We start from the raw sequence: 57215 nt of genomic DNA, 5'->3' as shown, positions 1-57215 counted from the left end.
CTGTGATCGCCTACTTCGGTATCGCCAACGAATTGAAGTTCAGCATAGTCCAGACCGAATTCATCCATGACATCGACCGCATGTTTCAGGTCGCGGGAAATCCCGTCGCAAATAACTCCTAATTTCATGACGGGCCTCCTTTACCGATGCAGTTCGGCGCCGATGATCTCTTCGATCACCTTTGTGCAGATCCAGTTGTCGCCATCGGGGTATTTTGTTTTCCCGGCGTGAAAGATCTGCATCGCGGACGCGGCAGTTTGCATCGGAACCCCAAGCTCTCCGGCCACGGCCAGCGATATGGTCAGGTCCTTGTGCATGGTGGCGATATGGCTGCCGGTGGCGACGAACTTGCGATCAATGATGTTTTCAAGCGCCGTGTTCACCACGCCGCAGCCCGCGCTGGAGGACGCGAACACGTCCAGCAGGGCCTGACCGCTTACACCGGCCTTGGCAGCAAGGGCCGCAGCCTCGAACGTGGCTGAAAAGATCGAGCCGATCAGCGATTGCAGACAGGCTTTGACGGTCTGTCCGTCGCCGGCATGTTCCCCCACCCGGTGAATGGTGCCGGAAACGGCCTGCATCACCTCGGCGTTCTGGTCCAGAACCTCGGGTGCGGCGGCGGCCATCATCGTCAACGTGCCATTCTGCGCGCCGGGAAACCCGCCCGAAACGGGTGTGTCGATCAGGTGAATGCCTGACCCTTCCATGTCCTGCGCAATGCCACGCGCCTCGGCGGGTGTGATCGTGGCCGACAGGATCACGGTTCCGCCCCTGGTCATGTTGGCCACCAGCCCATCCTCGCCCAGAATGACCGCGCGAGCCTGATCGCCGTTCATGACCATGACAAACACACTGGCGGCGTGACGACCCACCTGACCTGCGCTGTCCTTTGCCAACCCGCCCATATCGGAAAACGCGGCCATGCGTGTGTCGCTCAGGTCAAAGCCCGAGGTTTCAAAGCCATTCTTGATCAGGTTCTTGGCCAGCCCGCTGCCCATATCCCCAAGACCGATTACGCCTGCGGTTTTCATTCGGAAACCTCCCGTTTTTCAGCCCTATCGGAGCGGGCTGATGCTGTGAAAAAGATGCGTTACTGCATCGGTTTTCGCGGGGGTTTCACGCGTCTTGCAAAAGACGTCGGGCGCGTCCCAAAGACACCCCGCTGCCCGGTTAGGTGCGATCAGTAAAAGGGGATTACTGCCGTCAGGCAAGCACTTAAATGCAGTGTCAATCAGGTAAAGGCTGCCATCAGACCGCGCAGTTCGGCCAAGCCGCGCATCCGGCCGATCAAAGGGTAACCCGGCGTGCTGTGGCCACCCTGGTCAGACAGCAATTCCTGCCCATGATCAGGGCGCATCGGAATTTGCCAATCGCTTCGGCCTGCTTGTTTTCGACGTTTCTGCTCGGCCATCAATTCCCTCACGGTGCCCGCCATGTCGGTGTCGCCTTCCAGATGCGCGACCTCGTAGAAATCGGGTTTTTCCGCGTCCGATCCTGCAATTCGTTTCGTGTTGCGCAGATGCGCGAAGTGGATTTTGCCGCCATGTCTGCGGACAAATTCCGGCCCGTCGAAACTGGCCGCCACGCCCAGCGATCCGGTGCACAGCGTCGCGCCGTTTGAAGGCAGGTCAACCGCGTCCAGAACGGCGCCGTAATCATCCACGCTGGACATCACGCGCGGTAGCCCGAGCAGAGAAAATGGCGGATCGTCCGGGTGACAGCACAGGCGCAGACCAAGGTCCTGCGCGACCGGGGCGACCTCGGCCAGAAAGTCGACCAGGTTCGCGCGCAACCGGGTGCGGTCGATGTCACGGTAGGTGTCCAGCAGGGCGCGGACATCCTCGACGCTCCACTGGTCATTGGCACCCGGTAGCCCGGCGGTGACATTGTGTTGCAGCCGGGCTTTTGCGGTGTCGGACATTTCGGCGAACCGTTTGGAAGCCGTATGTTGGACGGGTTCGGAATAATCCTCGGACGCGCCGGGGCGTTTCAGGATGTGGATGTCGAAGGTGGCGAAATCGATCAGATCGAACAGCATGGCAGAGCCGCCATGGGGTTGCGGCGCGCGCAGGGCGGTGCGCGTCCAATCGAGGATCGGCATGAAGTTGTAGCACACCACCTCAATCCCGCGAGACGCCAGCGCGCGCAGGCTGGATTTATACGCCTCAAGATGCGCCGCTATGTCCCCAGACTGAGTTTTGATCGCCTCGGAGACGGGCAGGCTTTCGACGACGTCCCATTCAAAGCCAGCCTCGGCCAGCATGGCTTGCCGGTCGGTAATGGCTGGGACGTCCCAAGGCTGACCGGGCGGGATGTGGTGCAAGGCGGTGACGATACCCTGAACGCCCACCTGATGCAGATCGGACAGGGCAATCGGGTCTTCTGGGCCAAACCAGCGCCAGCATTGTTTCATGGCAGCCATCCTTCATAAAGCGGGTGATCGGGTGTGATAGGCAGTGCCACACGCTGCCCACTGCGCGCTGCATGGTAGATCGCGGTGACAAGACTGACCGAGGCCGCACCTTCGGCAAGCGTGACCGCCGTGTTCAGCTGCCCGCGCAGGGCTTTTCCGATCTCTGTGAAAAAACCCTCAAACCCAGCAGGTTCGGTGGGTGCGCGGCCAAGCGCGGTGTCGATGTCTTTCTGCCGGGCGGGGTCGCGGGCCGTGAAGGTCCATTTCGCCTGACCCGGCGCGTAAGGTTCGGTGCCCGAGGTTGCGGTCAGGTGTTCAAACACGATCCGTAGGCGTGTTTCGTCCGTTGCCGCGCCCAGAGTGATGTTGCTGGTGCACAATGAGCCCGATGTCATGGCAAAGCAGATGGCCGCGCAGTCTTCGGTTTCGATCGGGTTGACCCGCGTTGTCACCATCGCCGAAACCGACGCAATGTCGCCCGCGATATGCGTCAGCAGGTCGTGGTTGTGGATCGCATGGCCCAGCACAGCCCCACCGCGCTCACCCTCCCATGTTCCGCGCCAGGGAACGGCATAGTAATCGGCCCCGCGCGACCAGTGCGTCTCGAGCGCGGCGGTCTGGACGGCGCCGGCCAGACCTTCGTTCTGCAAGTGCCGCAGCTGCGACAGGGCCGGACCCCAGCGGTATTGAAAGACCGGGAACACCTGCTTGCCGGTGCTGCGCGCCGTTTCGATGATCTCGTCCACATCCCGCATCGAGGTGGCCAGAGGTTTCTCGCACACCACGTGCTTGCCGGCCTTCAGCGCGGCCAGCGTAATCGGCACATGCAGATGTGGCGGCAGGCAGATATCAATGAGGTCGATGGAGGGGTCATCCAGCGCATCCTCAATCTCGGTCAGCGCCGCGAAATCAGCATCGCCCCTGATCTGTTCAATCCGGGCTGCATCCTTATCGACAACGGCCGCCACGCGGAACCTATCGCCAAGCTGAGACAGCGCTGCCAGATGTTGCGCTCCGATACCCGCGCCGAGGATTGCGACATTGATCATGACGTCTCTGCCATTTCCTGCGCCCGCAGCGCCAGTTCCATGACCGTGAAGCAATGCGCCTGCGTCATCGCGGTTTCGGTGCGGTGTTGGATATCATGGGCCAGACGCGCGAAATACGGCAGGTCAGCGCCTGAGGCGTCGATCTTTTCACACCGCTCACCATTGACCAGAATCAGGTGATCTGTACCGGGTGCGCCGCCTACGTCCACATATTTTCGCAGTTCGATATACCCCTCGGTTCCCAAGATCGTCAGCCGCCCATCACCCCAATTGGGCAGCGCATCGGGCGTGTACCAATCCACCCGGATATAGCCAGTGGCATGGGCGCTGCGCAGGCTCAGCTCTCCGAAATCCTGCAACTCGGGGTCGTCGGGATTGGCATAGTTGGCGACAAATGCGTTGGTGATCTGGGCCGTATCCGACCCAGTATAGTGCAGAAACTGATCAATCTGGTGCGAGGCGATATCAGCCAAAATCCCCCCGTACCGGTCGCGTTTGAAGAACCAGTCCGGTCGGGTGGGTTTGTTCAGGCGGTGCGGGCCCAACCCGATGGTCTGCACGACCCGCCCGATGGCCCCTGCCGAAACCAACTCGCTGGCGCGGGTGCTAACGGCGGTTTCGAACCGTTCCGAGAAATTAACCGACCATATGCGTCCGGTTTCGGCCACGGCCCGTTTGATCTGATCCAACTGTTCGAAGGATGTGCAGCCGGGCTTGTCGCTCATGACGTCCATGCCGTTTTGCATGGCCTTGACCGTCAGCGCCGCGCGGTCTGCCGGAATGGCCGAGACCAGAGCCAGATCGGCACCGCAGCCCAGCGCGTCCTCCAGACGGTCAAACCGGGGGATGTCGGGGAACCGTTTGACATAACCGGGCAGAGTGACGGGGTCTCCCTCCGTCCAATAGCCGACACAGACAACCCCCGCTTTGCGCATGTTTTCAGTCATGCCATAGATATGGCGGTGATCCAGCCCAAGGGCGACGCAGGTCAGGCTCATGCGGATACTCTCGTTTTCAGGCCGGTTTCGCTGGCGATTTGCATCGCATCAATGACCGCATGGGTCAAAAGCGCGCTGCGGCCCGTGGCCATGGGCGGGCGTCCCGTGCGGATCGCCTCGGCAAAATCTTCGATCACCGATTGGTGCCATTCATGGGTAAAGGCCATCGGATCGGCGCCACCCCCGGTCGTTGCCGTTTCGCCAAAGGTTGTCTGAGTTCCATCCATCGTGGTGATCGTCAATACGCCTGCGCCCAGATGCGCCTTGGCGCGGGTGCCTTGGATCGTGATGGTCTCGGCCATGCCCGGAAATGCGGCGGTGGTGGCCATCAAATTGCCGATGGCGCCGCTTTCAGTTTCGAATAAAGCACCGGCCCAATCCTCGGCCTCCAGATCATGCAGAGGCGTCTGCCGCATCATGGCCTGAACCGAGGTGATCGGCCCCAGCAGCCACATTGCCAGATCCAGCGTATGGATCGCCTGCGAGATCATCACACCACCGCCATCGCGCGCATAGGTGCCGCGCCCCGGCGCGTCATAGTAGCTTTGGTCACGCCACCACGGCACACAGATATCGACCGTCGCGATTGAGCCCAGCTCGCCTGCCTCCAAGGCCGCCTTCAGCGCAGCCGAGGCCGCTCGTGCGCGGTGTTGAAACACGATGCCCAGCGGCACCCCGGCAGTTTCGCACAGTTCGACGATCCGGGTGGCGGCTTGTAAATCCCGCTCAACCGGCTTTTCCATGAGAATAGGTTTACCTGCCGCTACAAGGGTTTGCACAAGTGACAAGCGCTGGTCCGGTGGGGTGGCGATGATTGCGAAATCGACGGATGGATCATTGGCGATCTCCTGAACCGATGCATAGGCCCGCGTGCCATGCCGGTTCGCAAATTGCGCGGTTTTTCCAGGGTCGCGCCCCAGAACACCAGCCAGCGTCAAGCCGGGGTCCGATGCGGAGATCGCAGCAACATGGGTGCCCGCAACCATCCCCAAACCAATCAGCGCAATGTTCATTCTTCCCCCCGGTTCCTGGGATCAGTCTGAGGCTTTGTACCCGAAAGATGCAAGCCGTAAAAAATGTGTTAACTGTTCCTTGGGCAAAGCACGGAGGGGAAATTGACAGGCAATTTAAAGGGCATGGCAGAAGACCTGTATCTGGGCATCAAAGACCTGCCCATAGTGTCCCCGCACGGTCATTGCGACCCAAGCTGGTTCGCGCAGGATGCAGCCTTTCCCAACCCGGCCGAGCTGTTGGTGGTGCCCGATCACTATGTGTTCCGCATGCTCTATTCCCAAGGCGTTCCGCTAGAGCAACTGGGGGTGGGCCCTGCGGGACGCGATGCGGATCCGCGTCAGGTGTTTCGCACCTTCGCCGCCCATTGGGACCTGTTTCTGGGCACGCCGTCGCGGATCTGGATCAGGTATGTTCTGCGCGAAACTCTGGGGATTTCTCAAGATCTGTCGCCGGACACCGCCGATGCGATCTATGATCAGATTGCCGACCGTCTGGCGCAGCCCGCGTTCCGGCCAAGGGCGCTGTTCCAGCGGTTCGGGATCGAGGTTCTGGCCACCACGGACTCGGTTCTGGATGATCTGGCCCATCACAAAGCGATCCGCGACAGCGGTTGGAGCGGGCGCGTTGTTCCAACTTTCCGCCCCGACGGGGTTCTGGATGGTGCGGACCCGGATTTCGTCCTGAACCTGACTGCACTGGGCGCGATGACCGGTTGTGATGTCGGCAGCTTCAGCGGCTATCTTGAAGCCCTGCGCCAGCGGCGTGCCGCGTTCATCGAACTGGGTTGCACAGCCACCGACCACGGGATCGAGAAAGTGCAGACCGAATGGCTGGACGATCCCGACCCGATCTATCAAAGGTTGCGGCAGGGCGCAGGCAGTGCCGAGGATGCTCGGCGTTTCTATGGTCATATGCTGATCGAAATGGCGCAGATGTCGGTCGAGGACGGGCTGACCATGCAAATCCACGCGGGCAGCAGACGCAACACCAACCGCGCCGTGATGCACTCTTTTGGGCGCGATAAAGGGGCCGACATTCCCATTGCGATGGATTGGGTGCATGGGCTGGACGCGCTGCTGAACCGTGTTGGCAATTCGCCAAAGCTCCGTATCATCCTGTTCACACTGGACGAGGGCACCTATGCCCGAGAGCTGGCCCCGATGGCGGGTCACTGGCCCTGTCTACGCATTGGCCCGCCGTGGTGGTTCCATGACAGCCCGGCGGGGATCGCACGTTATTTCGATCAGGTGGTGGAAACGGCAGGTTACTTTAATCTGGCCGGGTTCAACGACGACACCCGCGCCTTTCTGTCGATCCCGGCGCGCCACGACATGTGGCGGCGCGGCGTGGCGCTGCATCTGTCCCAGCAAATCGATCGTGGGTATTTCGGGATGGTCGACGCCAAACGGCTGGCGCAACTTTTGACCACTGATCTGGCGCGGCAGGTCTACGGGCTGGAGCTATAGTATGGGGCTGATACTGCATTTCGGCCTCGGCAACTTCGCGCGTGCGCATTTACTGGACTACACCGATCAGGCGCAGGGCTGGGATGTGGCCGGGGTCAGCTTGCGGTCTACAGCGATCCGGGACGGGTTGGCGCGGCAGGGGTTTGACTATGACCTGTGCGTGCAAGGTCAGGGTGTCCGGCGCATCCGGGTTCTGCGCGACGTTCTGGCCCTGCCCGACGACCGAGACGCGATTTTCCAAGCCTTGGCTGAGGCAGATATCATCTCGGCCACGGTGACCGAGAAGGGCTATCATCTGGACAGCGCAGGTCGGTTGCAGTTGGACGATCCGGCCATCGCCTCTGATCTTGCAGGGCAAGGCCCGTCGACCCTGATCGGATTTCTGGCCTTCGGGCTTGCGGGGCGCGATAGCCCGGCAACGGTACTGAGTTGTGACAACCGGGTGGGCAACGGCGACGCCCTGAAAACGGCAGTTGCCGATTTCGCCGCGGCCGCGGGGTTGGATCTGAACTGGGACACGCTGAGCTTTCCAAACGCGATGGTTGACCGGATCACTCCGGCGACCACGGATGAGGTGCGCGCCATCAGCGGCGATCCCATGGCCGTCCCGACCGAAGCGTTCTCGGAATGGGTGATCGAAGACGATTTCGCTGGTCCGCGCCCCGACTGGCCCGGCGTGCAATTCGTCCAGGATGTTGCTCCGCACGAATTGCGCAAATTGCGAATGCTGAACGGTGCGCATTCGCTGCTGGCCTACGCGGGGTTGGGACGTGGGCTAACCTATGTGCATGAGGCGATCCGCGACCCTGTTCTGCGTCCGCTTGTACAGGATTTGATGGCCGATGCCGGAAGAACGCTGCCAGACGAGGTACAGGATCAGGTCCCAAACTATGCCGCCGCCTTGATTGCCCGGTTCGAGAACCCCGAACTCGCCCACCGACTGGATCAGATCGCGATGGATGGCAGCCAGAAACTGCCTTACAGGTTCATCCCCACCCTGCGCGAGACCGGATCAAAAGCGGTTGCCGAAGGGGTGCGGGCGTGGATTGCCTATTGTGTGTCAGAAACCGTCCAAGGACGCGCGCTGAACGATCCCTTGGCGGCAGACATCGCGCGGGCGACCCAGCAGGATGAGCCGGGCAAAGCGCTGTTGCAGATCATAGGGGCGCAAGATGTGTTGCCTGCGGTGAGGGGATAAGGGCCGCTATCGCTTCTCCCGTTTCCAGATGATCAGCCCGGCGCCCATGATCAGCGCAGCCCCCGTCAGCGTGCTGGCGTCCGGCACGGTATCGAAGAACAGATAACCCCAGATCGCCATGTAGATCAGGAAGGAATAGGTAAAGGGCATTAACTGGTTGGCGGTGCCAAAGCGATGCGCGTTTGTCAGCAATTGGTGGCCGCCCCATCCGAAGACGCCCAGTCCGATCAGCACGATCATGCTCCACAGGTTTTCGGGCCGCATCCAGAACCACACCGCAAAGGGCAACAGGACAACTGTTCCAGTGAGGCCCAGATAGAACTGCATCGTATCAACCGACACGACCCCGGACAGCCGCCGGGTCATGATCGAATACAGCGCCAGGGCCGTCGCGTTGTAGACGATCAGTAACATGGTGGGGTGGAACACCGCGCCAAAGGGGCGGACGATCACCAATACGCCAACAAAGCCCAGAAGGATGGCAAACCACCGCCACGGCCCTACGGTTTCCTTCAGGACAAAGACCGACAGGAAACACACAATCACCGGGCTTGAGAACATGATCGCAGACACCGCTGTCAGCGGCAGAAACCGAAGGGCGTAGAAGTTGAACACCGTGGCCGAAATCAGCAGCAGAGCCCGGCTGATCAGTTGCCACGGATGATCGGTATGAAACCGGCTGGGCTGGAAGCCCCCCTTTGCGATGACACCCAGCGAGATCACAAAATGGCCCGCATAGCGCATGAACGCCAGTTGAAAGGCCGGAAATCCGGCGACGGCCAGCCATTTCGCCCCCAAATCGACAAAGGAAAACAGCAGCCACGCCAGAAGCATCAACACGATGCCCAGACGCGGCAAATCTGCGGTCGATCGGGCGGCGACGGCCATCGCCTAGGGTTTGAACCGGTTGACGTAATAGTCGACCATCTGGCTGACCATATCGTCCGCCTGACCAGTGTCGCTCGCATCGTTCAACGCGGCCAAGGTGCCCTGAGACATCACGCTACTGACACCCGCATCGCGCGCCATTTGGTCGTAATACCCGATATCCTTGGCTGCGTTCTTAATCGCAAAGGCCAGTTGGTTCGGGTCCTGATTAACGCCGTAGGCGGTGACGAAATCCATCATCCCCGAATGCAGTGGCCCCGCAGCCATCACATCGTACAACTGCTTGCGATCCACCCCAGCCACATCGGCCATGGCGAAAGCCTCGGCCATGGCATTGGCCACGGTCATGCCGAAGAAGTTGTTGATCAGCTTGATCGTGTGCCCCGAGCCGACGGCTCCAAGGTGGAACACGTTCTCACCCAGATCTTCGAGCACAGGTTTTGCGGTGTCGAAAGCGGCCTGATCCCCCGAGGCCATGATGTTCAGCTTGCCCTCCAGCGCGTGTGAGGGCGTGCGCCCCAGCGGTGCGTCCAGATAGCTGCCCCCGGCGGCAGAAACCTCATCCGCGAGGGTCCGCGTGCTGCCGGGCAGCGAGGTGCCAAAGTCCACCACAATGCCGCCGGGCTTCAAACCCGCAATCACGCCGTTTTCCCCGCGCATCCGCGCCTCGACCTGATCCGAAGTGCCCATGCACAGCATCACGATGTCACTGGCAGCAGCCAGATCTTTTGCGTTTTGTGCCTCAACCGCGCCGCGGGCGATCGCAGCATCCAGATGGGTGCGATCGCGGTTGCCCAGAACCGTGACCGCATAGCCCATGTCCAGCAACCGGTTGACCATGGCCCCGCCCATCAGCCCGAGGCCAATAAATCCAACAGAAGGTTTGCTCATGCGAATTCCTTTCCATCAATTCGTCTTAAGTGTCTCTGCGCCCATCCTTTGTGGGTGCATGTTCAGGCCCGCACCGGCAAGCCCGCACTCTGTTTCGCCAACGCCTCTTCAATCCGGGTGGCGACCGCAAGGGTACGCGCGGCGTCGGCCACATCAATCAGCGGAGCGACCCCGTCCATCACGTCGAGAAAATGATCCAACTGCGCGTCCAGCGGCACGCAGCTTTGGGCCGGTTTGTCGAACTCCACGCGCTCTGACGGGGTGCCCCAATCCTTGCCCTGCCACAGAGTCAGCGACGGGAAACTGATGGCCCCTCTTGTGCCGGTGATCCACATCATGTCCTGATGGGTGGTGCCGATATTGGGATTCTCGCCGATCCCGGCCTCAAACCCCCAGGGGCTGGGCGCGGTATCGGCGAAGCTGATGGTTCCCGTCGCCCCGTTTTCAAATGCAAGCGCCACCGCGCCGCTTTCAATCCTGTCCGTCTCGCGCAGTGAAGCGCCTCGCAAGGCGGCAATCTCGCTAATCTCGCCGATGACAAAGCGTAAAACGTCGATGTCGTGGACAAGATTGATCATCACCGGGCTGCCGCCCGAGGTGCGCCAGTTCTGTTCGAAATAAGCGTCCGGCTTTCGCATCGCCCATAAAAGCGAGACATTGATGACGCGCCCGATGACGCCCTCGGCGATCTTGGCCTTAAGATGTTGAAGGACTTGGTGATAGCGGCGATGGTGGCCGACCAGACTGCGGACCTGAGCCTGTTCAAGGGCACGGGCCAACGCTTGCGCCTCGGCCACGGTGCCAGCAACCGGTTTCTCGATCAGCATGTGCCACCCGCGTGCTGCTGCCGCCATGCCATGCGCGGCGTGCAGATGGGTCGGGGTGGCGATGATGACGCCGTCCACATCGTCCTGAACGTCATCCATACTGGCGAACCGGGTTGCGTCCACACGGATCGACATGTCCGGGTCAGCAAGCCCCACAAGATGACAGCCCGGATGTTGCTTAACGGCTTGGATATGGCGAATGCCGATCAGCCCGCCGCCAACGACGAGGATACGTTTCACTGCGCTGCTCCTGTTGCGCACGGCGTGGAGCCGTTATCTGCCAGAACAGATGTCATGTCCGGTTTCCCTCATGCGCAGAACGGAGAGGTCGAGTCCCACCGATGAATGTCAATATGCGGCTGCGTCGCCAGACGCGCGCGGGCGGCCTCCCAGTTCGAGCGACAGACACGCCAGTCGTGCAATTCGCGGTCAGGGTTGACGCGGGACCGGGCCACGAAATCCGGGAAATGCCCGCGCCCTGTGGGTTGCCCCGTCGCGCTGTAGCGTATGTCGAAGGACCAGCGGAATTGATCCGTGGTGTTGACCAGCGAGGCATGCGGGGTCAGAGGGTGAAACAGGACGATGCCTCCGGCTGTGACCGGCAGGGGGACAGCCGCCGTCTCATCCACAAACCCGTCCGCGATCCCGGTCTGGGTGCGCGCGCAATGGGGCAGGATGTCCTGATCCGGGGTTTTGGCCTGCACTTGCAAACAGCCGTTTTCAACCGTCGCATCGTTCACCGCGATCCAAACAGTGACCATGTCGGTCTGGTCCGCATCCTCCAGCGCAACAGCCCGGTCCTGATGCCAGTCCGTTGCAGTAATATGCGCGCGGATTTCATCATTTGCCAGCTTCCGCGCCGGAGGTTTCAGGCGCACGTGCTGAATGGGGTTGCTGGTCAGTTCCGAGCCGATCAGTTGCTCGACAACGTCCAAAAGCGGTTTGGCGGTCATCATCTCGAACACGGCGGGTCCGATGTGAAAAGGCGTATCGGCCATGATCCGATCGCCGGGCAGAGAAATATCCATGGGCTGGAAATAGTCGCACCCGGCCTCGTAAGCGGCCAGCAGCTTGCCCCAGAAATCCAAACCCTCGGGGCTGGGCACCAGACCTTGCGCGAACCAGTCCGCATAAAGCCCATCCAGCAGGGTCGAGTATTCGTCGATTACCCGGTTCAGAATGTCAGGCGGAATAACGTCTGGCACGACCAGATAGCCATCGGTTTCAAAGCGTGAGATTTGCTCTTGCGTCAGCATGGGTCGATCCTCACAACAGGATTGCGATGATATTGGGCCAGATCAGCAGCACCGAAAGCGCCAGAATCTGGATGCCGATAAAGGGCAGGAAGCCGCGGAAGATATCAGTCAGACTGATATGCGGCGGGGCCACCGATTTCAGATAGAACGCGGCCGGTCCAAAGGGCGGCGACAGGAAGCTGACCTGCATGTTCATACAGAAAACGACGCCGAACCAGATCGCTACGTGATTTGGCTGCAGCTGGCCGATTAGGCCGATCTCTTCGATGGGCAGGCGTAGGACGATGGGCAGGAAGACCGGGATGATCAGCAAGACGATCCCGACCCAGTCCATGAACGCACCCATGAACAGCAGGATCAGCATCATCACCAGAATCACCAGCATCGGTGGCAATTCCTGACCCACGATCAGATCAGCCACATATTGCGGTCCGCCCGCGATGGTATAGGCCCCCGCTAGCGATGCGGCACCAATTGTGACCCAGATGATCGTACCGGTGGATTTCAGAGTGCGCATAAGACTGTCCCAGACCAGCTCGAACGAGCCTTCTCCGCGCAGGATGGCGATGATCAGAACAGCGAACGCGCCCATTCCGGCAGCCTCGGTGATGCCGGTGATGCCGCCGTAGATCGAACCCAGAACCACGCCGATCACAACCATCGGTGCGACCAGCCCTTTGCCCATATGCCAGCCAACGCGCGCGCGCTCTTTGCCGAAGACGAAGAAGATCAGCAGCAGCGCAACAATGGTTATGCCTGCGAACCAGGGCAGGTAATCCGCCGTTCCGAACCGCGCGGGCTCGCCCTGACTGGCGGCATTCGATCCCGACAGTTCGAAGAACGCAGCCCGGATGAACAGAACGGTGGAAAATCCGGCAACGACGATACACATGAACGCGGCGAACAGCTTGCGCTTTTCGGTCGGCTCGGGGTCGTTCGGGTCGGGTTCAGGCAAGGGGGCATCATCGGGTTTCAGCCGGGTGCGGATGATGATGTAGAGGATGATCATCGACGCCAGCATGAAGCCGGGGATGAAGGACGCGGTGAACAGCGACTTGATCGAGGTTTCGGTGATCAGACCATAGATGATCAGCACGATTGACGGGGGGATCATCGTCCCCAACGAGCCCGACGCACAGATCACCCCGATGGCGAGGTTCTGGTTATACCCCAGCCGCAACATCTGCGGCAGGGCGATCAGGCCCAGCAGAACGACCTCACCCCCGATAATCCCCGACATCGCCGCCATGATCACCGCCATGATCGAGGTGACGATGGCAATCCCGCCCCGCGTCCGCGACAACCAGATATTGAGCGAGGAATACATGTCCTTGGCGATCCCCGAGCGTTCCAGCAGAGAGGCCATGAAGATGAACAAGGGCACGGATATGAGCACGTAATCCGTTAAGAGCCCGTATATTTTCTGTGCCAGAATATAGAGCGGCCCCGTCCCCGGCCTGCCGGTCAGCAGCCCGTCGCCAAAGGAAAATGGGTTGAGCAGCAGGTTGGGCTCGAATTTCAGCACCAATACAAGAACCGCCAGCGAGGCCGAGGCCAGACCCAGCGGCATCCCGATGGCCAGCAAGACGATAAGTGCGACCATCAGGATCAGTGAGATTGTTCCAATATCCATCAGTCTTGCCCCACTGCTTTTTTCAGCATTTCAATCTCTTCTTCATCAGGTTCGTCAGTGTGAATCTCGGGTTCCTTGTTCCAATCCGAGATCAGGTTCACGACCGCCTGAAACGCCACCAGCGTAATGACGATCAGCACCATCGGTTGCAGGGTCGCCGGGATCGGCGGGTTGAAAGCCGAGCCGAACAGCTCCCATTTATACAACTTGTTGACGAAGACCTGTTTGTAGCTGCCATAGACAAGGAAGAAGGCGAACAGGACGATCAGAACGGTCGAAATCGTGTCGAACACCCGTTGCAGCCATCGTGGCACGGCGTCGTATAGCAGGAAAATGCGGATGTGGCTGCGTTGCTGCATCCCGTAGTAGCCAGACATCAGGAAGACGAAGCTGGCGAACCACAGGGTCATCTCGTTGGCCCATTCGGTGGGTTTTTCCAGAATGTAACGCAGGAAGACCTCGTAAAGCATCACAATGGTCATGATGGCGATCATCATCATGGTGACGCGCCCAATGAACAGGGCAAATCGGTCGATGGCGCTGAGCCCGCCATACTCCATTGCAGCCGGGCGCACGGTTCGGGCACCGATCACCGCAAGTATCGGTGTCAGGATCAGCGCGAGCATGTCAAAAATGTCGATATGTCCGCCGAAGATGCCAGCGGCATTTGGCGTGATGTCGGCGCGCAGGTAAATCTCCTGCACCTGAGATTTCAGGGATTCCGAAGTGTAGGGCAGCCAATCCAGCAGAAAGGCAGGCAGGTGCCAGACCAGCCAACTGGCCGTTCCGACAAATGCCAAGGGTATCAGCCATTCAATAATTCCACCCGTGGATTTCTGCATTTCCTGCCCCCTGTCGTTATGTCTTGGCCCGGAAGTGATCTATGAAGTCGTGGTCGGGCTCGACGCCGATGCCCGGCCCGGTCGGAACCGCGACACGGCCTGCGTTAGCTTTGACCTGACCCTGAATGTCCAAAGGAACGGTCAGCAGATCGTCCCGGAATTTGTTGTCCGTGGTGTCAAACTCCAGCATCGGCTCCCACGGGTGCAGGCCGCCCGGCATCGGCGGCATTGCTGCCAGCAGATGCAGGTTCGTGGATACGGCAATTGCGCTGCCCCAGACGTGATTGACGACCGGAGTGAAATGGGCGTGGCACAAGGCCAGAATCCGCAGATACTCGGATACGCCACCCAAGGCGCAAACCTCGGGCTGGGCGATATCCAAGCCACGGCTTTCCAGCAGAGTGCGCCACGACCACCGATTGAACACCGCTTCGCCCCCAGCGATGTTGGTTTTCAGCCCTTTGCGCAACTCGCGGTATCCATCGGTATCCTCGGGCGCGACAGGCTCTTCGAACCAATAGGCTCCAAGCTCGTCCAGAGCGCGTCCCACATAGAACGCATCCGACGTGGTATAGGCATGGTTGGCATCGACCATGAACCGGAAATCGTCGCCGACACCGCGCCGCACGGCCTGACATAGCTTGACGTCTGGTTCGGGGCCAAAGCCGGTTTTCATCTTGGTGGCGACAAAGCCCATCTCTTTGATCGCGGCGGCCTCGTCCGTAAAGCGGCGCGCCAGATCATCGACGGGTTCATCGCGCAGCATCATACCGTAGCCATAACAGGGGACCGAGTTGCGATGCGCCCCACCAATCAGCTTGTGCAGCGGCAGGCCCGCCACTTTGCCAGCGATATCCCAAAGAGCGATATCCACACCCGAAAGGGCCTGAAGGGGCATGCCACCCTGCCCATGATCTCGCAGAAGGTTGTAGACCTTGTGCCAGATCACGTCGCGGTCCATCGGATCCGATCCCAGCACCATGGGCTGGATCACCTGTTCGACAATGGTTTTGTTGGCAAGAGCGACCGTACCGGGGCCGAAACACTCGCCCCATCCGGTAACGCCTTCGTCGGTCTGAACTTCGACCAGATGCGCGCTGCGCTTGTCGTAATATTGCTGCGAATAGCCCAAAACCTCGGGCATGTCGTAGCGCAGGACGTGACTAATGATCTTGGTGATTTTCATTCGACATACGTCCCTGAGAAAGGTCCGGAAAGGCCACGGATCGCAGCCTTTCCGAAGGATCGTCTCAGCATGACGCCGATTATTTCATCGCACCCATGTCTTTCAGGAACGCAATGTGGCTTTCCAGCAGCGCCTTGGCTTCGGGCGTGGTGGCGAACTCGGTCCAGCCAACCTGAACGGCATCGCGGTAAGCGGCCAGATCTTCCGGGGTCCATTCATACAGCTGGATACCCTGGGCGCGCAGGTCTTTGGCGGTTTGCGCGTTCTGCACCTCGTTGATCGTGGCGTTGTGCAGGGCCAGGCTGTCCATCGCGACCTCGATGATCTTGCGATGATGCGCGGGCATGGATTCCCAGACATCCTTGCGGCAGGCCAGGTGATCCGCTGGCATCGAGTGGAAGCCCGGGAAGTTGGTGTGACCCGCGATCTCATACAGACCCAGACCCACGTTGTTGGTCAGGTTCGCCGCGTCGGCACCGTCGATGATGCCGGTTTCCAGCGCCGTGAAGATCTCGTTAAAGTCCATCACGATGGGCGAGGCACCCAGCTCGGCGAACACTTTCGTGGCCAGACCCGGAGGCGAACGGAATTTCCAATCCTTGAAGTCTTCGACCGTTGCGATCGGTTTGGTCGAGGACAGCGATTCCGGTCCCGGAATCCACCAGCCGACGAATTCCATGTCATAGCCGTTATACAGCTCGTTCAGCGCATCGCGGCCACCGCCATGCAGCAGCCATGCCATCTGCTGATAGGGGTTCTGATAGCCACCCAGCAGATCGCCTGCGAATTGGAATGCGGGGTTCTTACCGGTCTGATAGCCGCCACCCGTCATATCGCAATCCAGAATGCCCGTTGCGGCGGCGTCGAATGTTTCGACCGATTTGACGACGGACGAGGAATAGAACATCTCGACCTCGATCTCACCGTTGGACATTTCGGTGATGTCCTCGATGAACTTGGCCGCCATTTTGCCCGACAGCTGTTCCGGCGAGAAATGGGTTTGAATGCGCAGTTTTGTGGTTTCGGCAGCGGCGAATGTCGCGGCCATGGTCGTGGCTACGGCCACAGCGGCCGCGGTCGTCAATAATTTCATATTGTCCTCCCAGACGTTGAGCGTGGCGTGCTGAAGGTTTCTAAGCCCTCTCTTGAACGACGCTGCCTGACGTTAGGACGCCGAATCGCATGCGACAAGTAAAATGTGAAATTGAGCGTAATTTCGAGATTATTGCCCAAAAACGAAATTAGGGATAGGAAGAGCGAAGGGTAACGTTCAGGATAACTCTTTCGATGACCGCTGAAGTCGATATTTATCAAGATCTTAAGGTGCGGCTGATCTCGAACGGATTCGAACACGGGGCCAAGCTTCGGGCGGAAGACTTGCGGAAAGAATACAAATGTTCGGCCAGTTCGGTTCGTGAAGCCCTGTTCCGGCTTGCTGCTGTGGGCCTTGCAGATTTTCAGGAACAACGCGGGTTCCGCGTGCCGCAACGCGCGCCCCAGAAGTTGATCGAACTGACCCACGTCCGCATTCTGCTGGAAGCAGAGGGAACCGCATTGTCGATCCAAAACGGCGGCGTCGATTGGGAGGCACGCCTAACCGCAGCTCATCACAAACTAAGTCACATCGAAAGGCGCATCCGCGACAAAGACGATCCGAGTGACCTGATCGACATCTGGTTCGCCGCTGAGAAAGAGTTTCATGAAACTCTGATTTCAGCCTGCGGATCAGAGACGCTGAAACAAATGCATGGACGCGTCTATGCGCAATTCCGGCAACAATTGATGGTCGCGGATCGCCGGTTCGAGTTCATTTCGATGAATATCGAACATCACGCCAATATTCTTGAGGCTGCGCTTTCAGGCGACCCGAAGCTGACCCAACAGAAAATACACGACCACCTGAAACGGCACCTGACCGGCGAAACGCTGGACGCTTAGAAATTCAGGTCATCTTCCAGATAAATTCGGATGATCTCTTCAAAACTGGATTCGGCCCTGAAACCAAGATTTAGCGCGCGGTCGGTTTGAAAATCGCGTGGCCAGTTCTTGACAATGGCTTCGATGGCCGGGTCCGGCACGTGTTTGATCCTGTCCACGGCCTCCTGCCCTGCCACATTGCGCAGCGCCTCGATCTGTTCGGCGACCGTGCAACTGATGCCGGGCATATTCAGCGCATGGCGGCCCTGCAAAAGTCGGATTTCCAGATCGGCAGCATGGGTCAGGAACTGGGCCGCTGACCGAGGGCTGGCGTGCCAGTGGCGAACGGTATCAGCGACCGGCAGGATCGCCTCGGCACCGTTCAGCGGCTCACGGATAATGCCCGAGAAGAACGATGAGGCCGCAGCATTGGCCTTGCCGGGGCGCACGCACAGGGTCGGCAGGCGCAGCGACAGGCCGTCGATATACCCTTTGCGGCTGAAATCCGTAATCAACAACTCGGACGCCGCTTTCTGCGCGCCATAGCTGGTCAAAGGTGCCGACAGGAATTCGTCGTCGATCTTGTCCGGGAAGGGCGCCCCAAATACGGCGATGGAAGAGGCAAATACAAACCTGGGCCGGTATTCCCCTTCAGATGCGTCATGTTCAACTTTCAGAGCGTTCAGTAGCGCCCATGTGGCCATCAGATTGACATCCCAACCCAAGGCGAAATCCGTTTCCGCCTGACCTGACACAATAGCTGCGAGGTGAAACACCAAATCAGGCCGACGGGCCGCCAAATCCTGTGCTGTGCCCATCGCAGCAATATCGCCTGCTATCTGCGTGCCAACGACCCCGTTGGGCGGAAAGGATTGATCGAACAGCGTAAGTTCGACGTCAGTGCCAAAAACCTGCTCGGTCCGGATGCGCTGTGCCAGTTTCTGGCCCAACATTCCGCCGCCACCTATGATCAGTATCTTTTTCACGTGATACCCCCGTTCCGTTGCTTTAGTTTCTTAGACAAAGCCACGTGATCCAATGCGGCCTCATCCTTTTCTTCAATCAAGTTGTCAAAACAGCCGCAAGGTGATCAGAGCACGTGGCGATTTTTGCGCTTTTTTCCCAGTGACGGTCCGGGCCGCGGAATCTACCAGAAACAATTGGTTTTCCTCCAAGGGCCGTACCATTCCGGTCAGCTGTTCCAGATTGTCTGACGAATAGAGCCCAGCACCCTGACCCCAAGCTGGGACGCGATTGATCCTTGCTTCATTCGCCAGTTCCTTTTGGAGCGCCTGCCCGGCGCTCTATTGTCACATTTCCCGGCGCGGCAAATGATAGCGCTAATAATTCTTACTTTGAGGTCTTTTTGGCACTATTAAGATTGAAAATCCACTTTCGATTCGTCTTCATAATCTCGAAATCATGGAAAGTTTCGAAAAGGGTTCAAATCAAACCAACCCGATAGTGCTAGCTGCGAAAGCGCTGGCACCGGGCACGCAATTCGGTTTGCGGTATTTTGCGCGCAGAAGTCGCAATGACCACAAACCAAACCGATCTAAAGGACGGGGAATTCGGCCGATGACAAAAAAGATAAACAAAGAAGACCTGCGATCGCGCAAATGGTTCATGAACTCCGAAAACCTCGAGATGACAGCGCTGTATCTTGAGCGGTACCTGAATTACGGCCTAACGCGGGAAGAGCTTCAATCCGGCAAGCCCATCATCGGGATCGCCCAGACCGGCAGTGACCTGAGCCCCTGTAACCGCCATCACATTGAGCTGTCCAAACGTGTCCGCGACGGCATCATTGCGGCCGGCGGCACCTGTATCGAAATCCCTGTTCACCCGATTCAAGAAACGGGCAAGCGGCCCACGGCCTCGCTGGATCGCAATCTCGCCTATCTGTCGCTGGTCGAGAGCCTCTATGGCTACCCGCTGGATGGAGTGGTTCTGAATATCGGCTGTGACAAGACCACCCCGGCGCTGTTAATGGCGGCCGCAACGGTGAACATTCCCGCCATCGCCCTGTCCGTCGGCCCGATGCTGAACGGTTGGTGGAAGGGCAAGCGCGCCGGATCCGGCACCGTGATCTGGTCCGCGCGCGAAGACTTGGCGGCGGGCAATATCGACACCGATGAGTTCATGGATATCGCCGCCGCCGCCGCCCCGTCCGTTGGCTATTGCAACACCATGGGCACCGCGACGACGATGAACTCTTTGGCCGAGGCGCTGGGGATGCAATTGCCCGGATCAGCAGCCATCCCGGCCCCTTATCGTGAACGTGGCCAGATCAGCTATGAAACCGGGCGTCGGATCGTCGAAATGGTATGGGAGGATCTACGCCCCAGCGATGTCATGACCCGCGAAGCCTTTGAAAACGCCATCGTCGTGAACTCGGCCATCGGCGGCTCGACCAACGCTCCGATCCACCTGAACGCGGTTGCCCGCCATCTGGGTGTGCCGCTGGACAATGACGACTGGCAGAATTTGGGCCATGACGTGCCTCTGCTGGTCAACCTTCAGCCAGCTGGTGAGTATCTGGGCGAAGACTACCAACATGCGGGCGGTGTTCCCGCCGTCATTGGCGAACTGATCGCCGCCGACATGCTGCCGCATCCCAATGCGGTGACGGCCAATGGCAAGACGATGGGCGAAAACTGCGCGGCACGCCGGTCGTTGAACGATGACGTCATCAAGCCGGTCAGCGCTCCGATCAAGGAACAGGCCGGGTTCATCAACCTGTCGGGCAACCTGTTCGAAAGTGCGATCATGAAGACCTCGGTCATTTCGCCCGCCTTTCACAAGGCCTATCTGTCGAACCCCGAGGACCCCAACGCGTTCGAAGGGCGCGCGGTCGTCTTTGATGGCCCCGAGGATTTCCACCACCGCATTGACGATCCATCCGAGAATATCGACGCCAATTGTATCCTGATCATGCGCGGGGCTGGCCCCAAGGGATATCCGGGCGCGGCCGAGGTGGTGAACATGCGACCGCCGTCCTACCTGTTGAAGCAGGGTATCGAAGCTTTGCCCTGCATCGGCGACGGGCGGCAATCGGGCACTTCGGGTAGCCCCTCGATCCTGAACGCGGCGCCCGAAGCGGCGGCAGGTGGGGGCTTGGCTCTGGTCCAGAACGGCGACCGCCTGCGCATTGACTTGGGCAAAGGCACGGCCGACATGCTGGTGCCGCTGGACGAGCTGCACGAACGCGCCCGCGCGCTAGAGGCCAATGGCGGCTATGAAATGCCACCCCATCAGTCACCGTGGCAGGAAATCTTCCGCGAAAAGGTGGATCAACTGGATCGCGGGATGATCCTGAAAGGGGCGGAAAACTACCGCGACATCGCCCGCAAATTCACCCCGCGCGACAATCACTGACACCTCTCGGCGGGGCGCAAACCCCGCCCATTTACAGATAAAAAGGTGCGCCACGATGCCCGACCTCCTGCAAATCGGAAATATCACCGAGCGGATGCAATCCCGCCTGTCTCCGGCCTTCAACATTCATCAGTTGGATCAATACGAAGCCGCAGACATCACACATGTCATCACAAACGGGCATGCCGGCATCCCGACCGATCTGATGACGTCTTTGCCAAACCTCAAGGCGATCAGCGTCTATGGCGTCGGCTACGACGCGGTTAATGCCAAGGCTGCCGCGCAGCTGGGTATTGTCGTAACCCACACCCCCAATGTGCTGAATGACGAGGTCGCCACAACCGCCGTTCTGCTGATGCTGTCCTGCTACCGCGAGCTAGTGCGCGACGATGCCTATGTCCGGTCTGGTCGGTGGGAGGCTGAAGGCAACGCGCCCCTGACCCGTTCGGCTGATCGTCAAAAGATCGGCATTCTGGGTCTGGGCCGCATCGGTCAGGCGATTGCGGACAAGCTGGCCCCTTGGTCGCCCGAGATCTCGTACCATTCACGCAGCCAAAAGGATGTACCTTATCAGTATTTCGGCTCCTTGGTGGATATGGCCGCGCATGTGGACGTTTTGATCTGCATCACGCCGGGTGGGCCCGCGACGAACAAGCTGGTCAATGCCGAGGTGCTGAAAGCCTTGGGCCCGGCAGGCACGCTGATTAACGTCAGCCGAGGCTCGGTTGTGGACGAAACGGCCCTGATCGAGGCGCTGCAACAGGGCGATCTGGGCTGGGCCGGGTTGGACGTGTTCGAAAAAGAGCCACACGTGCCGCAAGCGCTACGCGATCTGCCGAATGTCGTATTGCTGCCACACGCCGGAAGCGCGACGGTTGAAACCCGCGCCGCCATGGGCGACCTGACGGTCGACAATTTGCTGCAACACTTGCAGGATGGATCGGTATTGACGCCCGTTCCGGAATGCAAGGACCTATAGCGGGCCACTCTGGCGCATGATCGAATTCGTCATTGCGGTGTTATTTCTGTTGATCACGCCCGGTCCGGGCGTGCTGACAACGGCGGGGATCGGGTCGGCTTTTGGGTTTCGCGCTGGCTTTGCGTTTGTCGCCGGGTTGATGCTGGGCGGGTTCATCAACATGCTGCTGGTGATCTCGGGCGTTGCCGCTGTGGCCTTGGCTGTGCCCTTCCTGAGGACAGTGTTGCTGATCGCGTCGGTGAGCTATCTGGTGTTTCTGGCATGGCGCATCGCAAGTGCCGGGTCGCGTGTGGGATTTGCACCTGCTGCGACGCCGCTTGGGTTTCTGAACGGGCTGACGCTGCAATTCATCAACCCTAAAGCCTATGTCGTCAGCACTGCGCTGTTTTCCGGGTTCGCCTTTTTGCCCGACGCCCCGATCTGGGAGGCAGTGATCAAGATCATCCTATTCAACCTGATCTGGGTGCCCGTGCACCTGATCTGGCTCAGCGCCGGGGCGAAACTTGGCAGTTTGGATATCAGCGAGACGTGGCACCGTCGGATAAACCTGGCAATGGCGGCCTCGTTGCTGGCGGTGGTTGGGATCGCCCTGGTTTCGGCCGTCTGAATGCGACCGGTGTCTTGGGATACGCCATGCAAATGCGGCCTGCGGGCACCCGCTTTGGACAAATTTACTTGGTTGAAGGAATGATATTTGGTCAAGTGATCCGAGACAGAACAGGATGACAATGCGAAACGAAACTCTCGACATACGCGGTGACTATGAAAAGAACGGATATGTTTCGCCGCTGGATATTCTGACTCCAAGCGAAGCGCAAAGGTTGCGCGACGACTTCGAAAGGGCCGAAGACGCAGTTTCGGACGACAGCCAGCGACTGAAACTGCTGTATTCCTATCCCGATCGGCTGATACCCTCTTTTGATGCGTTATTGCGCCATCCTAATGTGATTGCTGCAGTCTCGCCTGTTCTGGGCCCCGATCTCATGGTCTGGAGCGGCGCCCTATTCATCAAAGAAGCGCGGTCGCCCAAAATTGTCTCGTGGCATCAGGACCTGACATATTGGGGTTTGGACGATGCACAGGAAGTCACCTGTTGGGTAGCCCTCTCAGAGGCGTCCGAGCAAAGCGGCTGTATGCGGTTTGTTCCCGGCAGCCACCAGAACCGTATCGTCCCACATGTGGACACTTTCGATGAGAACAACCTGCTGTCGCGCGGACAGGAGATAGCGGTGAATGTCGACGATGCCGACACGGTTGCCGCCGCGTTGCACGCTGGTCAGGCTTCGATCCACCACGGCCATCTGTTTCACGCTTCGGGCCCCAACCAAACAGATGATCGCCGGATCGGCGCCGCCCTTCGTTTCATCAAACCGTCGATGAAACAAAAGAATGACGCGCGTACTTTGGTCGCGCTGGTTTCAGGCCAGGATGAATTCGGACATTTCGAAATTGCGGCCGCACCACGGGGGTTTCTGCATGAAGACGATTTTGCCTTATGCCAGCAGGATGCCGACAGAAAGAAGGAAATCCTGTTTGAAGGCGTCTAAAACCGGGCAGGAAGGCCACCGTTTTCGCTGGGGTGAATCTTACAAGGCGTACAATGTGAGGGGGAAAATAAAATGACAAAACCAAATGTTGGCAAACAGGTTACTCCGACCAGTTTTGCGCATGTGGATGGCGGTACACGGGCGATTGGCACAGCAACCGATCGTTGGACAATGTTGTTTGTCTATCGCGGTCGGCATTGTCCTCGCTGCAAACGCTATTTGAACAAGTTAAATGCACGGTTGGTCGATTGGACCGATCGGATGAATGTCATTGTGGTCTCGGCCGATCCTCTGGAAAAGGCTTTGGCAGACCGCGATGAGTTCGGATGGAATTTCGATCTGTGTTATGGGCTTACAGTCCCGCAAATGCGCGATCTGGGCCTGTATGTCTCTGAACCCCTGTCCGAGGCGGAAACCTCGGTTATGTTTGCCGAGCCTGGGACATTCGCAATCCGACCAGATGGCAGTTTAATGCTTGTAGATATCTCAAACGGTCCGGCAGCACGCCCCGATCTGGAGGAGCTATTGGACGGAATGATCTTCAACATCGACAATGACCGTCCCGTCAGAGGCACCGCGTAACCGCGATCTCAAGTGACCCATCAGGGTGGTCAAATTCTCTTTCTTTGGTCCTCGCGTCCAAGGGCCCAGTCCGTCAAGTCTGTCCATGACTCTTCCCGCGGGGGTGGTGAGAACGCGCCGCTGTCCGAGCCTGCGTTTTCACCGGTGCGACTACACGCGAACCTGTCCGAGCTCTATCGCTCCAATGTTGCTAGTCTTGCAAAGGCGTTATCGGACCCGTCGATCCTCACAGGAGCTTTGGAGATCATCCGGGTCCTTATCGAACGGGTCACGGTCTTGCATGAGAGGGACGGCGTTCAGATCGAACTCCAGGGTGCCGTGGCAGCGATGATTGGGTTGGCCCAGAATGAACTAAAGTCGCCGTGAGGCGGCGTGTTCGGCATTTTGTTAACCGTGTTGGTTTCTGGAGTATGCTTTGGCCCACTTGCTTTGAGGTTTTGAGCCTGACGCGGTGGCGACGTTAAGCACTTGATCCGGGGGATCAATTTTAGTCTGACCGGGCTGTGTAGGGGATTTCTGACACTGGTTGCGGGAGCAGGATACCAACGATGTTTGCAGTCTCTGCTCTTTAGTACCGCATAGGCGCAATTCACATACTTGTTCAGGTTCTTCTGAGTCGCGTGACATGTGTCGAGGCTGTTGCACTTATCCTCTATCGTCCGCTTCGCGCTGGCAAACGGACATCCGACAGAAACAGTCAGATGACCGCATCGAGCTCGAAGGAGACGTTTATGGTGTCGGCTCAGACGTACGCATCGGCGGGGCATTTAACATTGTCACCAAAGACGAGCGCCTTTCAGACGTCCCGAGCGAAGAAGCGTGTGATCGTCGGCCTTTCCAAACCGTCAACGGAGTAAGGGCTATCAAATTATTTGAAAAATTAACTAGTACCTTTGAATTCTCTTGCTTTCAATTTGAGTTTCATCGCACGGTGTCGGGCTTCTTCCTGAGGCAGTCCCGGCCAACTTGGTCAGAGAAGACTTATCCCTAATTGGATTGGTCGGGACTACAACCTTGGAATGACCAGTTGCAGGCACCATGCCCATTTGAACAGCCGAAGAGAAGATGAAGACGAAGCTTGTAATTCGTATCTCTTGCCGTCATACACCAATAGCGACCGTTATCGCACCTCGACCAGCTGTCTCCATTGAAGGCTTCAGTCTCGATTGCTCTGACTGACGCCGAGGCCACCGCATTACGCGGGTGGCACAATTCAAAAGGAGACCACGGAATGGCCAATGGCACCGTGAAATGGTTCAACACCACCAAAGGGTTCGGATTTATTGCGCCGGAGGACGGCGGCAAGGATGTGTTCGTTCACATCTCGGCCGTCGAACGCTCCGGGCTTACCGGTCTCGCGGACGACCAGAAAGTGACTTTCGATGTCGAGGCTGGCCGCGACGGTCGCAGCAACGCGACGAATATCGCTCTTGCCTGAGTAAGACCAGGCGGGACGGCTGCGCTAGCTGTCCTGCCAAATAATTTGTATCCCGAGGGTGAAAGTTGTCGTTTATGACAGAAAAGAAGCAACCCTTTTTTCCGAACAAACGGATTTCCAAAGACGAGCAAACTGACCGAGTAGCGCGTGAGATAATCAGCGATGAAAAAGCGGCTCGCGAGGAAAAAACCAAACGGTTGAAGGAAGCCCGTCTTAAACGCGATGCGGAACACTGCGTAGAAGAATGAGCTTAGAAAGCCGATGCCAATTTCCGCGCGTGGTGGACGTTGATCGTATTTATTGTTGGCCAAACGTCAGTTGCGCCGGATCACGTCCTAAGGGACTCTACCGGCATGAAGGAAGCAAAACCAACAGCGAACCGGAAAGAATGAGCCAATTTGGTAGGGGCAAATAAGCTGCAATATTTTTGCGAAAGGATGCCGAGGCTCTCCTTACGTCCCGATCACACGACTTCGCTCGAGGTCATGCGACCGGAACCACCCCATAAAAATGGTTTAGAGAATTATGAGGCTTGCGACACTGCGCAGGTATGAGGTCCACAAGCAAGCACAATTGTTTTTTTGAAAGACAGTTTTCCCGTGCAGACTTCACAATTTCAGGAGTGCCGGATGGACGTAGGCAGAGGTTCGACGGAGAATAGCGATATCCTTTTGCAAATGAACTCTTTCGCCTCACAGCACAAAAAACGTGTCAAAATTACTTGGTGCGATGCTTACTTTGTCATTCAGCGACCTTTTGATTGACTTTGCGCTCGTCAGGCACCAACTGAAGTTCATGTCATTGCTCTGCCGCGTGAGCAGGCGGATTACTATCCGCCCCCGGCCGTGACGTACAGTTTTCCCACATCACGTAGGGGGGACGCCGCCCGACGCGGCTCTCAGCACAATCCGGTGCAGCGAGCGAATGCAAGGGTGCACCCCGACCGGGCGTTCAGATGCGTGCCGGTGAAACCGGACACTTTTTCGGTGAAGGATTAATATGAATTTTGCAGATCTCGGGCTGAACGCCCGCTTTGTCTCACGACTAGACGCCATTGGGCTGAAACACCCAACACCGATCCAAACTAAAGCCGTTCCGCATGCCCTTCAGGGGCGCGACGTTCTCGGCATTGCCCAGACCGGTACAGGAAAGACCGCCGCATTCGGCATTCCGCTGGTTGCGACGCTTTCCCAAAAAAAGGAAAAAGCAGCGGCTAAGTCGGCGCGTGGACTGATCCTGGCTCCTACTCGCGAATTGGCCAAGCAAATCGTCGATACGCTGCGGAACTTGACAGTTGACCTGCGCATCACTCTTGTCGTAGGCGGCAAATCAATCAACGCTCAAGCCCAGCGGTTGTCTCGAGGGACGGACATTCTCGTGGCGACGCCGGGACGTTTGATCGACCTTATGGACCGTTCTGCCGTCGACCTGAACCGCACGCGGTTCCTCGTTCTCGATGAGGCCGACCAAATGCTCGACATTGGCTTCGTCCACGCGCTTCGCCGCATCGCTCCAGCCCTGAACAAAGATCGTCAGACGATGATGTTCTCAGCCACCATGTCCAAATCCATGGCGGCGCTTTCGCGAGATTATCTAAGCGATGCCTTGCGCGTTGAAGCCTCGCCCCCCGGAAAGGTTGCCGACAAGGTATCTCACGCCGTTCACTTCGTGACCAAGGACCAGAAACAAGAGCTTCTCACCTTGTTGCTTGACGCACATCGTGACGACCGCGCTCTTGTGTTCACGCGAACAAAGCACGGAGCCGAACGATTGATGAAGCACCTCGAAAAGGTTGGGTTTGCCGCAATCTCGATCCACGGAAACAAAAGCCAGGGGCAGCGAGATCGCGCCATCGCCGCTTTCAAGAACGGATCGGCGCGTGTTCTTGTTGCCACCGACGTGGCTGCGCGCGGCATCGACATTCCGGGCGTTGGGTACGTCTACAATTTCGAACTTCCGAACGTGCCTGAGAACTACGTCCATCGCATCGGTCGAACTGCCCGCGCGGGCCGCGCAGGTCAGGCCGTCGCCTTTTGCACGGCAGATGAGATGATTGAATTGAAGGCGATCGAAAGGGTTCTTGGGGCGCGCATCGAGGTTGCGGGCGGTGCGCCTTGGCTTGCCGCCGATAGGCCAAAGGCTAAGGCAAAACGGCGCCCCCGCCGACGCTCAGGGAGGAAACCGCAACGCAAGGCAGCGTGAAACCCACGCGCCTATATGAGACACGGCAACTTTGTTAGAGGACACAGGCGATAAGACGGAAACGGACACACGCCGCAGCCTTTCCTTTGCGAAGGCCGGTCGGGGGGCAGACTTTTGGCGAGCAATGCGTTCTTGGGCGCTAGTGCGGCATCGCCGTGCCTTGCGGTCACAAATCAGAAACCGGAAATGATTGGAAAACTATGCAAATATTCGTTCGCGACAATAACATTGACCAGGCACTGCGTGTTCTCAAAAAGAGAATACAGCGAGAGGGCGTTTTTCGAGATCTGAACGCAAAACGGGCTTACGAAAAACCGTCTGAGAAACGTACCCGAAAAACTTCTGAGGCAATCAGGCGTCGCCGAAAACTGGAGCGGAAGAAGGCTCTACGAGAGAACAGCTAAATGCTGGTAAACGTGAAAGAGCAGCGTTGATCACGAGTTGTGACTTTAACTGCGTGCCGGGCTAGAAATTCGCAATTGGACTTCGCAAACTGACATTCTTTCACAGTCTGGATTGTCCGCTCTTCGGTTGTTTGGATTGCAGCCCGGTTCAGCTGACGACTGTATTAGAGTACTCGGCCGTGCAGAGCCACGAGCTGGTGACAGAGATTGGTCACGATGTCCCGGACCGGGTCCGGCAAGTCCTGTTCAACGCCTTCAAGGCAATGCTTCGCAAAGGCTATGCAGCGGCCGGCGCCTTGCCGAACAACAATCCCAAACTCGGCCAGCACACCGCGGAGCATGTTCACGATCTGCGTCCGCTGACGGACAATCAGGTCCCGCACACGGTGCAGCGCGAGGACCGCTTGCTGGTCCGGCGTCTTGATCGCCACGAACCGCATAGACGGCCGTGTCACCGCCTCGCAGATAGCCGCGGCATCGATCGCATCCGACTTGCCACGCTTCACATGGGGCTTCACGTAGGCCGGCGGGATCAGGCGCACCCCGCGTCCGAGCTTTGCAATCTCCCGCGCCCAGTAGTGGCTCGACCCACACGCTTCGATTCCGACCAGGTAAGGCGGCAGGCTCTCAAAGAAACGATGCATTTGCGCGCGCCGAAGCGAACGGTTGAAAACGATCTCGCCCGCCTCATTGACGCGGTGAACCTGAAAGACATTCTTGGCCAGATCCAGGCCAATGGTGGTAACTTGCATGGAGTGGCTCCTCTCTTGCAGATGACAACACCTGCACTATGGCGCATCGCGACGCCGATGGAGCAGGAGCCATCCACCCCATCTGCTTAGCGGTCGCCCAAAAGGATCTTGGTGAACGTCTGCTTTCGCAGAAACCGGCGGCTCGTGCGAAAAGGAGCGAATGCCTGCTAATCGGACTTGGCCGTCATTCGATCTGGAGCCTTCGCTGAAGCAGCATTTGCTCGCGGTCGAGGCATACTTATTGTCGCGGCGCGGCGAGTGTAACCAATCAGGTCATTCGCAGGCGTTGTATTCGCGTTGACGGAAACCGTACCTTCGCCGCAACTCGGTCGGACAATCAAGACGCAGGATATGGCAGGCATTTGAAAATTGGCTCTAGCTTCGTGTTTGAGCTGATCAGGAACGAGGCATCAAGAAGTGCATCTATTTGCTGTTAAGCTTTTTTTGACGAGCATAATCTTGTTTTTCGATACGGGACTCGACGCTACTGCCGAACCCGATAGCCGGAAGCAATGATCCGGTTAATGAGAATGGCGGCGGCCTGGTGTATATCATTGTCTTCGTTGTTGCCGACCGCTGCTTCTTGGGCAGCGGCTGCGTCACGCAGAACTCCCACAATTTCATGTTCGGGCAGGAGCTCACGATCTTTGATTGCAAGCAAAAGCGCTTCACAAATTGAGAGTGCGGCCATTCCAGAGTGGTCTTGCCGGTCAGCCATGGTAGACGTCCTTTTTTAACAGGCGTCCAAGCAAGGAAGCGCCACAATGAATTGCATCATACTGGCATAGATTGCTGTATACTTAACTGATCGAAAGCAGTCTTGGCGTCGGATAGTTTCGCGGGCTGCTCATCGATGAAGGAAGAACACTTGCGCACTATCAAAAACAGTCCACTCACCCGAAAGCTTTCAAACTTCGTCGCTCTTACTGAGGTTGAACTTGCGGCATTGGCACGCCTGCACAAGCGTCGCAGAACCTTTGAAGCCGGACGTGACATTGTGCATCAAGGGCAATCAGAGCAGGCTGCCTACATTCTGGCCTCGGGCTGGGTTTGTTCCTACAAAACCCAGACTGACGGGTCGCGTCAGATCGTCGATTTCCAAATACCGGGTGACTTTCTGGGCTTGCGAAGCGTTCTGCTGCACACCTCGGATCACAGCATAGAACCAATCATGGAAATCCAAGCCATTGAAGTAGTAGTGGATGATCTCCTGGACGCATTTGCGCAAACGCCCCGGCTGGCGACAGCAATTCTTTGGGCGGTCTCTCGAGATGAAGCGATGGTGGTTGAGCACCTGGTCAACATAGGACGGCGAGATGCGGGTGAGCGCATGGCGCATTTTCTATTGGAACTTGGTGTGAGGCTGTCTCAGGTCGGGATGGCAAGCAAGACGGGATACGCCTGCCCACTGACACAATACCACCTTGCCGATGCACTGGGACTGAGTGCCGTACATGTTAATCGTGTCCTACGGCAACTGCGGGAGAAGGGGCTGGTTACTTTTCAATCCGGGCAAGTGGTATTTGATGATTATGAAGGACTGGTGACGTTGGCCGGTTTTGACCCCACTTATCTGGATCAGGCCGGGCCACTGTTGAAGCAATAAGTTCACCCCTACAGCGATGCCGGGATTTTGATGATCGTTGCCTGTTAGAGACGGAATTCGCTTCGGCAGATTTGGGATTTCACTGAAAAAGAAGCGCAAGATAAATGCAGTCCGACTATGGTACTGGATTTCCTGCGCTTCTTAATTACTCGTTAAGAACACGCCAGCAAATATCCCGCCAACACACATCACGTTGCCAGAATCCAAACATCGTTGCACTGACGCAGGTTAGTCAATTTTTGGCGGCACCTGATCCTCGGGCACCAAATGCATTTGAGATTCCAATAAAATCTCAGGTCATTGGCCACAGACTAACATCGATCAGCGCGCGTCTGCCATTTGCACATTATTCTAAATTACAACGCCGGTACTACCGTGGCGCCTACGAGCGTAATCCGCGGCAGATTGCGCGGGGAAGATCCAACAAACTATATGGAGGACTAAGGTGAGCACGAGATCGTCCAGTTCTTTGGTGACGTTTTCAAATCCGTTCTCTTTGTCCGGCTATCCAGATGAACTTCCTGCAGGCGAGTATGAAGTAGTTGTTGAAGAAGAACTACTACAGGGCCTGAGTTTCGAAGCATATCGAAGAACCGGAACCTACCTGACAGTTCAGGGCAAAGGCAGCAAGCCAGGCCGCACGGAAATGCGCCCAATTGACCCAGAAGATTTTGAACGGGCGCTCAAGCAAGACCAGACCTTGGCCACATCTAACAATGACAGCGATGCGGCGCTTTCCCCGCAGGAGGAATAGATTATGAACACTCCCGAATGGCTTAAACCCGGAATCTACGGCGCCTTGATCGGAGGGGTTTTCGTAGGCGTTGTTGGATTTTCTTGGGGTGGATGGATGACAGGCGGTAGTGCGGACAAGATGGCCAACGCGATGTCCCGCGACAGTGCAATAGCTGCGTTGGTTCCTATCTGCGTCGACATGGCGAGAACTGACGCCCAACGCGCCGAAAAAATAACGACGATCAATGAGGCTTCTACTTTCAAGCGTAAGGATGCCGTCATGGCGGCTGGCTGGGCAACGGTGCCGGGATCCCAAACTCCTAACAAAGACCTGGCGCAGGCCTGTATCGAGGGGCTGAACCTGGATGGATCGTAACTCAATCACTCAACATTCGGACAACGCCGTTTGCATCAGGGCAAATCGAAAAAATCAGTACCGGTTTTGCGCTCACTTAATGGCTGCGTTGTTTGTTGTCGTCTTCAGCAGTTTGGCGGGCTCCTTTATCTCATCAAGTCCCGCATCGGCCGAAACAAATTCGATCCCGGATAACGCGCATCCCAAAAAGTATGGCGACGGTTGGAAATGCGATTTGTCCTATCGGTTGAAAGGCGAAGAATGCGTGGCCATTGTCGTGCCGGGAAATGCCTACCCCACAAACAGAACCTATGGCTCAGGGTGGGCATGTATGCATGGCTTTGTTGAAGTTGGCGGCACCTCATGCACTGAAGTGATTGTGCCTGAGGGTGGATATCTCGATCCATCAGGTGAGAGGTGGCGGTGCCTGCGTGGATACACAAGAGTAGACGATAGCTGCCAGAAAATCGTGGTGCCGGATAATGCTTACCTGACGAATAGCACTTATGGATCTGCATGGCGTTGCAACCGTGGCTACGAAAAAGACGGAGAAGCATGCGTGGCAGTAGCGGTGCCGGAAAACGCTTTTCTGAACGCATCAACCAGCGGGCGTCCCTGGACGTGCGAGCGTGGGTATTTTGAGCGCGACGGACGGTGCGATGCCGTCTTTGTGCCTGAAAACGCTTTCTACGATGACGCGATCCATGGAGTTGGATGGAAATGCGAACGTGGCTACGAGGCGTCCGGTGATCGCTGCAATGCAATCGAGCTACCGGCAAATGCCCATATCGACCGATCCGGCAATGGGTGGCAATGCCACAAAAACTATCATCGATCAGAAGGGCTGTGTGTTCTGAACCAGTGAGAATTCAGACAGAAAGCCCACTTTCCCAAACTTCACAATTTTTGCCCGTCCTTACCAAGGACGCGCGTTTCACACTCTAAAAAGGAACAAATATGAAACCCGTACCCATTGCGTCGGATGCCAAGCAGTTCATTGCCAGCGATGCGCAAAAGCTGGCGCCTGAACAAGCAGTTTTTCCAGAGCTTCACCGCAAGACACTCGTGACAGATACACCGACTGCAATTGTGTATTGCGAAGGAAACTTCGCAAAGATCGATGGCAAGACGGCTAATGGTCTCGTTCGACATTCACAGGCCTATCGCGTTCTTTCGGTGATCGACAGCACGTATGGCGGTTGTGACAGTGGCAAAGTGCTTGATAATATCGCAAATCAGGTTCCCATCTTCGATGATCTTGATGCCGCCGTCGCTAATGAAGCTACGATCCCCGACACTTTTATTTACGGAATGGCGCCGGCCAGCGGCAGAATGTCCCTTGAGGATCGCGAAGTTGTTTTGGATGCGATAACGCTCGGAATGAACATCGTCAGTGGGCTGCATGAATTTCTTAGCGATGACAAGGAGCTCGCCGGATTTGCCAAAATTCACGATGTCACGATACGCGACATTCGCAAGCCGCGGCCAAATCCCGACCTGCGCCTGTTAGATGGCAGTATTGGAGACGTCCAGGCGATCCGCATCGCGGTGTTCGGCACCGATTGTGCAATTGGAAAGCGTACAACCGCGACAATCCTGACCGGCGCACTTAACGCGCATGGGATCAAAACAGTTTTGGTCAGCACCGGCCAAACTGGCTTGATGCAGGGCGCCAAGTATGGTGTCGCGATGGATTCGGTGCCGCCGCAATTTTGTTGTGGCGAACTTGAGCGCGCTGTCGTTGCGGCATCCGAGGGTGAGCACCCGGATGTAATAGTGATCGAGGGCCAGGGCGCGCTAAGCCATCCGGCTTTTTGCACATCAGCCTTCATTCTGCGAGGCAGTCAGCCACATGCAGTTATTCTTCAACACGCGCCTAAACGAAAACGTCGATGTGATTTCCCCAACATGACTATGCCCGCCCCTTGCGATGAAATCACCCTGATCGAGGCATTTGCGAACACAGAGGTAATTGGCATGACGATCAACCATGAAGGAATGAATGATGTTGAGATTTCAAAGGCCATCACAGACTACAACTGCAAATTGTATCTCCCGGTCACTGACGCATTGAACCGTCCTCCAAAAAACTTGGTGAATATGGTTCTATCTGCCTTTCCGCGCCTGCAACCCGTACGTGTTACGACGATTGAATGAGCAAGCTGCGTATCGACGTTGATCTGGACAAAATTCGGTACAACACACGGTTCCTGGTCGACCACCTTAGACCCCGCGGAATATCGGTGACAGGTGTGACAAAAGCCGTTTGCGGTCATCCTGAGATTGCGAATGCTATGCTTGAAGGTGGCGTGACAGGGCTGGCGGACGCGCGGATCAGCAATATCATGCGTATGCGCGATGCTGGAATCTCGTGCTCCATATCCTTGATCCGAACGCCCATGCTGAGCCAGGTCGCGCAAGTCCTTGATAACTGCGATGTCAGCTTCAACACTGAGATGGACATTATCGCCAGCCTGGCCATCGAGGCGCTGGGGAAGAACATTACTCACAATATTATCCTGATGGTGGAAATGGGGGATATGCGGGATGGCATCTTGCCTGAACACCTTGAAAGCACTGTGTCTCAAATTCTTAGAATGGAAGGGATTTCTCTGAAGGGGATTGGCGCAAATTTTGCCTGTCTGGGTCATGTGGCACCCTCTGCAGGGGCAATGGAATTGCTTTCGTCGCTTGCCGCCGACACCGAACTTGCAAGTGGACCCGCTCTGGAAACAGTGTCAGGCGGCGGCTCTGCCAGTTTGCCATGGGCGCTTGGTAAGGGGGCGCCCGGAATGATCAACAACCTGCGTCTGGGTGAGGCCATCCTGCTAGGTACCGATCCCGTTTCGGGGTACGCGATCGACGGGCTCTACACCGATGTTTTTACGCTTTGGGCGGAAGTGATCGAAACGAAAGCCAAATCAAACCCAAACCCCGTTCAAATGAATCACCCTATACCTTCAATGCAGTGTGTGACTTTAGACAGTCCTTCGAATACTCGGTCGATCCTTGCCATTGGACTTCAGGACACCGATGCGGCGGGTTTAATATTCCCTGCTGGCGTCACGTTCGTCGGAGCCACCAGTGATCATATCGTTGTTGAAAACACCAATTGCCTGCTTCGCGCTGGTGGCGAGATGAAGCTGAAATTGAACTATAGTGCGCTCTCGCGAGGCATGGCTGCACCCGATGTGGCAAAGGTCTTCCGTGGTGCTAGCGCATTGGCAAAATTCAGCGCTGCGAACAATGATCGCCCATATTCGAAGTGAAGGGAGCGCACCAAGATCGTCCCGATTAAACCCAAACCTCAGTCGACCGTCTTATTCTACAGCTTTACGTAGTAAATTGGGCCATCAATGCCTATATTGGTGGTATCCGCATTCGCTTTTCACGTCCCATCTTGGCTCGTGGGTGGTGCGGACAATCAAAGGATCAAAATGATGTCTTTCAAAGACCTGACGACCAGAGCGGCTGCCGCACTGAAGGAAAACGATGCGGACGCTCCAAAAAAAGAAACGACGTCTGAAGGGCCTGACGTCGCCCTCGAAAAACCAAATCCTAAGCCTCAAAGTTCATAATATGCTGCCGGGAGTGGCTGGCTTGTTCTTGTTCACATCTCCGAATGAGCTGTATTTGCAAAGGAGAACTACCTAGATGGAGCAGATAGTCAGCAAGACAATCGCAGTCTTTTCCAGGCCGTTTACTTTCCCTGGCTTTGACGAACTACTCCCGGCGGGCGAATACGAAATAGAAACTGAGCTGTTCGCTCCACCAGATTATTTGGATCCAGAAGCCTGGAAAGCATCAGTGCTAGTCTTTCTGCATCCACGGAAATCTCACCCCGGTCTGGCGCGAACCTTGACCGTTTCTCTCGCTGATTTGGACAGTGCTCAAGCAAAGGACAAGTTGTCTTCAAAGCAGTTGTCGCAGTTCATGCTCGACCAACTTTTGGCCGATCCGATGGTGCAACTGATCATGGAAGCAGATGGCGTTTCGGAGACTCAACTTCGGCACCTCTACTCGGACTCGCTCATTTCTGAGGCAAACGACAGATCATCAGATCAACGAGCCCTACCGCGAGGATGCGGAAGCGGCTCTCAGTATGCCTTCGCAGTCCAAACTGCTGAGAATGAAGGAATGCCGGTTCGTCCTAACAAAACCCCTCGGATTGCAGGAAGTTCCTTCAACCTCAAGGAATAGTGCGAACTTTTTTAGTACGCTCTTTTACATCCGCGGAGAAAACCAAATAGAAATCGAGGCTAAGAACTGATGGAAGAACCCGACAGCGATACAGATGTGATCATATCTCGCGCCCACAATGACATGCCGCAAGAACGCCTGTGCCTTCGTTGCAGAACCCCATTCTGGAGCGAAGGGTTAGGAGAGCGAATCTGTCGACGCTGCAAGGGGTAGAGCGCGTGGCGAAATGGCCTATCGGTAAGCCCTGGGCTTGCTTGGCGTCGCTGATAAACTGACGACAGCGTAACCAGCTTTTCTGATCATGTATCATTATTTGTTATTGGCGCTGACCCAGCCTGCTGATCCAGGCCGTTTTTAACGTGGAAATTGATCGGTAATCGGTGCTGAAGACGAAGCGTTTCCGGCTGGTTTAGAGGTATCAATTTACCCGAGACCGACCAGTCTCAAGTATTCGACGCAATTCTCCCAAAAGTCTGGAATCGCCATTTCCGCGGTAGCAGTTTGGCGGGTTTCGATGGTGAGACCATCGCCGTTGGTGCGGTCATGAACCGGAAGCGGAATTGCAAGATGGCGAAGCCTGGGACAACCATAGCCTAAGCAAAAGGATTTAATTACATGCAATGAGTTAACCCCGCGCTATGCCCAACTTAGCCAAACACCTGTGCAACTCATTTGGGGGGCAATGATGCGTGGCAGGTCGTTGACTGGGCGCACAAGTTGCATGCGGCAATTCCTGATTCAGAGCTGCTTGTGCTGGAGAACTGCGGTCACTTCTCCATGGAGGATCAGCCGGAAAAAATCTCAGCGCTGTTGGCTGACTTCCTCGGCCGGAACGAGTGAAGTATCAGAAATAATGCCGCCGTTCCAATAATGGGCGTGGACGGCAGCTTTGTCCGCATGGCGGTCATTTAACGCAAATAATCCAAAGTCTGGTATTCGAAGGAGCGGCCGTTCGCGCCTAATCCTTCGGAACCCGTTTTGAGATGACGGACGGCTGCTGCCGTCCGTCAAACCGTCAGATGTCGATCTTCTCCGCGATGCTCAACGCGTCGTCGAGTTCGACCCCAAGGTACCTGACCGTGCTGTCAACCTTGGTGTGTCCAAGCAGGAGTTGGACGGCCCGAAGGTTGCCAGTCTTCCGATAGATCAGCGCAGCTTTTGTCCGCCGAAGAGAATGCGTTCCGTACCCACAAGGATCCAGTCCGATGACCGACACCCAGCTGCGCACGAGACGTGCGTATTGCCGAGTCGAAATGTGCGATGAACTGTGGAACCTGCTTGGAAAGAGGAACTCGCGACCAAGCATGGCGGGCGATCTGACCCACTCAAAAATCGATCTTCGCGTGTTCTCGGACACTTCGAACTGAACTGGCCTGCTTGTCTTGCTCTGGACGATCGATACGCGGTCTCGAACTGCTCCGGCAACGACGAGATCCGCCACTTTCAGGCGAACAAGATCACAACCGCGAAGTTTGCTGTCGATAGCAAGATTGAACAGCACAAGGTTGCGCGGGTTCCCGGCGAGTTCGAGCCGCGCACGAATTGCCCAAACCTGTCTTGGCAGGAGTGGACGTTTCTGACCAATTAGTCGATTCTTGTTCCACGACGGCTGAGACGGTCTGATTATTGGAAGGTGAATACTGGACATGGTGAAGTCTCCATCCAGCCCTCCCGCACCAGGCATCGGCACCCTGCCAACCAGCGCACTTTACTGTCTTTGCCATCATAGAAACCGATCGCGCGCATCTCAAACTACAGTTTAAAACACTCAATGGCCGCTTCTGATCAAGTCGGACGTCCGATGAAAACGAGCCTATGACCGCCATGCGGACGAAGCGGACCTTGATGGTCACAGACTGAACGTCGGCTTCTGGCATTGTTGCGTGATCTGTTTCTACAGGGCAATTAAAAATTGTCTGTCCGTTTCGAGCAAACTTACAATGCCGGGCAACTTTCTTGTTCTATCTTCTACTTTCCGACAAGAATTGCGTGTTCCCGTTCTATAACCTTTTCCCAATCGCCTTGCGTTTTCAGACCGGTCGAAGAATCTCCCATTAGCGAAGTCACCATCAGTCTTCCGCGCGCTTTCGCTTCTTCTTTCGAAAACCCGGCCTGTTCAAACATCCAGGCGGCGAAGTGGAACCGTTTGCCGATGGTTCTTTGATACGATTCTTTCACCTTCTCATCGGTGTTCGCCCACACTGAGACAGCGTGATCCGGCAAGGCGGCGTCCTCTTCTATGACCTTTTTCATAAGAAGAAGAATGCGGTCTTCCGGGGGACCGCCAAATGTCTTTGCCTGTGCGATCACTTTGTCAGTCAGTTCCTGCTCCCAATATCTGAGAACCTCATCCAAAAGCTCTCGGACGTTCTTGAAATGCCAGTAAAAGCTACCGCTTGTCAGGTTCAGTCGCTTTGCCATTGGCACGACTTTTATCGCGGAAACGCCACCCTCGTTGAGGACTTTGTAGGCCAGCAATATCCAGTCTTCCTTGGTCGCGGCGTTTTTGGGTGAGGCTCGGGTGGCAGTTTCTGACATTCAGATTATAGCATTCATTATTTGACATAGAGTAGTCTATGGTCGTACCGTAGAGGAGTCTATGGGCAACTGGGAGTTCACGACATCGTGCTCTCAGAAACGCCATGCAGAAATGGGGGGATCAATGAAAAGCATTATGAATTCCACGACTGGCGCACTATTGGCTTTGGGTTTGTCGTTGGCTGGCACCGCTTCAGCGCAAAATGCGCTGCCGACTGGTCGAACTGCTTCTGCAATAGAAAATGGTGTTTATCCAGCGTCATACTTTCCCAACACTGAAATCCTTGGCACGGATGAAATGCGTATCACGGCATTGGGGACGGGTATGCCAAACCAAACCAAGGCAGCCGTCTCGATTTCGTTTTATGTGGAACTTGGGAATGGGGACGTTTTTCTTTTTGACGTAGGAACTGGCGCAACGGGAAACCTGTTCTCGCTGCGACCGGACTTTGCGAAGATCGACAAGGTCTTCTTCAGCCATTTGCATGTTGACCACGTTGGAGATTTCATGGGCCTCCACGTTGGGGGGTGGCTTTCAGGCAGATATACCCCGCTCCGCATCTTCGGCCCGTCCGGATCAGAAGATGAACTGGGCACTAAAGCCTATGTTGATGGCATGTCCAAAGCTTACGCTTGGGACTTGGCCACGCGAACGGGCGCACTGCCCGATGACGGCGCCAAGCTTGAAGTCACTGAATTCGATTACATGCAGGAAAACGAGATCGTTTATCAGGAGAACGACGTCACGATCCGGTCTTGGCCTGCGATCCACAGCTTAGATGGCTCGGTAAGTTATTCTCTGGAATGGAATGGACTGAAATACGTATTTGGCGGAGATACTTACCCAAACAAATGGTATGTAGAATATGCCAAAGGGGCGGACATCGCTTCTCACGAGGCGTTTCTTCCACCTGATGCTTTGGCCCCGTATTTTGGCTGGGACATGAAACAGGCGACCTATGTAGCTACGCGCGTTCATACCGAACCTGCGGCCTTTGGCAAAGTCATGTCTGCGGTCGAGCCGCGTATGGCCCTCGGATATCACTCTGTTCTTTCACCAGAAAATTATCAGGCGATTTTGGAAGGCGTCCGTTCGACTTACGATGGGCCTCTGACGCTCGCACGAGATCTACAGGTGATCAACGTGACCAAGGACCAGATCGTTGTTCGGGAAGCGAGTGTTGATGACTATGCGTTGCCACCCGCTGTGAGCGACGAGTACATCAATGCCCCGCGTTCAAAAGAAAAAGAGCCGTCTGACAAAGTCAATGCGGGAAAATGGGAGGGTTACACGCCACCGCCAATGCCGGATAATTAACCTTCAGGGTGAACAAAATTCCGATTTGGCAGTACCTGTACCGACTATTCCTGATGCTGGGCCTGGTGGCCTCAGGTGCACAGGCCGTTTCGGCGGATGTCGTTCTGACAAACGGTTCAGAAGTTGCCCCCAATATTGCTGTCCTTCATGTCAAAGAGGATGGGGTCTACGTCGACCTTGAGATCTATGTCGAAGATATTCCGTTTTTTGCGGATATGTTGCCAATAGGATGGTCATCAGATTTCGTCGGGGGTGAGCCGGAGGCTGAACAAGATACCAATCAAGGTTATGCGCAAGCCGAAAGCCGGGCGCTTTCGATTGTTGCAGGCGACGAACGGGTCCTAAACGCTGATATCAGAAAGGTGGAATACCGAACGCGCATAGACCGGGCCGCGCCGCTTGCAGGTCAGCGCGATCCATTCTCGGGGCAAGTTGTTCCCAGCCCGCCAAAAGATCCGCGCGTTTTATTCGCGGAAGTGTTCTTTCCGTTTCAAAACTTAGTTCCCAAGGAGCTGACTATAGTGCCGCCATCGCGGCTTGGTGAACCACTGGCGACTATCGGGATGCAGGTTTTTGACCGTGAGGTTCCGGTCACGGATTTCAGCTTCTTGTCAAAGCCAGCAGAGTTAAAGATTCACTGGCCTGATCCGTGGGATAGCCGCTTTTCTGCTGAAAGCCTGAATCGAAAAGCGCAGGACGGGACATCCACCTTTCTTTACATCGAACCTCGTGAAGTTCGTCATGAAACACTGATCCGCTTGCGTGAACTAGCGCCTTGGATTGATGAAACCACGGAAGTGGGTCAAATGCTTTCGCCACAGCGCAGCGCCTTGATCGTAAACGAAGCGGCGTCCTTCCTGGCGTCTCGTAACCCGGTGACAATTGATGGCAAATTAGTGCAACCGTCAAACGCTACAGCAAAACTCCTGGAGCTAACATCGCAGGGTTATCAGGTTGTCGAGCCTGGAAAGGAAGTGTCTGTGAACAATGCGTTTATCGGAGCTATCCTGTCGTTCTCATCGGCAGACCTTCCCGATCAGGTGACGGTCACATGGGATATGTTTGACGAGGAAATTTCCCGCGTTGCGACCATTTCAAACGATATCGCCGGGCCATTCTTTGGAGCTGTGAAACCGGCAGATCCTCAATTTCACTGGCAGAACCACTTGCTCCAATACGAAAGAGCATCTGTTACTCAGATTCCAGTTGAGCAGAAGACACGGCAGAACCCGGCAATGGCTTTGATCTCCGGTATGATCAGTGCCGCATCAATTGGTTTTTTCCTTCTGTGCAAGGGCAAAGTTGCAAAGCGCGTCAGTTGCGTAACCATGATTGCCGCAACATCGGCAACCGTCGCATTTTCGGGATATTTGTCGGAGGTACCGTGGAATAAGCCCGAGCCCCCTAAGCCGCAGGTTGCGGAAGATATACTGCGCTCAATGGTCGAGAACTTGAGCACGGTGACTCTGGAAGTTTCGCCGGCCGCAAGAAAGTCAGAGCTGGCACATATTGTGACGGAAGCGTCTCTGAGTGACATCGCAACAGAGGTTGAACGTGGTCTCGCGATCCGAACGCCAGGAGGCAGTCTTGCAACGGTTACTGATATCAGCGACCTGAAATTGGAGCGCATTAACCCGACCCTCAAGCCGGGAGGATTTAGTGCCCTGACCAAATGGACAGTGAAAGCACAAGGCGGTCATTGGGGGCACGCCCATTTGCGCGCCGTTACGTTTCGGGTGCTGGCGGAGGTCATACCTGAGTCAGGCCATTGGAAGCTGGATGGATTAACTGTAATCGAGGCTCGCGATCCAAATGCATAAGTATTTAAGATCACAGGTTTTTGCTCTTGGTGCTCTGTTTGTCGGAGTGCTCTTGTCACTGACGCTATCAGCCTCGGCGCATTTTTTGCTTAACCTCAACGTTCGAATTTCGCATGTCGAGCATTTCGAAGACGGCCTACGTATCTACATGCGCACGCCTATGCCTTATCTGGTTGCAGATAAGGTCGGTGATCAGAATGGTGATGCCTTGCCGGATGCTGCACCATTCACGACCAATGCCATGAGCGACGGTCAGTTGGTCCACTTTGTCGACTTGCAGGCTGCCATGAGCGATCCCAATGGGCTAGGGCAACTCGCAGAAGGTGGATTACATCTGTTGGTCGACAATCGGCGCCTAAGAGGAACAGTTGAGACCATTCGCTTGCATCGCGTTGGAAATGAGCCCGGATTCGCAACTTTGGCCGAAGCTCAGAAGGCCGTGGAAACCGAAACGGCCCTCCTGCCACCGCTTTTTGTTGGTGACACAATTGTCGATCTCGTCCTGTATTATGACACTATCGGCCCGGTGCAATCGTACAGCATTGCCAACGTGCTGGACCCCGATTTGCCGGATCAGGACCAAACGGCCAACCTCATTCTCGACTACGCGTCAGACACACCTCAGATTTTCCGATCTCGGGGTCTGATGACTGAACCATTGCTGATTCAGAAGAAGGGGTATGGAGGATTCCTGAGTTTCGTCTGGGAAGGCATACGACATATCCTCGAAGGGTTGGATCATGTTTTGTTTGTTGTGTGTTTGGTCATTGGGGCGCAGACACTCAGGGCGCTATTGCTGCGTGCAACCGGTTTTACCTTTGGGCATAGCGTAACGCTGTCGCTGGGGTTTTTCGGGTTTGTACCATCGGGCGCGTGGTTTGTTCCTGCCGTCGAAACCGGGATCGCGCTTTCTATCATTTTTGCAGCCGTCGCGGCGTTTGTGAGTTTTAAGGACAATGCGCGCTCTGAAGCCACGATGGTGCTTCTGACAACGCTGATTGGCCTCTTGCACGGGCTTGGGTTTAGCTTTGTGTTGCACAATATCTTGCAGATCACATCTCCAAACATCTGGCAAAGCCTGCTTGCTTTCAATCTTGGCGTCGAGCTTGGCCAAGTTGCCATTATTCTTGCACTCTGGCCTGCCTTGATAATGTGTCGGCGCGTGAACTCCAGTTTGTGGATGTCCCTTAGAGTGGGCTTAGCCGGTGGATGTGCGGCTATCGCTTCCTATTGGACCTTTCAGCGAGTTGCCGAAGTTTATTCCACGTTGGCTTAAAGTCATTGCGATGGCGCGTGCCGCGATGGTCACCTGGGAGAAAAGCGGACATTCGGCTGTTCCGCAGCATAAGACAGATTGGGCTCAACGCGGTCATTCGCCGCGCCAGACACGAATGACTGATCTGCGGACGAAGCCGCCAATCGGTCTCTTAGTGCAAGAGGTCGCAATCGGCCCTTAGCGGACTCTTGGGTCACACACCGGGAACGGCAGTTTTCGGAAACACAGCAAGTCGGCAAGTTGAGCTACATACGCTGAACACGCAGGTTTCTGTTCATCAAGCCGCAGACTGTTGTAACCAGGCAGGTCAATTCACTGCCTGACCAGGCACCGCTTCGACAACCGGCACGGACGCCGGGCATCGGGAATGCGCGCCGAAAGTCATTGCGGGTCAAAGATTGATCCGCAGCCTCAGGCCGAACACGGTCGGGTCCTGATCGTTGAAGCCCGGGTTGATCAGGTGCTGGACATCCGCCGTCAGGGCGACATTGTCCGACAGGTCCAACCGGTAGAAGGTTTCCATCGTCGTCTGGGTGTCGAGTGTTTCATCCACCGGGGCAGCGACCGTTGCGCCGAACCCGAACAGGTCGTCATAGAGGCCCGGCCGCCATAAAAGACCGGCATTGGCCGCACGCCGGGCGATCGGCGCCTCCCCCTCCGACCAGCCGAAACGTCCGTAGATCATGAACTCCTCGTTTATCGTGTGGTTGGCTGACAGGATCGCCCCGTAACTTTCCGGCAGGCCCGCCTCTGCGCGTTCGTCGACGTGAAACACGCCGAGGTGAACGTTGGTTAGAAAACGCTTCGAGCGTTCGGGGGTCCATCCGATCTCGGCGTATTTGTAGAATTCGGGGCCACCGGGGAACCACTCGACATCGGTCAGCGAGCCGTTCGCGTCCGACAAGACACCGAGGGCATAGATCTGGTCGGTCAGGAAACCGCCCCCCGCGATTCCGAAGCCGGGATCGGGGAGCGGCAGGACCGGGCTGAACAGGATCGAGAAATTGGAAAACGTGGTGCGTGGGTTCACGTAGCCGAGGATGTCCGAGTAGTCTCCCGGATCGATCCGGCCGGCCACGAAGCCGGCACGCCCGCCGGCGAGAGTCTGGGACCAGTAGGCGACGGAGAGGGTCGTGTCGGTGTCACTGAAAGTCGTTGCGGTGACGCCCGCATAGCCGATCTCTCCGGCAAGCCCTCCGGGCGCAATGTCTGTGCCAAGCAGGTGGCGGTTCTCCAATGAGAAGACAAGTTGCCCGGGGTTTTCACCACCGCGGTTGAGCAGCGTCCACTGGCCAAGAATGCGGGCCTGGCCCAAAGCGGCTTCTTCGATATCGGTCAGGCTCTCGGTCGCAGACTGATAATAGGCCTGGTAATCGAAGGAAAGGTTCAGGCCGGTGCGTTCGGCAAAGCTTTGTCGCGATGCCTCCAAGGGGTCCAATGCGGCATCCAGCCCCGGCCAGCGAGAGTCCTGCAACCGTCGGATCCGGTCCTGCTCCAGTTGGGCCTGCGTGGAGGCCGGGCCACCCAGCGAGACTGCGGCGGCGGCCTCCAGGGCGGAGGGTGGCGGGCTTTCCTGCGCGATGGCTCCGGTTGAGACCCAGAAGCCAGCAACGATGACCGTACCGAGAAGCCTTGCCTGTCCCATGTCAGTTCTCTCTTGTTGCTTTTGGTTTTCTTCGGCCTGTTTATGCAAGTATCGCCAGAACCACATCCCGACCGGACTAGAGAACCAAGGCCGACAAGGTGGCGGTAATCATGGCGGGCACGCCGTCTTTCCATGTGTCCCAGATCAGGTGGCAGCCGATTGCGCCAAGCGACGTGCCCAGAAGGGCGGCGGCCCCGAGCGGCCCGAGCAGGCTGCCCTGAAACCAGATCGCCACCGCCCCAAACAGCTCGACGACCCCGACAAGCGCCATGATCTGACGATTCAGCCCGTATTTGACGAACATCGCCAGTTGCGTTTCGAAGATGAGTTTCTGCCAGCCAAGGATCTTGATCGAACTGGCGAACAAGAAGAACGCGGACAGCAGGCCAATTGCGATCATCAACATGAGTGTCGCCGGCCCCTGCGGGCATGGTTGAATATCATCTGGTGTTCCATTCCCTGTTCGTCCCCTGCTCGGGCGATCAATTGACCGCCCAACGCAACACTTTCGCAGCCTTGGAGAAGACCTACCCGCCCCAGTTGGCCTCGTAGACGCGCATGAGGTTTTCGCCCATCAACGCGCGGATCTCGGCCTCGCTCCAGCCATGCTCGTCTTCCAGAACCTGCGCGACAGCCCAGGCATCGGCGGGCGGCGCCATTTGCGTCGGCAGGCCATAGCCCTGCGCCGGCGGGTATTTCTCCGGGTTGCTGATGATCGGACCGAGGGCGACACCGTAGTTCTCCACGTAGTCAACACCGAAACATGTCGCCTGCTTGCCGACCATCTGGCCGATATAGTCGATATGCTTGGCTATCGCCTTGGGGGTGGCGTCCCCTTGCGGATTCAGGAAGCCGCCAAGGAAATTGACACACACCACGCCGCCGGTTGCCGCAACCGCGCGGATGGCCGCGTCCGTGACGTTTCGGAAATTGCCAAAGAGCGCATCAGAGTTGCTGTGAGAGATCATCATCGGCTTCGCGGTGATCTCGGCGGCGTCAAGGCAGGTCTGCCAGGAGGAATGCGAGCAATCGACGATCATGCCAACACGGTTCATCTCGGCGACGACCTTGTAGCCCAACTCGGTCACGCCGTTATCGGGAATAGCCGGATCGTTGGCGACCATGCCGGCGGAATAGGCGCCGGTCTGGTTGTAGCTGAAGTTCATCTGCCGGATGCCGAGATCCCAGTATCTTTGGACGTTTTCGAGGTTCTCATCCAGCATGTCCATGCTCTGGGAATTGAGCATGATCGCGACCTTTCCGGCAGCCTTGGCATCCCGCAGATCCTGAACGGTCGTGGCAATCACGAAGCGCTCAGCGTTCTCCTCGACCCATTTCTGCATCACGTCGATACGTTCCAGCACCGCGAGCGCGCCTTCCGAGCCGTTCGAAATTGTCGTGCTGAAGGCCGCGAACCCGGACCCCTCGTAATGATCCGCAAGGCTCTCCCAATCCTTCAGCAGGAAAGCAATACTCTCGAACCCCGGCGATCCGACCGCCAACGCGTCGATCATGAAGGCGTCGGCATAGCGCTCCCGATATGCCAGATCGCCCCTACGCGCCTCATCGCCGCGCGGGTCGGCCATCTCGACCAGTTTTTCGATGCGGGCGGCGATCTCCTCGTCGCTTGGCGCGGATTGAGCAATTGCCGGGCCACCCAGAACCACCACTGCAAGAGCAAGCCCTGTTGTTCGTTTCATTGTGTCGTCCTCTCCGTCGTCTTTCGGTTACTTGAGATCGTCCTGCGCCTTGATCTCCTGCACCCGCTCGAGGGCTTCGGCCATGTCGGCGCTGCTCATCAACTCGATCATCTGGTATTCGGTCAGCAGCCCGTCGCCGAGGCGGCTGACATAAAAGGCCTGGATGAAGGTCGGGTCGTCCGGAAGGGCCACGGTGATGTAGTTCTTCCCGTTCCCCAGCCCCCAGTAGTAGCTCAGAAGCTCTCCACCGAGCGCCTCGATCCCACCTTTCACCGAGGCCGCGCGGTCTCCGGGATTGGCGATCTGCATCTCCCAGGCGGCGCTGTTGGAAGTGCCGATGAACAGAAAGGTGCGCATGTTTGCAGCGTCTTCGGCGGTGGCCATCGAGCCGCAGAGGGCCATGAGAGTACCAAAGGCGAGATGTTTCACAGTCTGTCCTTTCCCGGATACTTGTGTCGGATGAAAACGCGGGGCGGACGAGGGAGACCGCCCCGTGCTCACCTCAGTCCAGCGTGTTCTTGTAGATCACGCCGTCCTTCATGATGACCTTCAGGTTGGGATCAGGATCGGCCAGAAGCAGGATGTCTTCGAGCGGGTTGCCATCGACCAGCAGGAGATCCGCGTAAGCGCCTTCCTCGACCACGCCGAGCGGGCCATCCTGGTACGGGTTGTTCAGGCCCGTAAGCCGGTTCATGCGGGCGCCGTTCGATGTGGCCATCCGCAGAATGTCAAAGGGTTTGAACTTGGCCTCGTGCAGGTATTTGAACTCGTCGTTCATTTTCTTGTCCTGCTCAAGTGTCTGGTCCCAGTTGTTGATGAGATCGGTGCCTAGCGTGTAGAGGTCGATCATGCCCGGTGTCGTCTGGATCACCTCGATCATGTTGGCGGCGGCGTCACGGACGCTCTTCCATTTGGCGAACGAGGCTGGCGTATAAAACGCCTCTGCCTGCTCGGTTGAAACCGAGTAGACCGGTGCTACCGCAGTTGCGAACATGACTTGTTTGTCGACCATCTCTTCGGCCACTTCGGCAGTCAGAAACGGGATGTGCTCGACGGTTTTTGCCCCGTTGTCGATACAGTTGCGGATCGCCTGTTCGGTGAACACGTGGCAGGTCACGTAGGTGCCCCATTGCTCGGCCGTTTTCACCGCCATCTGGATTTCGTCGTCTTGATATTGCAGTGAATGCAGAGGGTCGAATTCCGAGGTCACACCACCGCTGACCATGATCTTGATCTGGGTTGCGCCGCGGCGCAGGTTCTCGCGCACGGCCATGCGGATCTGCTCCGGGCCATCCGCGATGAAGCTCATATCCGTGTCGACCCAATGCAATGGACCTTGCCCCGACAGGGTAGGATGCCGGTCGTTCAGCTTACGGAAATCGGCATGGCCCGATGTCTGCGTGATGAAAGCCTCGGAAGAATAGATCCTCGGGCCGGGGAACATGCCGGTATCGATGATCCGCGCGATGGACTTTGCCGGTCCGCCCAGATCGCGAACCGTCGTGAATCCGTTCATCAGGATGCGTTCGGACCGGATCGTTGCGACGCCGCCAAGATGGAAGGGCGTGATGTTCTGGCGCAACCCGTCGCTGAGCGGGTTGAAAACCGTAAGGTGCACATGCTGGTCGTGCATCCCCGGCATGAGCGTGCGCCCGCCGCCGTCAATCATGGTTGCGTTGGGCGCTTCGATCCCGTCCGTCGAAATCTCCTTGATCAGGTTGCCTTCGACCAGAACGCTGGCGTTTTCGATCCGCGCCTCGTTCACGCCGTCAAAAACATGGACATTGGTGAACAGGGTCTGCGGCAGCGCTTCGTCCTGCGCAAAGGACATGCCTGCGGCGAGCGTCACCACTCCCGCCAGCAATGTGGACTTGAAAATATGCTTCATGAGTTTGCCCCTCCGGAAGGTTGACGGCGGGGCCAGCGCCCCGCCGAAACGTTCAGTCCAGCGTGTTCTTGTAGAACTTGCCGTCCTTCATGATCACGCGAATGCTCGGCACCTCCTGCCCGCGCGGTTCGGCATCAAACCATGTATCGACAGCGCCGATGGCCGTGATGTCTTCGAGCGGGTTTCCGTCAACGATGAGGATATCGGCATAGGCGCCTTCTTCGATTACGCCGAGCTTGCCTTCGGGATAGGGGTTTCCGCGTCCCGTCAGCGCGGCCAGCTCGCCGCCATTCGAGGTCATCATCTGCAAGGCCCAGAGGTTGCCGAACTCACGCGCCATGAAAGCCTTGGTGAAGTCCATCGACTGCCGGTACGGCACACCGGTCAGCAGCACGTAGTCGGAATCGAACACCATCTTCGGCTTGTACTTCCGCACCAGATCAAACAACTGCTCGCTGTTTTTCCGCAACCACAGGAACTTCGCCGTCGGCGGGAAGGTCGGGTCCTGATGCATCGGATGCTCCAGCGCCTCGGGCGCCAGCGCGGTCAAGTTGGGCGAGAAGAATGCCCCCTTTTCCACCAGCTTCTGCATGGTCGGCTCCGTGATGGTCAGGCCGTGATCCACCACCTTGACCCCGAGATCGAGCGCGCGCGACAGGTCGCTGTCCATGAAGACATGCATGGCGACATAGGAGTCCATGTCCCCGGCCACCTCGACGGCTGCGGCGATCTCCGCGTCAGTAAAGGCGGACTGGTAGATCGGGTCCTTGATAGAGGTCACACCGCCGCTGACCATGATCTTGAGGTAGTTGGCCCCAAGCGCAAAGTTACGCCGCGCGCCGTGGAGTACTTCGGCAGGGCCGTCGACAAGCCGCGTGATCTCCAGACGTTCAAGATTGCTTTCGTTCTTGCGCTGCCCGGCGATCCCCCAGTCGCCGTGACCACCGGTCTGGCTGAGGCAGGCACCGGATGAGTAGATCCGTGGTCCGGGAAGCGAACCCTCGTCGATTACCGCACGAAGTCCACCATGTGCACCGCACATGTCGCGCACCGTTGTGAAGCCCATCGCCAGCATTTCCTGCGCAAAGGCCGCAGAACGTGCGCCGATCTCTTCCCAAGTCGTGTCCTGAAGGCCCGGGATCGTGCCATCCTTGTACATATTCACATGCACATGGCTGTCGATCAGGCCCGGCATCAAGGTGCGTCCGCCGCCGTCGATCACATTGACCTCGACCTCTTTGGTCTCGATTCCGCGTTCGGTCTGGACAGTGAAAGAATAGCCGTCGATACCGCCAACAGGGTCGGGCAGGCGCTTGCTTCCGCCTGTCTGTACCTGGACCTCCCATGTCCCGGATTCGGGAATGCCCTCTGCAATCTTGTGAATCTTGTTCTTGACGACGAGCACGTCGACATCTTTCAAGCCGTCATTCACCCCGTCGAAGACCATCACGTTTTTGAACAGCGTGACCTCTGATGGAATGTTGGGGATATCCTGCGCAATAGCGGTGGTCGTCAACGCAACTGCCATGGACATGGCCGGCAGCAACGCCTTCAGGTTGAGTGTTGTCATTCGGTGTCCTCCCAAGGGTCGGTCTTCCTGCGGACCGGTCCTCCCACTATGCACATGTGCCCCGAGATTCTTTTGACCCGCTGATCCCGTGGTGCGTTTTTCTGACCCGATCCGGTCAATTTCAGCCAATTTCTGCTTGGCCTTCAGGCGCGCGCGCCCGTAGCGTGGTGGAGAGCGAAAGGGTGATGTGGATGCCGCAAGGAGAACAAAAGGACGGATTGTCCCTCGTGCGTGCTACGGTTCTCGGTCCGGTCGTGGCGATGATGCGGCGGCTCGATGTGGACCCCGCCTTCGCGCTTGGGCTGCATGGTCTGTGCGAGGAACAGGTCCTGAACCCGGCCGCCTTCATCCCGCATGACACGGTCTATGCAGCGCTGACCACTATCGCCGATGTGACACGGCCAGATATCTGCGCATTGGCTGGGCAACAGACAGACCTGTTGAACTTCCTGCCGCGTGGCGCGCTCCTCGGCCAGTCGGTGACCCTTGGCGATTTCTTCACCCGGTTCACCCAGATCGTCTCGAAGGAAAGCAACGCGGTGTCCTTCCGGCTCGTGATCGAGGAGGAACACGCCTACTTCACCACCAGCCGCAACTTCGAACCCGAGGCGTCGCCGAGCCATTCGGACGCCTTTCTCGTTGGGATCTGGATCTCCCTGCTGCACCGCGTTCTCGACTTCAGATGGGATCCAACCCAGGTTGTTCTGCGCCTGTGTGACCCGACCCTATTGCCGGAGCAGTTTCATGGCGTGCGGGGCATCAAGTGCAACAACAGGGGATTCTCGATCCGCTTTCCGGTGGCCTGGTTGTCGCTTCCAATCAACCCCGAGGTCCTCGCGAACCACGACAATGATATCGAAGAACCGGTTCAGGTCGATGTGCCCCTGGACTACCTCGAAGGCTTCGAAATTCTCGTGCGGTCAAGGCTGTCCGATCCGGCGCTGACGGTGAGCGAGGCCGCCCGGATGTGCAGCATCACCACCAAGGTGCTCAACAAGCGCTTGTCCTCCTACGGGACAACGGCTTCCAAGGTGATCAACAGACTCCGGATGGAACGGGCCTCGGAGTTGCTCACCGGGTCTGATCACTCGATCAAAGAGATTGCCCAATTGGTCGGCTTATCCGAAACATCGGCCCTGACCCGTGCTTTCACGCGGAACTTCGGCATGTCCCCGAAAGATTGGCGCAAGAAGGAGGCACAAGAGGCCCAAATTGCCGGTGCGCCTGCAGATTAGCCTGACCCCGCTGCGACTTTTCAGCTACCGAAATCTCTTGGGACCTCGGTCGCCCAAGGTAATGCCGAAGAGATGCATGAACCGGCGAGCCCTTCGCCGGGAGCAATCGATGGGAAAGGAGACCTCCGTGCTATCCGCAGCGAACTTCCGTTTGCCGCCCTTAGCGACAAATGCTGCACTTAATTTCTAAGTCGCCTTCGGGCTCGGTGCGGTCATCTGAGTGTTTTTGTAAGATGTCTGATTTGTGCCATGAAGCGGCAATTCGCAATTTGAAGCTCAAAGCAAATAAATGGACTCTCGCTGGCATTAACCTCTCTGTAATTGGAGGTGTCCAGTGTGAGCCTTTGGGTGTCAATTTAGATCCGGCTTTGTCTATCCGAGTTTGTTGATACCCCACTCGCTATGTATCTCGCGGTCGTTGAGAGAATAGTCCGACCTTTCGAGATTTTGGGTAAAGGTCCCGCAGAGAATATTGATGGCTCAAAATAAGCGCCTCGTTTCTTAGTTCGGCACAGTCTGTGCTGATGCTATAGTAGCCGATAAAGGGAACTGAGATGCCGTCAGAAACTTCAAAGGGCCGTCATTCTAGTGACTTTGTTCAAAGCGCGATTTCAGAACTAAATATCGAATGTCTTTGTGTTCGTTTGGGGCTTGATGACGAAAAAGCATACTTCTTCAAGACGGGCTTAACAAACATCTTCGAGGAAGCGGAAGCTCTGTATGAGCTAAGGAAGGAGCTTAAAGAGGCTGGCTGTCAAGGGTCTTTCAACAGTCGGGATCGCAGTGTTCGACATGAGTCTCGTAAAAATCTGGAGGAGTTATCGAAGGCTCTGAACGTCGCTGCAGAACATGCAAAGGATTGTGATTGGATTTTAGATGAAGTGTTCATCTCTTCGGATACAAGCTTCCTGCTTGGAGCGTTGACGACCTCAGAAGCAAGCAAACAAATTTTTTCAGAAGTCGCGCTAAGCAGCACTGACGAGCGTTCAGGTGAATTCCCAGACATTGAGCGCGAGTTATTGGAATACCGTGATGTTGCCAGCAACCTGGATCCACAACACTTGCGCTACGTAAAATCGCCAATCCACTCCTTGTCTGAGATTCTCAAGGCTGTTGCTTCCACTTTGAGCAAAGATTTGGAAGATACTCACAGGCCCAAAGGTCGAGGTGCCGACAAGGCCCGAAATCACCTATTGAGAAAGCTCTTTGATCTTTACGAGGAAATTTTTGACAAACCTCCACCCATTCGTGAGGACGGTCCATTCGTGGACCTTTGTACGGAAACGTTTTCGCAATTTGCAAAACTTGGGTCATCAAAAGCGACCTCCGAGTTTTCCGAGTTAAAGGAAAGCGCCATCAAGAGATTCGTAAAACAACGAAGACAAAGTTCCGACTAGGGGCAAAACAGACCAAATATTTTTCCTGCGTTCTGCCCCTGCCCTCCGCACGACCCTCTCGTAGACACCGGACTATGAGAGACAAAACACAGCATAAGACATCGTCAGAAGATCTGGAGTTAATTCATCGACTCCACGATTTCGTGCGCGTCATTGCTCGTTCTGCGGCCAGGCAATGGCTCGATCACGAGCAAGAAAGTCTCTCTGACCCGTCAAAAGGCAAATTGGAGGATGAAGCCGGTGACCAATAAACCGAACCCAGAGGGCCTGGCAGGCATGCTCAGTGTTGCTGACGTTGCTAACTACTTTGGTGTAGCTCATCGCACCGTTTTTCGTTGGATCGAGCTCGGCAAACTAAGCTCGGTGAAGGTTGGACGCGTCGTAAGGGTTACGCCCTACGACCTCGATAGTTTTGTGCGCACGCACAAAACTGATCGTCGCACGCCACCATACCGGCAGCGCTGATTTCTTGTTTGTTTTCAGCGGGTCAATCTCTGTGCGTGGAAACCCTCCAGGAAGAGTATGTGATTTTCTTCAGCGAGTGTTTTCCCAATTTTCAACATCTGTCTTCAGGAGACAACATGAGACATGAACTGTTCGAGCCAGTCACACTAGAATGTGTGCTCAAGCAACTAAAAAACAATGACCATCTGACCAAAAGTCAGAGGTCCGCGATGGACTCAGCTGTCAAAGCGGTCTCGAAGATGCTCGCCATGCCGCCAAGCGGGATCTCTATCAATATCGCAGCGTTTCGAATTGCGTTGGAACAGGGCCAGCCCGGACGGTTTGGTATGAGCCAAAAGCGGTTTAGCAACATCCGTTCGGCGTTTGGTCTCGCGCTCATTGTGAGCGGTGTCGAACTCGAACCTTTGCGCCTAAAGGCGCCTCTGACCGCGGAATGGGCAATCTTAAACGAAATGATCTTGAGACAACCCGATCGTCGCGTTCTAATCCGCTTCATGAGGTGGTGCAGCAAGACCGGGGTGCCACCTTCAGCGGTGACTCAGGAAACCATAGACCAATACTATGATCGCGTGGCCAACCACAGTCTTCTCTCGAAGGCGGACGCGAAGTTTCAGATGCTAATAAAAAGATGGAACGAGTACGCGACCAAGGTCCCGGCTTGGCCAAAGGTGCAATTGTCCGGTCTGAACCGGGCGAGAGGGTTTCAAATCCCGCACGAAGACTTTCCCGAGAGCTTTCGGAAGGACCTCCAGGACTTCTATAAATTCCTAATCGCGGACGATGTCTTGCAAATTCGCACCCTTCCGCCCCAACGCTTAGTGTCAGCCCAGAAGCGGGTTGAGAACCTCAAGCGTGCGGCATCGATTCTCGTCCTCAAGGGCTTGCCAATTGAGCGGGTCGTCTCTTTGGCGGTGCTTGTGGAGTACGACAACGCCAAAACTGTTCTGGGCTGGTATCTGGAGAGGACAGAGGGCAAGCCAAACCGGCAAACCCAAATCTACGCGACCGACTTGCGCAGCGTGGCACGCCATTGGGTCAAGCTCGATGAGACTGCAATGAAAGCCTTTAGCGAACTATGCCGTCGTGTGCATTACGAGCAAACTGAGATGACATCGCGTAATCGCGAGACCTTGGCCCAACTCAAAGACCCTGAGTTGATCCAGCGCTTTAAGAACCTGCCAAAGAAGGTTTTTAACCAAAACCTGCGTGTCAAAAACCCTTCGCAAATCGAAGTGTTTCGCGCAAGTGCAGCGCTGGCAATTGCGATCCTACAAGCGGCTCCGATCCGCTTGAAGAACCTGAACAACATCTCCTTGTCCAGGAATCTGGTGCGCCGAGGAAAATCATACGCATTGGTTTTTGAAGCTGACGAAGTCAAAAACCATAAGATACTGGACTACCCGTTACCTGACCGCGTGGCGTCAATGATCGATCGCTACTTGGATCGGATTTGGCGTCAGATTGCAGCCCCTGGGTGCGACGTATTGTTCCCTGGCAAGCAGGGTGGACCAAGAGCCAAGCAAGGCCTCGGAGAGATGATTTCCGTGACATGCGAGCGTGAGCTGGGCATCAGGCTTACTGCCCATCAGTTTCGCCACATTTGCGGTTTTTTGTACCTGCAGAAGAGACCTGGCGATTACGAGACGGTGCGAGTTCTTCTTGGGCATAAGTGGATTCAAACTACCATCCAGTTCTATGCGGGTATGGAGACTGAGGCAGCCGTAAGCCTGTACGATGAAATCGTTTTTGGTGGTGCCTCGGGATCACGTGATGGGAGGCGCAGATCATGATAGCGCCCCTCAAGATCAGCTACAGTGCCCTACCCTTTTGCGAATGGTCACCCGAGGATAAGCAGGCCTGGGTGGCCGCCAAGACACCAGGCAACGTACTTGATGGAAGTGGCCCGGCTGCTTCCTGGAGTGCTTTTACCCAGGAGAAGGTAGAATTGACTGTAGGCAGGTTCCTTAAATGGCTTCTTGTTGAAAGGCATGTAAATGTGCCAGTTGTGCCTTCAAACATTGGCGAAGCAACCCTACTTGCCTATTTGGATTTTCTAAGGGTGCGAGTCAGTCCGGTATCGGTACATACGTATTTTAAAGACCTGCTCAGCTACTGCCGGGTTGCCTGGCCGAATGTAGACAGGTCCGTTCTGTGCACTATGGAGCGCAATTTGCGCTGGAAGGCTGTGCCTTCTCGAAACAAAAGCTCGAAGATTGTTGCCGTTTGCGACCTTTTGAACTTGGGGCGTGACCTACAAAATGAGGGACTCGCGCTGATTGAGAATCGTCCCATTCACGGTGCACTCTTGGTCCGAGATGGTTTTGCGATCAGCTTCCTTGCTCTTCGCCCGCTACGCATCCGAGCATTTGGCTCACTTCAAATCGGTCAGCACATCAAACAAGTCGGGGACGCATGGCGCATTCACATCCCGCCGGAGCTTTCTAAAACCAAGCAGCACTGGGAAGGCCCGTTCCCCGAAATCCTGCGGGCTGACCTCGAATTCTACTTGAACGTCGGACGCTCCATTTTGCTGACCTATCAGAGCCAAAAAACAACGGCACAAGAGCGAAAAACGGCGTGTTCAGAGCTTTGGGTGGGTCGCAGCGGTCAGGTGATGCCTTACAAGGAACTTGGCGAAGTCATCGCCAAACGCACAAGAGAGAAATTTGCGGTTCGCATTGGACCGCATTTTTTTCGTGACTGCGCGGCGACTTATGTGGCAACCCACAGCGGTGAGGACGTTGGTGTCACAAAATCAATTCTGGGCCATAGCACTCTTCGAAGCTCTGAGAGGCACTACAATCAGGCACGTCAGAACGATGCTGCAAAAAAATATTTTGACGCTATGGGGTTCGGTGTTGCCAACGCCAATGCCTACAAACGACGGAGTCGCAGATGATTGAACAAACACCACACGTTGCTCTCTACGCCCGCTACAGCTCCGACAATCAGCGCGACGCATCGATCGAAGATCAACTCCGCCTTTGCCACGAACGCGCGGGGAGCGAAGGTTGGACCATTGTGGATAGCTACTGTGACCGATCGATTTCAGGCGCGAGCCTGATCCGCTCAGGCATTCAATCCCTTCTGGAAGATGCGTCAGCTGGCAAGTTCAATCTTGTTCTAGCGGAATCCCTTGATCGCATTTCTCGTGACCAGGAAGACATTGCAGGTGTTTACAAGCGTTTGGCATTTGCTGGCGTTCAGATCGTCACCCTTTCCGAAGGCCCGGTATCTGAATTGCACATCGGGTTAAAAGGCACGATGAGCGCTCTGTTCTTAAAGGATCTCGCAGACAAAACACGTCGCGGTCTGCGCGGTCGCGTTGAAGCTGGGCGATCAGGAGGTGGGAACAGCTACGGGTATGATGTCGTGCGACGCCTGGAGGCCGACGGCTCACAAGCAACCGGTGAACGCAAAATCAATCCAGACCAAGCAATCATAGTCACCCGCATCTTTGAAGACTATGTGGCGGGCATTTCACCACGCAAAATTGCCCAAGCTCTCAATGAAGACGGTGTTCCTGGTCCAAGAGGAAAGGCGTGGGGCGCTTCCACCATTCACGGCAACATAAGCCGCGGGACCGGCATATTGAACAATGAGCTCTACGTTGGCCGCCTGGTTTGGAACAGGCTTCGCTACCTCAAAGATCCTAAAACCGGGCGCCGGGTTTCACGGCTCAACCCGCCTGAAGACTGGATTTCAGTGCCGACACCGGAATTGCGCATTATTCCACAGGAACTTTGGGACGCTGCAAAGTCACGCCAAAAAAGAACGGCTCTCCCTAAGCGGACCAACCGGGGGTACGCACTGGGCCGCGCCCGACGGGCAAGGTACCTGCTATCAGGTCTTCTTACTTGCGGTGTCTGTGGTGGCGGCGTGTCTGTGATTTCACAAACCCACATCGGGTGCTCTTCTGCGCGCAACAAAGGCACGTGCGATAATCGCAAGTCCATTGCACGAACCAAAGTTGAAGAAAGGGTTCTTTCTGCGCTTTCTCACCAATTGATGAACCCGGAACTGTTCAATGCCTTTTGCGAGGAGTTTGTCACAGAGACCAACCGGTTGAGATCCACATCACAATCGTCTCGCGCGTCGAAGAAAGCCGAACTCGCAAAGACCAATCACGCTTTGGCTCGTCTGGTTCAAGCACTGATCGACGGGGCACCGGCGTCGACCGTCAAAGACAAAATGGCTGAGTTGGAAGCGAGGAAAGCCCAATTGGAAAATGACTTGAACGCGGCGCCAGCGCCCCAACCTGTGCTGCACCCCAACATGTCGAGGCTCTATCACTCCAAAGTCAGCGATCTTGCCAACGCCCTCAATGAGCCCGACGTACGCAGCGAAGCTGCCGAGGCGCTGCGCGCTCTGATCGATAAAGTGGTGCTGACACCATCTGAAGATGGATATGACATTGATCTGCATGGAGATCTTGCCGGCATTCTCGCCTTAGCGTCTGGCAAAAAAGCAAAAACCGCCCAAGCCGACATGGCTGAGGCGGTTTCGCAAATATCGTTGGTTGCGGGAGCAGGATTTGAACCTGCGACCTTCAGGTTATGAGCCTGACGAGCTACCGGGCTGCTCCATCCCGCGTCAGAGTCAGATTT

54 protein-coding genes, 1 tRNA gene and 1 pseudogene (1 of these 56 running past the window's edge) are annotated in these 57215 nt (G+C 56.5%); 30 read left to right on the top strand and 26 right to left on the bottom strand.

What is annotated here, in order from left to right:
• The 6 genes from ACR0DB_RS19330 to ACR0DB_RS19305 all read right to left on the bottom strand — a co-directional run.
• Positions 1-128 carry the beginning of a sugar phosphate isomerase/epimerase family protein gene (locus ACR0DB_RS19330; protein ID WP_480552553.1) on the bottom strand. 736 nt of this gene lie to the left of the window's left edge, so only the first 128 of its 864 coding nucleotides appear in the window; it begins with the start codon at positions 126-128; the stop codon falls past the left edge of the window.
• Positions 129-140: 12 nt separating this feature from the next.
• Entirely contained in the window at positions 141-1031 is an 891-nt protein-coding gene (locus ACR0DB_RS19325; RefSeq protein WP_480552552.1) for an NAD(P)-dependent oxidoreductase, read from the bottom strand.
• A 200-nt stretch (positions 1032-1231) separates the two neighbouring features.
• Positions 1232-2413, bottom strand: coding sequence for a mannonate dehydratase (uxuA, locus tag ACR0DB_RS19320; protein ID WP_480552551.1), 1182 nt, complete (start codon positions 2411-2413; stop codon positions 1232-1234).
• On the bottom strand, positions 2410-3462 hold the full coding sequence (locus ACR0DB_RS19315) for a Gfo/Idh/MocA family protein (RefSeq protein ID WP_480552550.1): 1053 nt from the start codon (positions 3460-3462) through the stop codon (positions 2410-2412). The genes uxuA and ACR0DB_RS19315 overlap by 4 nt, the downstream gene beginning before the upstream one ends.
• Positions 3459-4460, bottom strand: coding sequence for a Gfo/Idh/MocA family protein (locus ACR0DB_RS19310; protein WP_480552549.1), 1002 nt, complete (start codon positions 4458-4460; stop codon positions 3459-3461). The genes ACR0DB_RS19315 and ACR0DB_RS19310 overlap by 4 nt, the downstream gene beginning before the upstream one ends.
• A complete protein-coding gene (locus ACR0DB_RS19305; protein WP_480552548.1) occupies positions 4457-5473 on the bottom strand; it encodes a Gfo/Idh/MocA family protein in 1017 nt (338 codons plus the stop codon). Before ACR0DB_RS19305 ends, ACR0DB_RS19310 begins: the two co-directional genes overlap by 4 nt.
• Positions 5474-5596: 123 nt before the next feature.
• Here ACR0DB_RS19305 and uxaC point away from each other — a divergent pair, with 123 nt between their 5' ends.
• Positions 5597-6940, top strand: a complete 1344-nt coding sequence (gene uxaC / locus ACR0DB_RS19300) for a glucuronate isomerase (RefSeq protein ID WP_480552603.1) — start codon at positions 5597-5599, stop codon at positions 6938-6940.
• A gap of 1 nt (position 6941) precedes the next feature.
• A complete protein-coding gene (locus ACR0DB_RS19295) occupies positions 6942-8138 on the top strand; it encodes a mannitol dehydrogenase family protein (RefSeq protein WP_480552547.1) in 1197 nt (398 codons plus the stop codon).
• Between the two features lie 6 nt (positions 8139-8144).
• Here ACR0DB_RS19295 and ACR0DB_RS19290 read toward each other — a convergent pair whose 3' ends face one another.
• The 8 genes from ACR0DB_RS19290 to ACR0DB_RS19255 all read right to left on the bottom strand — a co-directional run bounded on the left by ACR0DB_RS19290 (position 8145) and on the right by ACR0DB_RS19255 (position 16754).
• On the bottom strand, positions 8145-9026 hold the full coding sequence (locus tag ACR0DB_RS19290; RefSeq protein WP_480552546.1) for a DMT family transporter: 882 nt from the start codon (positions 9024-9026) through the stop codon (positions 8145-8147).
• 3 nt (positions 9027-9029) lie between these two features.
• Positions 9030-9917 carry an NAD(P)-dependent oxidoreductase gene (locus tag ACR0DB_RS19285; RefSeq protein WP_480552545.1) on the bottom strand — a complete coding sequence of 296 codons (888 nt, stop codon included), beginning with the start codon at positions 9915-9917 and terminating at the stop codon, positions 9030-9032.
• Positions 9918-9979: 62 nt separating this feature from the next.
• Positions 9980-10984, bottom strand: coding sequence for a Gfo/Idh/MocA family protein (locus tag ACR0DB_RS19280; protein ID WP_480552544.1), 1005 nt, complete (start codon positions 10982-10984; stop codon positions 9980-9982).
• 68 nt (positions 10985-11052) lie between these two features.
• Positions 11053-12000, bottom strand: coding sequence for a phytanoyl-CoA dioxygenase family protein (locus ACR0DB_RS19275; RefSeq protein WP_480552543.1), 948 nt, complete (start codon positions 11998-12000; stop codon positions 11053-11055).
• 10 nt (positions 12001-12010) lie between these two features.
• Positions 12011-13633 (bottom strand): TRAP transporter large permease, encoded by a 1623-nt coding sequence (locus tag ACR0DB_RS19270; protein WP_170791532.1) that lies wholly within the window; start codon positions 13631-13633, stop codon positions 12011-12013.
• Entirely contained in the window at positions 13633-14475 is an 843-nt protein-coding gene (locus ACR0DB_RS19265) for a TRAP transporter small permease subunit (RefSeq protein ID WP_237215826.1), read from the bottom strand. Before ACR0DB_RS19265 ends, ACR0DB_RS19270 begins: the two co-directional genes overlap by 1 nt.
• 16 nt (positions 14476-14491) lie before the next feature.
• Positions 14492-15661 (bottom strand): mandelate racemase/muconate lactonizing enzyme family protein, encoded by a 1170-nt coding sequence (locus tag ACR0DB_RS19260; protein WP_480552542.1) that lies wholly within the window; start codon positions 15659-15661, stop codon positions 14492-14494.
• 79 nt (positions 15662-15740) lie between these two features.
• Positions 15741-16754, bottom strand: coding sequence for a TRAP transporter substrate-binding protein (locus tag ACR0DB_RS19255; protein WP_170770814.1), 1014 nt, complete (start codon positions 16752-16754; stop codon positions 15741-15743).
• Positions 16755-16948: 194 nt separating this feature from the next.
• On the opposite strand from ACR0DB_RS19255, the gene ACR0DB_RS19250 reads away from it, so the two are divergent.
• On the top strand, positions 16949-17599 hold the full coding sequence (locus ACR0DB_RS19250; RefSeq protein WP_170770816.1) for a GntR family transcriptional regulator: 651 nt from the start codon (positions 16949-16951) through the stop codon (positions 17597-17599).
• On the opposite strand, the gene denD is transcribed toward ACR0DB_RS19250, so the two are convergent.
• The gene (gene denD / locus ACR0DB_RS19245) at positions 17596-18564 is read right to left on the bottom strand and encodes a D-erythronate dehydrogenase (RefSeq protein WP_480552541.1); all 969 of its coding nucleotides are present in this window, start codon (positions 18562-18564) and stop codon (positions 17596-17598) included. The genes ACR0DB_RS19250 and denD overlap by 4 nt on opposite strands.
• 592 nt (positions 18565-19156) lie before the next feature.
• On the opposite strand from denD, the gene ACR0DB_RS19240 reads away from it, so the two are divergent.
• From ACR0DB_RS19240 to rpsU, 10 genes are all read left to right on the top strand, one after another.
• Complete coding sequence (locus tag ACR0DB_RS19240; RefSeq protein ID WP_480552540.1) at positions 19157-20956, top strand: IlvD/Edd family dehydratase; 1800 nt, start codon at positions 19157-19159, stop codon at positions 20954-20956.
• 55 nt (positions 20957-21011) lie between these two features.
• Complete coding sequence (locus tag ACR0DB_RS19235) at positions 21012-21935, top strand: 2-hydroxyacid dehydrogenase (RefSeq protein WP_480552539.1); 924 nt, start codon at positions 21012-21014, stop codon at positions 21933-21935.
• A gap of 16 nt (positions 21936-21951) precedes the next feature.
• On the top strand, positions 21952-22542 hold the full coding sequence (locus ACR0DB_RS19230) for a LysE family translocator (protein WP_480552538.1): 591 nt from the start codon (positions 21952-21954) through the stop codon (positions 22540-22542).
• Positions 22543-22663: 121 nt separating this feature from the next.
• Complete coding sequence (locus ACR0DB_RS19225; RefSeq protein WP_480552537.1) at positions 22664-23482, top strand: phytanoyl-CoA dioxygenase family protein; 819 nt, start codon at positions 22664-22666, stop codon at positions 23480-23482.
• A gap of 72 nt (positions 23483-23554) precedes the next feature.
• On the top strand, positions 23555-24064 hold the full coding sequence (locus ACR0DB_RS19220) for a redoxin domain-containing protein (protein WP_480552536.1): 510 nt from the start codon (positions 23555-23557) through the stop codon (positions 24062-24064).
• A gap of 144 nt (positions 24065-24208) precedes the next feature.
• Complete coding sequence (locus ACR0DB_RS19215) at positions 24209-24430, top strand: hypothetical protein (RefSeq protein WP_480552535.1); 222 nt, start codon at positions 24209-24211, stop codon at positions 24428-24430.
• Positions 24431-25295: 865 nt separating this feature from the next.
• Positions 25296-25502: a cold-shock protein gene (locus ACR0DB_RS19210; protein ID WP_170482233.1), complete on the top strand. Its 207-nt coding sequence runs from the start codon at positions 25296-25298 to the stop codon at positions 25500-25502.
• Between the two features lie 74 nt (positions 25503-25576).
• Complete coding sequence (locus ACR0DB_RS19205) at positions 25577-25750, top strand: hypothetical protein (protein WP_480552534.1); 174 nt, start codon at positions 25577-25579, stop codon at positions 25748-25750.
• A 751-nt stretch (positions 25751-26501) separates the two neighbouring features.
• Positions 26502-27704, top strand: a complete 1203-nt coding sequence (locus ACR0DB_RS19200; RefSeq protein ID WP_480552533.1) for a DEAD/DEAH box helicase — start codon at positions 26502-26504, stop codon at positions 27702-27704.
• 200 nt (positions 27705-27904) lie between these two features.
• Positions 27905-28108: a 30S ribosomal protein S21 gene (gene rpsU, locus ACR0DB_RS19195; protein ID WP_480552532.1), complete on the top strand. Its 204-nt coding sequence runs from the start codon at positions 27905-27907 to the stop codon at positions 28106-28108.
• Positions 28109-28281: 173 nt separating this feature from the next.
• Here rpsU and ACR0DB_RS19190 read toward each other — a convergent pair.
• Both ACR0DB_RS19190 and ACR0DB_RS19185 read right to left on the bottom strand, forming a co-directional pair.
• Positions 28282-28860: pseudogene (locus ACR0DB_RS19190) on the bottom strand (IS110 family RNA-guided transposase); the annotation flags it as partial.
• 484 nt (positions 28861-29344) lie between these two features.
• Positions 29345-29578 (bottom strand): hypothetical protein, encoded by a 234-nt coding sequence (locus tag ACR0DB_RS19185; protein ID WP_170356893.1) that lies wholly within the window; start codon positions 29576-29578, stop codon positions 29345-29347.
• Between the two features lie 135 nt (positions 29579-29713).
• Between ACR0DB_RS19185 and ACR0DB_RS19180 the strand changes: the two genes are divergently transcribed.
• From ACR0DB_RS19180 to ACR0DB_RS19145, 8 genes are all read left to right on the top strand, one after another.
• Positions 29714-30466, top strand: coding sequence for a Crp/Fnr family transcriptional regulator (locus ACR0DB_RS19180; RefSeq protein ID WP_170356894.1), 753 nt, complete (start codon positions 29714-29716; stop codon positions 30464-30466).
• A 445-nt stretch (positions 30467-30911) separates the two neighbouring features.
• The gene (locus ACR0DB_RS19175) at positions 30912-31220 is read left to right on the top strand and encodes a hypothetical protein (protein WP_170520028.1); all 309 of its coding nucleotides are present in this window, start codon (positions 30912-30914) and stop codon (positions 31218-31220) included.
• 3 nt (positions 31221-31223) lie between these two features.
• Positions 31224-31577 (top strand): hypothetical protein, encoded by a 354-nt coding sequence (locus ACR0DB_RS19170; protein ID WP_170356896.1) that lies wholly within the window; start codon positions 31224-31226, stop codon positions 31575-31577.
• Positions 31567-32421, top strand: coding sequence for a hypothetical protein (locus ACR0DB_RS19165; RefSeq protein ID WP_170356897.1), 855 nt, complete (start codon positions 31567-31569; stop codon positions 32419-32421). Before ACR0DB_RS19170 ends, ACR0DB_RS19165 begins: the two co-directional genes overlap by 11 nt.
• 92 nt (positions 32422-32513) lie before the next feature.
• Positions 32514-33713 carry an N-acetyltransferase DgcN family protein gene (locus ACR0DB_RS19160; protein WP_170356898.1) on the top strand — a complete coding sequence of 400 codons (1200 nt, stop codon included), beginning with the start codon at positions 32514-32516 and terminating at the stop codon, positions 33711-33713.
• Positions 33710-34825, top strand: coding sequence for an alanine/ornithine racemase family PLP-dependent enzyme (locus tag ACR0DB_RS19155; protein ID WP_170356899.1), 1116 nt, complete (start codon positions 33710-33712; stop codon positions 34823-34825). Before ACR0DB_RS19160 ends, ACR0DB_RS19155 begins: the two co-directional genes overlap by 4 nt.
• 171 nt (positions 34826-34996) lie before the next feature.
• Positions 34997-35134: a hypothetical protein gene (locus ACR0DB_RS19150; protein WP_170356900.1), complete on the top strand. Its 138-nt coding sequence runs from the start codon at positions 34997-34999 to the stop codon at positions 35132-35134.
• 76 nt (positions 35135-35210) lie between these two features.
• Positions 35211-35756, top strand: coding sequence for a hypothetical protein (locus tag ACR0DB_RS19145; RefSeq protein ID WP_480552531.1), 546 nt, complete (start codon positions 35211-35213; stop codon positions 35754-35756).
• 1015 nt (positions 35757-36771) lie between these two features.
• Here ACR0DB_RS19145 and ACR0DB_RS19140 read toward each other — a convergent pair.
• Together ACR0DB_RS19140 and ACR0DB_RS19135 are read right to left on the bottom strand one after the other, a co-directional pair.
• Complete coding sequence (locus tag ACR0DB_RS19140; RefSeq protein ID WP_170356902.1) at positions 36772-37404, bottom strand: tyrosine-type recombinase/integrase; 633 nt, start codon at positions 37402-37404, stop codon at positions 36772-36774.
• Between the two features lie 320 nt (positions 37405-37724).
• Positions 37725-38294, bottom strand: a complete 570-nt coding sequence (locus ACR0DB_RS19135; RefSeq protein ID WP_170773681.1) for a TetR/AcrR family transcriptional regulator — start codon at positions 38292-38294, stop codon at positions 37725-37727.
• Between the two features lie 124 nt (positions 38295-38418).
• Between ACR0DB_RS19135 and gntH the strand changes: the two genes are divergently transcribed.
• The 3 genes from gntH (at position 38419) to ACR0DB_RS19120 (ending at position 42708) form a co-directional block, all read left to right on the top strand.
• Positions 38419-39612 carry a guanitoxin biosynthesis MBL fold metallo-hydrolase GntH gene (gene gntH / locus ACR0DB_RS19130; RefSeq protein WP_170773682.1) on the top strand — a complete coding sequence of 398 codons (1194 nt, stop codon included), beginning with the start codon at positions 38419-38421 and terminating at the stop codon, positions 39610-39612.
• 53 nt (positions 39613-39665) lie between these two features.
• Complete coding sequence (locus ACR0DB_RS19125; protein ID WP_480552530.1) at positions 39666-41432, top strand: hypothetical protein; 1767 nt, start codon at positions 39666-39668, stop codon at positions 41430-41432.
• A gap of 160 nt (positions 41433-41592) precedes the next feature.
• Positions 41593-42708, top strand: coding sequence for a HupE/UreJ family protein (locus tag ACR0DB_RS19120; RefSeq protein ID WP_480552529.1), 1116 nt, complete (start codon positions 41593-41595; stop codon positions 42706-42708).
• 391 nt (positions 42709-43099) lie between these two features.
• On the opposite strand, the gene ACR0DB_RS19115 is transcribed toward ACR0DB_RS19120, so the two are convergent.
• The 6 genes from ACR0DB_RS19115 to ACR0DB_RS19090 form a co-directional block, all read right to left on the bottom strand.
• Positions 43100-44353 (bottom strand): carbohydrate porin, encoded by a 1254-nt coding sequence (locus ACR0DB_RS19115; protein WP_480552528.1) that lies wholly within the window; start codon positions 44351-44353, stop codon positions 43100-43102.
• Between the two features lie 76 nt (positions 44354-44429).
• Entirely contained in the window at positions 44430-44759 is a 330-nt protein-coding gene (locus tag ACR0DB_RS19110; protein ID WP_170356698.1) for a DoxX family protein, read from the bottom strand.
• A gap of 121 nt (positions 44760-44880) precedes the next feature.
• Positions 44881-46053, bottom strand: a complete 1173-nt coding sequence (locus ACR0DB_RS19105; RefSeq protein ID WP_170356697.1) for a dipeptidase — start codon at positions 46051-46053, stop codon at positions 44881-44883.
• Positions 46054-46080: 27 nt separating this feature from the next.
• On the bottom strand, positions 46081-46482 hold the full coding sequence (locus ACR0DB_RS19100) for a hypothetical protein (protein ID WP_170356696.1): 402 nt from the start codon (positions 46480-46482) through the stop codon (positions 46081-46083).
• Positions 46483-46555: 73 nt separating this feature from the next.
• The gene (locus ACR0DB_RS19095; RefSeq protein ID WP_170356695.1) at positions 46556-47941 is read right to left on the bottom strand and encodes a metal-dependent hydrolase family protein; all 1386 of its coding nucleotides are present in this window, start codon (positions 47939-47941) and stop codon (positions 46556-46558) included.
• A gap of 52 nt (positions 47942-47993) precedes the next feature.
• Positions 47994-49511 carry an amidohydrolase family protein gene (locus ACR0DB_RS19090; RefSeq protein WP_170356694.1) on the bottom strand — a complete coding sequence of 506 codons (1518 nt, stop codon included), beginning with the start codon at positions 49509-49511 and terminating at the stop codon, positions 47994-47996.
• Between the two features lie 185 nt (positions 49512-49696).
• Between ACR0DB_RS19090 and ACR0DB_RS19085 the strand changes: the two genes are divergently transcribed.
• The 6 genes from ACR0DB_RS19085 (at position 49697) to ACR0DB_RS19060 (ending at position 57168) form a co-directional block, all read left to right on the top strand.
• Positions 49697-50746, top strand: a complete 1050-nt coding sequence (locus ACR0DB_RS19085; RefSeq protein ID WP_480552527.1) for a helix-turn-helix domain-containing protein — start codon at positions 49697-49699, stop codon at positions 50744-50746.
• Positions 50747-51300: 554 nt separating this feature from the next.
• Positions 51301-52143: a hypothetical protein gene (locus ACR0DB_RS19080; protein WP_480552526.1), complete on the top strand. Its 843-nt coding sequence runs from the start codon at positions 51301-51303 to the stop codon at positions 52141-52143.
• A gap of 240 nt (positions 52144-52383) precedes the next feature.
• Positions 52384-52608, top strand: a complete 225-nt coding sequence (locus tag ACR0DB_RS19075) for a helix-turn-helix domain-containing protein (protein ID WP_480552525.1) — start codon at positions 52384-52386, stop codon at positions 52606-52608.
• Positions 52609-52724: 116 nt separating this feature from the next.
• Entirely contained in the window at positions 52725-54398 is a 1674-nt protein-coding gene (locus ACR0DB_RS19070; protein WP_480552524.1) for a tyrosine-type recombinase/integrase, read from the top strand.
• A complete protein-coding gene (locus ACR0DB_RS19065) occupies positions 54395-55507 on the top strand; it encodes a hypothetical protein (protein WP_480552523.1) in 1113 nt (370 codons plus the stop codon). Before ACR0DB_RS19070 ends, ACR0DB_RS19065 begins: the two co-directional genes overlap by 4 nt.
• On the top strand, positions 55504-57168 hold the full coding sequence (locus ACR0DB_RS19060; RefSeq protein WP_480552602.1) for a recombinase family protein: 1665 nt from the start codon (positions 55504-55506) through the stop codon (positions 57166-57168). The genes ACR0DB_RS19065 and ACR0DB_RS19060 overlap by 4 nt, the downstream gene beginning before the upstream one ends.
• Here ACR0DB_RS19060 and ACR0DB_RS19055 read toward each other — a convergent pair.
• Positions 57125-57201, bottom strand: a tRNA-Met gene (locus ACR0DB_RS19055). The genes ACR0DB_RS19060 and ACR0DB_RS19055 overlap by 44 nt on opposite strands.
• Positions 57202-57215: the final 14 nt, after the last annotated feature.

It is taken from the genome of Ruegeria sp. AB6, from assembly GCF_056542685.1.
The sequence above is the reverse complement of the archived record's forward strand: the minus strand, read 5'-3'. Positions and strand labels throughout refer to the sequence as shown.

What these genes read in the sequence shown, in the direction of transcription:
- ACR0DB_RS19140 (WP_170356902.1), bottom strand. Translation starts at nt 37,404, where the DNA reads ATGTCCAGTATTCACCTTCCAATAATCAGACCGTCTCAGCCGTCGTGG.
- ACR0DB_RS19105 (WP_170356697.1), bottom strand. Translation starts at nt 46,053, where the DNA reads ATGAAACGAACAACAGGGCTTGCTCTTGCAGTGGTGGTTCTGGGTGGC.
- ACR0DB_RS19155 (WP_170356899.1), top strand. Translation starts at nt 33,710, where the DNA reads ATGAGCAAGCTGCGTATCGACGTTGATCTGGACAAAATTCGGTACAAC.
- ACR0DB_RS19145 (WP_480552531.1), top strand. Translation starts at nt 35,211, where the DNA reads ATGGAGCAGATAGTCAGCAAGACAATCGCAGTCTTTTCCAGGCCGTTT.
- ACR0DB_RS19095 (WP_170356695.1), bottom strand. Translation starts at nt 47,941, where the DNA reads ATGAAGCATATTTTCAAGTCCACATTGCTGGCGGGAGTGGTGACGCTC.
- uxuA (WP_480552551.1), bottom strand. Translation starts at nt 2,413, where the DNA reads ATGAAACAATGCTGGCGCTGGTTTGGCCCAGAAGACCCGATTGCCCTG.
- ACR0DB_RS19260 (WP_480552542.1), bottom strand. Translation starts at nt 15,661, where the DNA reads ATGAAAATCACCAAGATCATTAGTCACGTCCTGCGCTACGACATGCCC.
- ACR0DB_RS19135 (WP_170773681.1), bottom strand. Translation starts at nt 38,294, where the DNA reads ATGTCAGAAACTGCCACCCGAGCCTCACCCAAAAACGCCGCGACCAAG.
- ACR0DB_RS19285 (WP_480552545.1), bottom strand. Translation starts at nt 9,917, where the DNA reads ATGAGCAAACCTTCTGTTGGATTTATTGGCCTCGGGCTGATGGGCGGG.
- ACR0DB_RS19070 (WP_480552524.1), top strand. Translation starts at nt 52,725, where the DNA reads ATGAGACATGAACTGTTCGAGCCAGTCACACTAGAATGTGTGCTCAAG.
- ACR0DB_RS19230 (WP_480552538.1), top strand. Translation starts at nt 21,952, where the DNA reads ATGATCGAATTCGTCATTGCGGTGTTATTTCTGTTGATCACGCCCGGT.
- ACR0DB_RS19275 (WP_480552543.1), bottom strand. Translation starts at nt 12,000, where the DNA reads ATGCTGACGCAAGAGCAAATCTCACGCTTTGAAACCGATGGCTATCTG.
- ACR0DB_RS19180 (WP_170356894.1), top strand. Translation starts at nt 29,714, where the DNA reads ATGAAGGAAGAACACTTGCGCACTATCAAAAACAGTCCACTCACCCGA.
- ACR0DB_RS19160 (WP_170356898.1), top strand. Translation starts at nt 32,514, where the DNA reads ATGAAACCCGTACCCATTGCGTCGGATGCCAAGCAGTTCATTGCCAGC.
- ACR0DB_RS19325 (WP_480552552.1), bottom strand. Translation starts at nt 1,031, where the DNA reads ATGAAAACCGCAGGCGTAATCGGTCTTGGGGATATGGGCAGCGGGCTG.
- ACR0DB_RS19150 (WP_170356900.1), top strand. Translation starts at nt 34,997, where the DNA reads ATGTCTTTCAAAGACCTGACGACCAGAGCGGCTGCCGCACTGAAGGAA.
- ACR0DB_RS19315 (WP_480552550.1), bottom strand. Translation starts at nt 3,462, where the DNA reads ATGATCAATGTCGCAATCCTCGGCGCGGGTATCGGAGCGCAACATCTG.
- ACR0DB_RS19115 (WP_480552528.1), bottom strand. Translation starts at nt 44,353, where the DNA reads ATGGGACAGGCAAGGCTTCTCGGTACGGTCATCGTTGCTGGCTTCTGG.
- ACR0DB_RS19120 (WP_480552529.1), top strand. Translation starts at nt 41,593, where the DNA reads ATGCCTTATCTGGTTGCAGATAAGGTCGGTGATCAGAATGGTGATGCC.
- ACR0DB_RS19165 (WP_170356897.1), top strand. Translation starts at nt 31,567, where the DNA reads ATGGATCGTAACTCAATCACTCAACATTCGGACAACGCCGTTTGCATC.
- ACR0DB_RS19185 (WP_170356893.1), bottom strand. Translation starts at nt 29,578, where the DNA reads ATGGCTGACCGGCAAGACCACTCTGGAATGGCCGCACTCTCAATTTGT.
- ACR0DB_RS19225 (WP_480552537.1), top strand. Translation starts at nt 22,664, where the DNA reads ATGCGAAACGAAACTCTCGACATACGCGGTGACTATGAAAAGAACGGA.
- ACR0DB_RS19290 (WP_480552546.1), bottom strand. Translation starts at nt 9,026, where the DNA reads ATGGCCGTCGCCGCCCGATCGACCGCAGATTTGCCGCGTCTGGGCATC.
- ACR0DB_RS19295 (WP_480552547.1), top strand. Translation starts at nt 6,942, where the DNA reads ATGGGGCTGATACTGCATTTCGGCCTCGGCAACTTCGCGCGTGCGCAT.
- ACR0DB_RS19310 (WP_480552549.1), bottom strand. Translation starts at nt 4,460, where the DNA reads ATGAGCCTGACCTGCGTCGCCCTTGGGCTGGATCACCGCCATATCTAT.
- ACR0DB_RS19060 (WP_480552602.1), top strand. Translation starts at nt 55,504, where the DNA reads ATGATTGAACAAACACCACACGTTGCTCTCTACGCCCGCTACAGCTCC.
- ACR0DB_RS19210 (WP_170482233.1), top strand. Translation starts at nt 25,296, where the DNA reads ATGGCCAATGGCACCGTGAAATGGTTCAACACCACCAAAGGGTTCGGA.
- rpsU (WP_480552532.1), top strand. Translation starts at nt 27,905, where the DNA reads ATGCAAATATTCGTTCGCGACAATAACATTGACCAGGCACTGCGTGTT.
- ACR0DB_RS19235 (WP_480552539.1), top strand. Translation starts at nt 21,012, where the DNA reads ATGCCCGACCTCCTGCAAATCGGAAATATCACCGAGCGGATGCAATCC.
- uxaC (WP_480552603.1), top strand. Translation starts at nt 5,597, where the DNA reads ATGGCAGAAGACCTGTATCTGGGCATCAAAGACCTGCCCATAGTGTCC.
- ACR0DB_RS19090 (WP_170356694.1), bottom strand. Translation starts at nt 49,511, where the DNA reads ATGACAACACTCAACCTGAAGGCGTTGCTGCCGGCCATGTCCATGGCA.
- ACR0DB_RS19065 (WP_480552523.1), top strand. Translation starts at nt 54,395, where the DNA reads ATGATAGCGCCCCTCAAGATCAGCTACAGTGCCCTACCCTTTTGCGAA.
- ACR0DB_RS19270 (WP_170791532.1), bottom strand. Translation starts at nt 13,633, where the DNA reads ATGGATATTGGAACAATCTCACTGATCCTGATGGTCGCACTTATCGTC.
- ACR0DB_RS19200 (WP_480552533.1), top strand. Translation starts at nt 26,502, where the DNA reads ATGAATTTTGCAGATCTCGGGCTGAACGCCCGCTTTGTCTCACGACTA.
- ACR0DB_RS19265 (WP_237215826.1), bottom strand. Translation starts at nt 14,475, where the DNA reads ATGCAGAAATCCACGGGTGGAATTATTGAATGGCTGATACCCTTGGCA.
- ACR0DB_RS19255 (WP_170770814.1), bottom strand. Translation starts at nt 16,754, where the DNA reads ATGAAATTATTGACGACCGCGGCCGCTGTGGCCGTAGCCACGACCATG.
- ACR0DB_RS19250 (WP_170770816.1), top strand. Translation starts at nt 16,949, where the DNA reads ATGACCGCTGAAGTCGATATTTATCAAGATCTTAAGGTGCGGCTGATC.
- ACR0DB_RS19170 (WP_170356896.1), top strand. Translation starts at nt 31,224, where the DNA reads ATGAACACTCCCGAATGGCTTAAACCCGGAATCTACGGCGCCTTGATC.
- ACR0DB_RS19125 (WP_480552530.1), top strand. Translation starts at nt 39,666, where the DNA reads ATGCTGGGCCTGGTGGCCTCAGGTGCACAGGCCGTTTCGGCGGATGTC.
- ACR0DB_RS19240 (WP_480552540.1), top strand. Translation starts at nt 19,157, where the DNA reads ATGACAAAAAAGATAAACAAAGAAGACCTGCGATCGCGCAAATGGTTC.
- ACR0DB_RS19305 (WP_480552548.1), bottom strand. Translation starts at nt 5,473, where the DNA reads ATGAACATTGCGCTGATTGGTTTGGGGATGGTTGCGGGCACCCATGTT.
- gntH (WP_170773682.1), top strand. Translation starts at nt 38,419, where the DNA reads ATGAAAAGCATTATGAATTCCACGACTGGCGCACTATTGGCTTTGGGT.
- ACR0DB_RS19085 (WP_480552527.1), top strand. Translation starts at nt 49,697, where the DNA reads ATGTGGATGCCGCAAGGAGAACAAAAGGACGGATTGTCCCTCGTGCGT.
- ACR0DB_RS19205 (WP_480552534.1), top strand. Translation starts at nt 25,577, where the DNA reads ATGACAGAAAAGAAGCAACCCTTTTTTCCGAACAAACGGATTTCCAAA.
- ACR0DB_RS19220 (WP_480552536.1), top strand. Translation starts at nt 23,555, where the DNA reads ATGACAAAACCAAATGTTGGCAAACAGGTTACTCCGACCAGTTTTGCG.
- ACR0DB_RS19110 (WP_170356698.1), bottom strand. Translation starts at nt 44,759, where the DNA reads ATGTTGATGATCGCAATTGGCCTGCTGTCCGCGTTCTTCTTGTTCGCC.
- ACR0DB_RS19080 (WP_480552526.1), top strand. Translation starts at nt 51,301, where the DNA reads ATGCCGTCAGAAACTTCAAAGGGCCGTCATTCTAGTGACTTTGTTCAA.